At 29.9% G+C, this 57671-nt stretch carries 46 protein-coding genes, 1 pseudogene and 1 riboswitch (1 of these 48 running past the window's edge); of the genes and pseudogenes, 2 read left to right on the forward strand and 45 right to left on the reverse strand.

What is annotated here, in order from left to right; all coding sequences use genetic code 11:
• Window positions 1-325: 325 nt before the first annotated feature.
• From GXK56_RS14340 to ulaG, 29 genes are all read right to left on the reverse strand, one after another.
• On the reverse strand, window positions 326-3925 hold the full coding sequence (locus GXK56_RS14340) for an InlB B-repeat-containing protein (protein WP_160688507.1): 3600 nt from the start codon (window positions 3923-3925) through the stop codon (window positions 326-328).
• A 257-nt stretch (window positions 3926-4182) separates the two neighbouring features.
• Window positions 4183-6024 (reverse strand): hypothetical protein, encoded by a 1842-nt coding sequence (locus tag GXK56_RS14345; protein WP_160688509.1) that lies wholly within the window; start codon window positions 6022-6024, stop codon window positions 4183-4185.
• Window positions 6025-6175: 151 nt separating this feature from the next.
• A complete protein-coding gene (locus tag GXK56_RS14350; RefSeq protein WP_243156132.1) occupies window positions 6176-8236 on the reverse strand; it encodes an HD domain-containing phosphohydrolase in 2061 nt (686 codons plus the stop codon).
• A 388-nt stretch (window positions 8237-8624) separates the two neighbouring features.
• Window positions 8625-10166: a glutamine-hydrolyzing GMP synthase gene (gene guaA, locus GXK56_RS14355; RefSeq protein WP_160688511.1), complete on the reverse strand. Its 1542-nt coding sequence runs from the start codon at window positions 10164-10166 to the stop codon at window positions 8625-8627.
• Between the two features lie 234 nt (window positions 10167-10400).
• Entirely contained in the window at window positions 10401-11858 is a 1458-nt protein-coding gene (guaB, locus tag GXK56_RS14360) for an IMP dehydrogenase (RefSeq protein ID WP_160688513.1), read from the reverse strand.
• A 148-nt stretch (window positions 11859-12006) separates the two neighbouring features.
• Window positions 12007-12104: riboswitch (purine riboswitch) on the reverse strand.
• Between the two features lie 133 nt (window positions 12105-12237).
• Window positions 12238-12738, reverse strand: a complete 501-nt coding sequence (locus tag GXK56_RS14365; RefSeq protein WP_160688514.1) for a prepilin-type N-terminal cleavage/methylation domain-containing protein — start codon at window positions 12736-12738, stop codon at window positions 12238-12240.
• A 386-nt stretch (window positions 12739-13124) separates the two neighbouring features.
• Window positions 13125-14750: a chaperonin GroEL gene (gene groL / locus GXK56_RS14370; protein ID WP_160688516.1), complete on the reverse strand. Its 1626-nt coding sequence runs from the start codon at window positions 14748-14750 to the stop codon at window positions 13125-13127.
• A 76-nt stretch (window positions 14751-14826) separates the two neighbouring features.
• Window positions 14827-15111, reverse strand: a complete 285-nt coding sequence (groES, locus tag GXK56_RS14375) for a co-chaperone GroES (RefSeq protein WP_160688518.1) — start codon at window positions 15109-15111, stop codon at window positions 14827-14829.
• Window positions 15112-15495: 384 nt separating this feature from the next.
• Window positions 15496-16983, reverse strand: a complete 1488-nt coding sequence (locus tag GXK56_RS14380; protein WP_160688520.1) for a 4Fe-4S dicluster domain-containing protein — start codon at window positions 16981-16983, stop codon at window positions 15496-15498.
• 186 nt (window positions 16984-17169) lie between these two features.
• Window positions 17170-18093 carry a DNA-3-methyladenine glycosylase 2 family protein gene (locus tag GXK56_RS14385; protein ID WP_160688522.1) on the reverse strand — a complete coding sequence of 308 codons (924 nt, stop codon included), beginning with the start codon at window positions 18091-18093 and terminating at the stop codon, window positions 17170-17172.
• Between the two features lie 23 nt (window positions 18094-18116).
• Complete coding sequence (locus GXK56_RS14390) at window positions 18117-18530, reverse strand: C-GCAxxG-C-C family (seleno)protein (protein WP_160688524.1); 414 nt, start codon at window positions 18528-18530, stop codon at window positions 18117-18119.
• Window positions 18531-18757: 227 nt separating this feature from the next.
• Window positions 18758-19924 (reverse strand): NADPH-dependent butanol dehydrogenase, encoded by a 1167-nt coding sequence (locus GXK56_RS14395; protein ID WP_160688526.1) that lies wholly within the window; start codon window positions 19922-19924, stop codon window positions 18758-18760.
• Window positions 19925-20106: 182 nt separating this feature from the next.
• On the reverse strand, window positions 20107-20955 hold the full coding sequence (locus tag GXK56_RS14400) for a 3-hydroxybutyryl-CoA dehydrogenase (RefSeq protein WP_160688528.1): 849 nt from the start codon (window positions 20953-20955) through the stop codon (window positions 20107-20109).
• 148 nt (window positions 20956-21103) lie between these two features.
• Window positions 21104-22111: an electron transfer flavoprotein subunit alpha/FixB family protein gene (locus GXK56_RS14405; protein ID WP_160688530.1), complete on the reverse strand. Its 1008-nt coding sequence runs from the start codon at window positions 22109-22111 to the stop codon at window positions 21104-21106.
• Between the two features lie 22 nt (window positions 22112-22133).
• Window positions 22134-22913, reverse strand: a complete 780-nt coding sequence (locus GXK56_RS14410; protein ID WP_160688532.1) for an electron transfer flavoprotein subunit beta/FixA family protein — start codon at window positions 22911-22913, stop codon at window positions 22134-22136.
• A 13-nt stretch (window positions 22914-22926) separates the two neighbouring features.
• Window positions 22927-24066 carry an acyl-CoA dehydrogenase gene (locus tag GXK56_RS14415; protein ID WP_160688534.1) on the reverse strand — a complete coding sequence of 380 codons (1140 nt, stop codon included), beginning with the start codon at window positions 24064-24066 and terminating at the stop codon, window positions 22927-22929.
• Between the two features lie 104 nt (window positions 24067-24170).
• Entirely contained in the window at window positions 24171-24956 is a 786-nt protein-coding gene (locus tag GXK56_RS14420) for a short-chain-enoyl-CoA hydratase (protein WP_160688536.1), read from the reverse strand.
• A gap of 335 nt (window positions 24957-25291) precedes the next feature.
• A complete protein-coding gene (locus GXK56_RS14425) occupies window positions 25292-25927 on the reverse strand; it encodes a redox-sensing transcriptional repressor Rex (protein ID WP_160688538.1) in 636 nt (211 codons plus the stop codon).
• A gap of 399 nt (window positions 25928-26326) precedes the next feature.
• Window positions 26327-26908 (reverse strand): zinc dependent phospholipase C family protein, encoded by a 582-nt coding sequence (locus tag GXK56_RS14430; RefSeq protein WP_160688719.1) that lies wholly within the window; start codon window positions 26906-26908, stop codon window positions 26327-26329.
• Between the two features lie 310 nt (window positions 26909-27218).
• Window positions 27219-27863: a fructose-6-phosphate aldolase gene (fsa, locus tag GXK56_RS14435; protein ID WP_160688540.1), complete on the reverse strand. Its 645-nt coding sequence runs from the start codon at window positions 27861-27863 to the stop codon at window positions 27219-27221.
• A gap of 105 nt (window positions 27864-27968) precedes the next feature.
• Window positions 27969-28895: a transketolase family protein gene (locus GXK56_RS14440; RefSeq protein WP_160688559.1), complete on the reverse strand. Its 927-nt coding sequence runs from the start codon at window positions 28893-28895 to the stop codon at window positions 27969-27971.
• A gap of 109 nt (window positions 28896-29004) precedes the next feature.
• Entirely contained in the window at window positions 29005-29820 is an 816-nt protein-coding gene (locus GXK56_RS14445; protein WP_160688561.1) for a transketolase, read from the reverse strand.
• 106 nt (window positions 29821-29926) lie between these two features.
• Window positions 29927-30778 carry an L-ribulose-5-phosphate 3-epimerase gene (locus GXK56_RS14450; protein WP_160688563.1) on the reverse strand — a complete coding sequence of 284 codons (852 nt, stop codon included), beginning with the start codon at window positions 30776-30778 and terminating at the stop codon, window positions 29927-29929.
• Between the two features lie 27 nt (window positions 30779-30805).
• Window positions 30806-31495 (reverse strand): L-ribulose-5-phosphate 4-epimerase, encoded by a 690-nt coding sequence (gene araD, locus GXK56_RS14455; protein WP_160688565.1) that lies wholly within the window; start codon window positions 31493-31495, stop codon window positions 30806-30808.
• A 121-nt stretch (window positions 31496-31616) separates the two neighbouring features.
• Entirely contained in the window at window positions 31617-32645 is a 1029-nt protein-coding gene (locus tag GXK56_RS14460; RefSeq protein WP_160688567.1) for a hypothetical protein, read from the reverse strand.
• A 176-nt stretch (window positions 32646-32821) separates the two neighbouring features.
• Complete coding sequence (locus GXK56_RS14465; protein WP_160688569.1) at window positions 32822-33115, reverse strand: PTS sugar transporter subunit IIB; 294 nt, start codon at window positions 33113-33115, stop codon at window positions 32822-32824.
• 146 nt (window positions 33116-33261) lie between these two features.
• Window positions 33262-34719, reverse strand: coding sequence for a PTS ascorbate transporter subunit IIC (locus GXK56_RS14470; protein WP_160688571.1), 1458 nt, complete (start codon window positions 34717-34719; stop codon window positions 33262-33264).
• 89 nt (window positions 34720-34808) lie between these two features.
• A complete protein-coding gene (locus tag GXK56_RS14475) occupies window positions 34809-35270 on the reverse strand; it encodes a PTS sugar transporter subunit IIA (protein ID WP_160688573.1) in 462 nt (153 codons plus the stop codon).
• 58 nt (window positions 35271-35328) lie between these two features.
• Window positions 35329-36393, reverse strand: a complete 1065-nt coding sequence (ulaG, locus tag GXK56_RS14480) for an L-ascorbate 6-phosphate lactonase (RefSeq protein WP_160688575.1) — start codon at window positions 36391-36393, stop codon at window positions 35329-35331.
• A 385-nt stretch (window positions 36394-36778) separates the two neighbouring features.
• Between ulaG and GXK56_RS14485 the strand changes: the two genes are divergently transcribed.
• Entirely contained in the window at window positions 36779-37576 is a 798-nt protein-coding gene (locus tag GXK56_RS14485; RefSeq protein WP_160688577.1) for a DeoR/GlpR family DNA-binding transcription regulator, read from the forward strand.
• Between the two features lie 45 nt (window positions 37577-37621).
• Here the strand turns inward: GXK56_RS14485 and GXK56_RS14490 are convergent.
• The 8 genes and pseudogenes from GXK56_RS14490 to GXK56_RS14525 all read right to left on the reverse strand — a co-directional run.
• A pseudogene (locus tag GXK56_RS14490) lies at window positions 37622-38443 on the reverse strand (sugar phosphate nucleotidyltransferase); the annotation flags it as partial.
• Window positions 38439-39935: a recombinase family protein gene (locus GXK56_RS14495; RefSeq protein WP_160688579.1), complete on the reverse strand. Its 1497-nt coding sequence runs from the start codon at window positions 39933-39935 to the stop codon at window positions 38439-38441. The pseudogene GXK56_RS14490 and the gene GXK56_RS14495, both read right to left, overlap by 5 nt.
• Before the next feature lie 146 nt (window positions 39936-40081).
• On the reverse strand, window positions 40082-40321 hold the full coding sequence (locus GXK56_RS14500; RefSeq protein ID WP_207710270.1) for a DUF4738 domain-containing protein: 240 nt from the start codon (window positions 40319-40321) through the stop codon (window positions 40082-40084).
• Between the two features lie 687 nt (window positions 40322-41008).
• Window positions 41009-44590: a metallophosphoesterase gene (locus GXK56_RS14505; protein ID WP_160688583.1), complete on the reverse strand. Its 3582-nt coding sequence runs from the start codon at window positions 44588-44590 to the stop codon at window positions 41009-41011.
• Window positions 44591-44831: 241 nt separating this feature from the next.
• The gene (locus GXK56_RS14510; protein WP_160688585.1) at window positions 44832-45398 is read right to left on the reverse strand and encodes a recombinase family protein; all 567 of its coding nucleotides are present in this window, start codon (window positions 45396-45398) and stop codon (window positions 44832-44834) included.
• A gap of 416 nt (window positions 45399-45814) precedes the next feature.
• The gene (locus tag GXK56_RS14515; RefSeq protein WP_160688587.1) at window positions 45815-46264 is read right to left on the reverse strand and encodes a hypothetical protein; all 450 of its coding nucleotides are present in this window, start codon (window positions 46262-46264) and stop codon (window positions 45815-45817) included.
• Entirely contained in the window at window positions 46261-46884 is a 624-nt protein-coding gene (locus GXK56_RS14520; RefSeq protein WP_160688589.1) for a hypothetical protein, read from the reverse strand. Before GXK56_RS14520 ends, GXK56_RS14515 begins: the two co-directional genes overlap by 4 nt.
• A 310-nt stretch (window positions 46885-47194) precedes the next feature.
• Window positions 47195-47647, reverse strand: coding sequence for a hypothetical protein (locus tag GXK56_RS14525; RefSeq protein ID WP_160688591.1), 453 nt, complete (start codon window positions 47645-47647; stop codon window positions 47195-47197).
• Between the two features lie 592 nt (window positions 47648-48239).
• Here GXK56_RS14525 and GXK56_RS28560 point away from each other — a divergent pair.
• Window positions 48240-48365, forward strand: a complete 126-nt coding sequence (locus GXK56_RS28560; protein ID WP_279283108.1) for a hypothetical protein — start codon at window positions 48240-48242, stop codon at window positions 48363-48365.
• Window positions 48366-48504: 139 nt separating this feature from the next.
• On the opposite strand, the gene GXK56_RS14530 is transcribed toward GXK56_RS28560, so the two are convergent.
• The 8 genes from GXK56_RS14530 to GXK56_RS14565 form a co-directional block, all read right to left on the reverse strand.
• Window positions 48505-49212 carry a hypothetical protein gene (locus GXK56_RS14530; RefSeq protein ID WP_160688593.1) on the reverse strand — a complete coding sequence of 236 codons (708 nt, stop codon included), beginning with the start codon at window positions 49210-49212 and terminating at the stop codon, window positions 48505-48507.
• A 30-nt stretch (window positions 49213-49242) separates the two neighbouring features.
• Window positions 49243-50271 (reverse strand): cell wall-binding protein, encoded by a 1029-nt coding sequence (locus tag GXK56_RS28565; RefSeq protein WP_160688595.1) that lies wholly within the window; start codon window positions 50269-50271, stop codon window positions 49243-49245.
• Window positions 50271-51092, reverse strand: a complete 822-nt coding sequence (locus GXK56_RS14540; protein ID WP_160688597.1) for a hypothetical protein — start codon at window positions 51090-51092, stop codon at window positions 50271-50273. Before GXK56_RS14540 ends, GXK56_RS28565 begins: the two co-directional genes overlap by 1 nt.
• Window positions 51093-51121: 29 nt before the next feature.
• On the reverse strand, window positions 51122-51760 hold the full coding sequence (locus GXK56_RS14545) for a hypothetical protein (RefSeq protein WP_160688599.1): 639 nt from the start codon (window positions 51758-51760) through the stop codon (window positions 51122-51124).
• A gap of 501 nt (window positions 51761-52261) precedes the next feature.
• Window positions 52262-53128 (reverse strand): hypothetical protein, encoded by an 867-nt coding sequence (locus tag GXK56_RS14550; RefSeq protein WP_160688601.1) that lies wholly within the window; start codon window positions 53126-53128, stop codon window positions 52262-52264.
• A 123-nt stretch (window positions 53129-53251) separates the two neighbouring features.
• Window positions 53252-54043, reverse strand: coding sequence for a hypothetical protein (locus GXK56_RS14555; RefSeq protein WP_160688602.1), 792 nt, complete (start codon window positions 54041-54043; stop codon window positions 53252-53254).
• A gap of 243 nt (window positions 54044-54286) precedes the next feature.
• Entirely contained in the window at window positions 54287-55687 is a 1401-nt protein-coding gene (locus tag GXK56_RS14560; protein ID WP_207710271.1) for a restriction endonuclease subunit S, read from the reverse strand.
• A 44-nt stretch (window positions 55688-55731) separates the two neighbouring features.
• Window positions 55732-57671 carry the 3' portion of an N-6 DNA methylase gene (locus GXK56_RS14565; protein WP_160688606.1) on the reverse strand. The gene runs 55 nt beyond the window's last position, so only the last 1940 of its 1995 coding nucleotides appear in the window; its start codon lies off the right edge, out of view; the stop codon is at window positions 55732-55734.

Below are 57671 nucleotides of genomic sequence, written 5' to 3' on the forward strand. Positions count from 1 at the left end.
ATCACAAAGGAATGGCTTATTTATTTTTTACAGATTCTATTTATTCAACAACCTAATAACTATAAAAATAAAATAATACACCTTATTTTAATTAATACTTTTATCTATTTTTATATACATATTTTATACCTAATTTAACTTTATTTCCATAATTAATAAAATTCGCCTTTAACATTCCCTGATCTTAAATGTCTAAAACCTATTTAAATTTATAATTACAGTTTATATGTAGCTTTATTATTCAAACATATATAAAGAAACTGCCTTACATCAAAAATTTTTTTCCTAATGTAAGGCAGTTATAAACTTAGATAGTATATTAAATTTATTGTATATAAATTAATAATGAAGTATATTGTGAATTTCCTTTAGCATCTATCCATTGATAATATTTAGTTATTGATTTAGCAGACACTTTTGTCCAACTATCTTCATTTATAGCTACAGGAATTTTCTCATAATATTGTCCATTTTTCACATTTGGAGAAGTAGTGCTACTTAATGAAATTGCCGTTGCTAATTTTAATTCATCTAAACTATTAGCTACTTTTACACTTACTACTGTTGATGGCATAGTAGGTTTAGTAGGTATCATTTCCACATTTGCAATTTGATAATTCGCATCTGGAGTAGCTTTTCTTATTACCTCTAAAGCGGTCTTGTTTTCATCAGTAAATGGAATATTCTTAAATCCAATCTTAACAAAACCTGGTGTTTCTGTACCCCCAATGGTTATACCTGCATCTGTATATGCCTTAGATATTTGAACCGATGCAGTAGTAGTTACTCCATTTGAGTCTATATCCGAATAAGTTATCAAATCTGAACGTACTGATTTTCCTTGTAATAATGTTTTATATAGAGTAGCTGTGTAATCTTTAGTTGTTCCATTCTCTGCTTTTACAGTATAAGTCACTTGGTTTGCACTATTTAAGAAATTGCTTGTTATTACAAAACTTCCATCTGTACCTGGAGACACTGAATTCACTGTAGTTAATGGGCTTGCCTTTATATTTGCTTTTAAGTTACTAACATCCATTTCAGTATTAGTATACGTACCAGTGCCAGCATCAGTAACAATAATTGTAGGTACAACCGCTGTAATAGTTCCACTTAAACCGCCTTCAACTATTGTTCCTGTATAATCCTTATTATCAGTGCCAGTTATGCTAAACGAAGTAATTGATTTTGCACTACTTAAAGTTCTAGAAATATTAGTTGCAGATATTTCTAGTTTTTGTTCTCCTGATTCTGGATTTGTAGCTCCAAAACCATCACTAGTTGACTTCTTCCTGATATATATCCAATTGCCTGCTACAAAATCAGTATCTGTTAAGTCTTTATACGTTGTTATCGAGTCAAAAGATTCTGCATTTGTCCAGTTTGGATTTACAGTAACACTCGCACTTGTAGTTACTACACAATATTCATATTTTACATTAGCTTCTAGTCCTGTTAATCTCATTGTGTAATCTTTAGGTATTGCTACTTGTTCTCTAGGTGCCAAACTTATACTTGGTGTAGCTGGTGTACTTATAAAATGTATCAGAGGATTTGAAGCTGCTTTTACTTCTTTTGTTGGATCTACTGCTGAGTTAAATACTACATTAACATAACAACTAGATGGTGTATTTTTAGTTCCATTATTATAAAAGTCTTGTATTGCTTCCTTTTTAATTGTTATTGTCTTACTACTTGCAGTTTCATAATATTTTGTATTATCGAGTACAGTATTTCCCAAACTTACTGATTTAACTCCATTAACTTTCTTTGAACCAGTTCCTAAAGTATAGCTAAATACTGCATCATTTGATATTCCTGAATCCATATTAAATACTACAGCCGTACTTGTAGTCACTGAAGGAGCTACTGCTACGCCTACATTTAGACTTTCAGTATATAATTCTATATCTCCATTTAATGCTATTGGTATTTTAATAGAAGTAGTCAATGGATATCCATTGTAGTATCCTGGTGTCGTAATTCCATTATCAGCAAATTCACTATATAGAAGTTCTTTTGAAGTACCATCAGCATAGTTAGCTATTATACGTAATTTATTAAGATCTAATTTATCATTTATAGCATAATCCAATGTGAATCCACTAGTTGCTGCACTAACAACTTCTTTTAGACTTTGAACACCAGCTGTTTGAGGAACTTTTACATCTAATGTTGTACTAACTTGCGCAGTACTTAGTAATCTATATCCCGCTGGAACATCAACGGCTGCAATCATATTCCATGATTTTACCACTTTTCCATCAAATTGACTACCACCATCAACAGACCACGATTTTACATTAACTTCTACTGTTTTACCGTTATCATCAGTTAATACAACTTTACTTGGAAGTATTGAATTTACTTGTCCTATATTCACTATATGTTGATTTGTATCTAAAATCTTTCCAGGTATTTGAGTTGGATTTGATATTTTTATTCTATTATCTGTTTGTATTCCAGATGATGTTATTATTACTTTTAGTTTTGCTGTTGGTAATGGACTTACAGAACTAGTATACCCTGTTGGTAACCCTAGTGTTGCAGTTAATTCATATTCATCAGCTTTAGTTCCATCAAATGGTTTGCTACTAGCTTCTGACCAATCCTTTATTGGCATTTCTATTTGTTTTGTTGTTCCATCACTTAAAGTGCAGGTAACTTTAGCTGTAGTTGGAAGTTTTCCTGATGTTTTTAATAATGGTAAATCTACAGCATCTCCTGGTCCACTTATCACAACATCTGCTATTCTTGTATTTGGATCAATTCCAATTATTTTTCCTCCTGTAGTAGTGTTTCCGCCTGTATTATCTCCAGTTCCTGGTGTGTTTCCACCTGTGTTACCTCCAGTACCTGGTGTTGTTCCAGAATCAACTTGTCCACTAATTGATATATTGTATTTTCCTATAACGCTTGAATTGCCAGCTGAAGTAGCTACAACTATAACACTTCCATTATCTGATGCTGTTAATAATCCACTTGAACTTATGGTTGCTTTTCCTGTTCCATTTTCAACTGACCATATTACATTCTTATCACTTGCATCGATTGGTAATACATTTGCAGTCATTTGTAAAGTTCCACCCTTAGTTGTTATAGTACTTGAACTGCTTGATATTTCAATTTCTTCTGCAAGAACTTTATTTCCTGGGTTACTATTATCATTATTACCACTATTACCAGAATTTGATGATGCTTCCTTCCATTGTGCATATAAGCTTATATTACGATCCACAGTTAATTTTTCACCTGCATCATAGCTGGTTCCATTTCCATTTTCCTTAGTATTCCATTCAACAAATTCATAGCCTTTCTTAGTAGGTTTATATAGTGAAACTTCTTCTCCCTTTTCAATACTATTTGTTCTAAGATCATCTCCATCATCATCTCTAAATCTTAAAGTATATTTAACAAGATTTTGTGGATCTCTTGCTACTGTATTTGGTGTACCTGGTGATGAATCTTCATTTCTAACTACCTGCTCTGGAGTGTAAGGGACCGTTGGTTCACCTGATTTTCCAAAAGCCTTAGCAGGTGTAGGCACATTACTCCCTACAGCAGCTCCGCTTTCATTAAACGTATAATATTTTCCATCAATTACAGCATTCCCTGTTTGCATTGCTCCGCTATTAGAAAATAAATAAATCTTCCCTTCAACTTGAACAACACCTGTTTGCATTACTCCATTGCTATCTAAATAATATCGTGCTCCCTTATCATCAATCCATCCAGTTTTCATTGTTCCTGAATAGTCATAAAAATACCACTGATCACCTTTTTGCTGCCAATATCCATTGCTTTGACTAATTCCATTTTGCCAAGCATAAAAATCTACTGCTAATACACTTGATGGAACCAAAGTTCCCATAGACGTTGTTATAACTGTAGCAGCAATTATTTTCTTTAGAAAATCACTTTTCATTAAAACTTCCCCCCGTATAAAATTTATTATGTCTCCAATATAAATCAATTGATTAATCTATATTATAAATCTCATCAAATATGGCGTATAAATCTATTTTCGATATATTTCTCTATAACTATAGTACTATAAAAAAAAGTTATATACTAGGACATTTATCAAAAAAATCCTCTACACCCATATTTGATGTAGAGGACTTATTATTCTAAAATAGTTTATTTTTGAATCAGTAAATAAGTTAAGGATATATTATTCTATTATCTTAAAACGCCTTCTGAATCAAAAACATATTTTTTGCCATCAATATATCTTGATCCTGTAACCATTCTTCCATTAACATTGAAATAATATGTTTTCCCATCAACAGTAATCCATTCATTTTTCTTCATCTTACCACTGTTTTCATCTAAGTAATACCATCCATCAGAACCTTCCACCCAGCCTGTTTTCATTGATCCATCTATATCTGCAAAATACCAGCTTCCATCTGCTCTAAACCAGCCTGCTTTCATTTCTGACGACGGATCTTCAAAATAATACCACTTATCTCCTACTTTAAACCAACCAATAGCAGATTGTCCATTATCTTTTAAATAGTGCCACCTATCTTTATTTGATTTCCAAGCAGAAGTTGCCATAGTTCCATCTTCATTGAAATAATACCAATAATCTTCTACCTTAAACCAGCCCTTGGCCATCTTTCCATCTGCTTTTACATAATAAGTTTTACCTGCAACCTTAACCCATTCCATCTTCTTAACAGTTCCATCTTCACCAACATAATACTTCTCTCCATTATCTTCGATCCATTGATTAAAGATTTCATATCCTTTTTTCTTATCAAAATAGCATCTCTTACCATCTACAATTTGCCATCCTGTTTCCATTGCACCATCAATTCTATTAAAGTAGTAAGTTTTTCCTCCTATATTTTGAACTCCCTTTAAACTTATTCCATCTTTATCATAATAATATCTATATCCGTCTCTCTTTCCCCAGCCTTTTTCATTATCAAATCTGTCAAAGACTTTATCCCAAGCATCATCTACATCATCATTTTTCTCACTAATAGAATCCGATAAGTCATTCATAGAATTACTTAATTGATCAAGTGCCGATGTCACCTTATTCGAAGCATCATTAATGCTATTTGTAACACCAGTAATTTTATTTGAAGCATCTGATATACTTGATTTCACTTGACTTGTAACTTGTGGTTGTATTAACGCTATTAATTGGTCTTTACTCATCCCAGCTAATTGTTGATTTATTATACCTATCAATTGTTCCTTGCTCATTCCTGATAATTGTTGATCCATAGTTGCTATCAATTGTTCTTTGCTCATTCTTGACAGTTGATCATCCATAATTCCTATCAATTGCTCTTTTGTCATTCCTGATAATTGTTCATTCATAATTCCTATCAATTGTTCCTTGCTCATTGCTGACAATTGTTGATTCATAATTGCTATCAGTTGTTCCTTTGTCATTCCTGATAAAACATGGTTCATCATTGCCAATAATTGTTCCTTAGTCATCGTTGATACTGATGCTGCTGGTACTCCCAAGCTAACCATCATTCCTCGTAATTGCGCTTCAGTCATACCTGATAATTGCTTACTTATCATTGCTATTAATTGTTCTTTGCTCATTGTTGATAATTGTCCATTTATCATTGTTATCAATTGTTCTTTAGTCATTGCTGATAATTGCTGATTCATCATTGCCAGCAATTGTTCTTTTGTCATTGCTGATAATTGTTGATGTATCATTCCTCGTAATTGTGTTTCACTCATACCTGCTAACTGTTGATCTATCATTGCAATTAATTGTTCTTTTGACATACTTTGTAATTGAGCATTTATTATATTCTTCAATTGATTTGTGTCCATATTGTTTAATTGTTGTTTTACCAAACTATTTATTTCTTCATCTAAGAATACAGATTTAGGATCCTGAGCTTGTACAGTATCAGCCTTAGCATTTACATAAAATATATTTAAATTATCATTTTTACTTAAATTACTTATTGGCATCAATGCGCATATGCTTGTTATAGCTAGTAGTAATACAACAACTTTATTAATTCTTTTTATCATAATTTATCGCCTCCAAAATATCTAATCATATTATACCATTTATACTGACCAGTTCAAGTTTTTTATATAAATTTTAAGTATAACTGATTAAAATATACAAATAAAAAGGTGTTTTATAACAATAATATATCATTATAAAACACTCTTATTCCTAATCAAAAAATCCTTCTTCTTCTAACATTGAAATAAATTCTTTTGCAATTTCAGGATCAAATTGTGTACCTGCACATCTCTTATATTCTTCTTTCACATAATCTTTATCAAAGGCTTCTTTATAAACTCTTTTATTTGTCATTACATCAAAAGAATCAACTATATTTAATATTCTTGCTAGTAAAGGAATTTGTTCTCCCTTTAATCCATTTGGATATCCTGTACCATCATACCTTTCATGATGTGCTAATATTTCATTTGCAATATGTGCAAATTCTGGACTTGATGATGCTATTCTATATCCTATATCACAATGGGTTTTCATAATAGCCCATTCTTCATCCGTAAGCTTTCCTGGTTTCATTAAAACATGTTCTGGTATTCCAATTTTACCTATATCATGAAGTGATGATAATAATTCAAGTTCATCTAACTTTTCTGCTGCAAGCCCAATTCTTTTTCCTAATTTATAACTTAAATTTTTAATTCTTACAGTATGCTCTTCTGTTTCGCTGTGCTTTACATGCAAAGTCTTTAGAAGCGAGTTTATTGCAGTACTTCTAGCACTCTTATCCTCCATGAGTTTATTTCTATACATTCTTTTTTCTGCTAAACTCATTACAGCTTCTGTATCTTGATTTTCTTCATCTGGAGCAGCATGTCCCCAAGCTATACTTATATTAAAATGAAACTTCATTCCATTTTCACACTTGTCTTTTATATTTTCTATTACCTTATCTACATAAGCATCATCCTTATTAATGACTAATATTACAAATTCATCCCCACCCCATCTTGAAACAATATCATCTGGCTCGCAGCTTTCAATAAGTATGTTACTCACAATACATAACAACTTATCTCCTTCTAAATGGCCCAATGCATCATTAGTAAGCTTCAATCCATTAAGATCTCCCATTATAATATGATACTTTGTATTTTTGTTTTTATCTAGTGCACTAAACATTCTCTCCATATGAGCCCTATTCTTAAGTCCTGTGAGTTTATCTGAATAGCTCAAAAATGAAATTTCTTCATTAGCAGAATATATTATTGATAACATTTTATTAGTAGAATCAGCTAATTTGCTAATTTCATCTTTACCAGACATCTTTATTGTTAATGTAGTATCTTTAGTATCGGCAACTTTATCCATAAAGTTTGTTAACGTAAAAACTCTTTTCAATATATATTTGTTAATAACATAAGTATTAAAAGCTATAATCACAACCATTAATCCCAAAAATTGAAAGATAAAACTTTTGAAGAAATGAGTAATATTTTCTTCATTATAGTTTATATTAAATGTAGTCATAACAATATTATCATTGCCATTAATATCCTTCATTATCTTGTCAGTTTCAGCTTCTTCTTTATTATATGCAATTATTCCATTATCAGAATTTATATATTCTATATTCTCACTTTGTTTAAATTTTTCTGCTTGAGCTTCTTTAAATTTCACATTAACTGCTGTAATTTTTTCTATATAATTTAATAATTTCTCGTCAACTTCTCGAACCATTATTAAATAACCATTACTTTTTGCCTGCTTATCAGATGAAGTCACATCTAAAATTCCAATTACATAAAAATGTCCAAGCCATGATAACAAACCTGTTTTTTTAGCAGCTGTCTTTTGAAAATTTTTATTATTTTCTAAAAGTTTTTCAACAAAAATTTTGCTAATTCCTTCTTTAATATTATTTTCCTTGTAATAAATTATATTTTTATCATTGTCTAAATAAATAATACTCTTTACTTTTATATTTTCCAGAGTGTCTTCTTGTAAATTTGACTCAATATATTCCTCAGTTGGATTACTTATAAACTTATATGTATCATCCCATTGTCCCCAATCAACAAGAACGCTTTCCAAGCTTTTTTCTTCTTCATTTATTATGTAATCCATTACTTCATAGCTTTTTTTAATACGTTGCTCTTGATTCCTATTTATGTACCCAAAGTAGGAGGAATAAAATATTGCGATAGTAACTACAATCACTGCTGTAACACTTATTAATCCCATCAATAGTGTTTTATATTTAATACTCATCATTATTGCCTCCTCATAAATTACCAGTATTTTAAATAGCTATAGTTAATTTGGAATAAAAATTAACTTAATAGCTATAAGAAAATATCCTAACTACAATATTAATCAGATTATATAATTACCTTATAAAAACCTATGCGAATAAAAAAATAAACTTTGATTTTCATATTTATACTGTCACACTAATAGTATCATTATTTTTTATACCATTCAACAAATGTGAGTAATATCAGTCAAAAATAGAATTTATATAAAATATATTACAAGTTTTATATAAATAATTAAAAAAAGGTAGGTATGCTATATATCTGTCAATAATATAACATACTTACCTTTTTACATTTTTATTTAATTTTAATTATTGTAATAATCCAAATATCATTATATATCTTTATTCAAATTCTATAGTAGCTGGTGGTTTTCCTGTGCAATCATACATTACACGATTAACCCCTTTAACTTCATTTACAATTCTAGTTGTTACTTTTCCAAGTACTTCCCATGGAAGTTCAGCCGATTCTGCTGTCATGAAATCACTTGTAGTTACTGCACGAAGTGCTATTGCATAATCATAAGTTCTTTCATCTCCCATTACACCTACTGAACGCATATTAGTAAGTGCTGCAAAATATTGACCTATTTCTTTATCAATACCTGCTTTTGCAATTTCTTCTCTATAAATAAAGTCAGCTTCTTGAACAATTTTAACTTTTTCAGCTGTTACTTCACCTATTATACGAATTCCAAGACCTGGACCTGGGAATGGTTGTCTGTAAACTAACTTTTCAGGGATACCAAGTTCTAAACCTGCTTTACGTACTTCATCTTTAAATAATAATCTTAATGGTTCTATTATTTCTTTAAAATCTACATAATCAGGAAGTCCTCCAACATTATGATGTGATTTTATTACTGCTGATTTACCAAGACCGCTTTCAATTACATCTGGATAAATAGTTCCTTGTACTAAGAAATCAACTGTTCCTATTTTCTTAGCTTCTTCTTCAAATACTCTAATGAATTCTTCACCAATTATTTTTCTCTTTTCTTCTGGTTCTTCTATTCCTGCTAATTTTTCGTAAAATCTTTCTTGAGCATTTACACGAATAAAGTTTAAATTGTATTGACCATTAGGTCCAAATACTTCTTCAACTTCATCTCCTTCATTTTTACGAAGTAAACCATGATCAACAAATACACATGTTAATTGATTTCCAACAGCTTTTGAAAGCAATACCGCTGCAACAGATGAATCAACTCCGCCTGATAATGCACATAATACTTTACCAGTTCCAACCTTTTCGCGTATTTCTTCAATTGTCTTTTCAACAAAGGAATCCATTTTCCAATCTCCAGAGCAACCACAAACATCATACACAAAGTTTGAAAGCATCTTTGTTCCTTCTTGGGTATGCATTACTTCTGGATGAAATTGAACTGCATATAGATTTTTTTCTTCACATTCCATACCTGCAACTGGACATACTGGAGTATTTGCTACTATTTTAAAGCCTTCTGGTGCTTTTTCTATATAGTCTGTATGGCTCATCCAACAAATTGTTGATGATGATACACCTTTAAAAATCTTTGAATCTGCATTAACATCAACTTTTGTTTTACCATATTCACTTACAGGAGCTGTTGCAACCTTTCCTCCAAGAACATGTGACATTAATTGTGAACCGTAGCATATTCCAAGTATAGGAATTCCAGCTTCAAATAATTCTTTATCACATAAAGGAGAATCCTCACCATATACACTGTTTGGCCCACCTGTAAATATGATTCCCTTTGGATTCATTTCTTTTATCTCTTCAACACTTAAAGTATATGGATGAACTTCGCAATATACATTACATTCTCTAACTCTTCTAGCAATTAACTGATTATATTGTCCGCCGAAATCAATAACTAAAATTAATTCTTTTTTCATGGTTTCCTCCTAAAAAGTTATTCTATTTGTATTATTAACTAAATACATTAATTTATCAATATAAAATACGAATTTTTTTTATATTTATCTACTTTTTATTCGTAATATTATATAAAATAGCATAATGCACAACGTGCATTACATTTAATTACTAATTATGTAATAATAATTAAAATTGTACATTGTGCATTATTTAAACAGTAATTATTGATGTTAATCTCAAATAATTGACAACTATTGTCCTACACTATAGTTAGGTGCTTCCTTAGTTATATTAATATCATGTGGATGACTTTCTCTTTGTCCTGATGCTGTTTGAACTACAAAGTTAGCTGTTTCATATAATGTATCAAAATCTTTTGATCCTAAATATCCAAGCCCTGATTTTATTCCCCCCATTAATTGGAATATTGTATCTGAAACAAATCCTTTATAAGCTACTCTTCCTTCAACGCCTTCTGGAACTAATTTTTTATTTCCTTCTTGGAAATATCTATCCTTAGATCCACATTCCATTGCAGCTAATGAACCCATTCCTCTATAAACCTTGTAACTTCTTCCTTGGTATATTTCCATTTCTCCTGGTGCTTCATCGCAACCTGCAAATAATGATCCCATCATTGCAACAGATGCTCCTGCAGCTAATGCTTTTACTATATCTCCTGAATATTTTAATCCACCGTCAGCAATTACAGGTATTCCATATTTTCTACCAACCTCTGCACAATCCATAACAGCTGTTAATTGAGGAACTCCAACTCCTGCAACTACTCTTGTAGTACAAATTGATCCAGGTCCGATTCCAACTTTAACGCAATCTGCTCCAGCTTTAATTAAATCTTCTGTTGCTTCAGCTGTAGCAATATTTCCTGCTATAACTTGTAAGTCAGGGAATGCTTTCTTTATTTGTGTAACTGCATCTAAAACACCTTTTGAATGTCCATGAGCTGTATCAAGAGTAATAACATCTACTTGGGCTTTTACTAAAGCTTCTACTCTTTCCATCATGTTTCCAGTAACACCTACTGCTGCCCCACATAATAATCTTCCTTTATCATCCTTTGCTGCATTTGGGAACTTTCTTACTTTTTCAATATCCTTCATTGTAATTAGTCCCTTTAAGTTTCCATCCTTATCTACTAAAGGTAACTTTTCAACTTTATGCTTCTTTAAAATTTCTTTAGCTTCTTCCACTGTAGTATTTTCTGATGCTGTTATTAAGTTGTCCTTTGTCATTACTTCAGAAATTTTTCTTTGGAAATTTGTTTCAAAAATTATATCTCTATTTGTAATTATTCCTATTAACTTTCCTTCTTTAGTTACTATAGGAACTCCTGATATTCTATATTGTGCCATTAGATTTTCTGCATCTTGAATAAGATGGTCTTGTGATAAGTATATTGGATCAGTAATAACTCCGTTTTCTTGTCTCTTAACTCTATCAACTTCTTTTGCTTGCTCTTCAATAGTCATATTTTTATGTATAATTCCGATTCCGCCTTCTCTTGCCATAGCTATAGCCATTTTTGACTCAGTTACAGTATCCATTCCAGCACTCATTAAAGGAATGTTTAATTTTATTTTTTTAGTTAACTGTGTTTTGGTACTAACTTCCCTTGGTAGTATCTCTGATTTATTGGGTACTAGTAATACATCATCAAAAGTATATGCTGTCTTAATTATTTTTGCCATTATAAGTCCTCCTCAGTTTTTGAATTATTTATTTCATTTTTCATAATTTATGACTACTTATCCTGCATTTATAATGCTATTTTTATGTACAAAAAAAGCACATTAACACTCTAAGTGATGTTAATATGCTAATAAAAATATAAATTTAGCCTATACTAATATCACTCATAGTCGGAAATTTACGGCTTCCGGTAGATACTCCTTGCCATATTCAAGGTATATACAAGTTTTTAAATGCGCTATATTTTAAATTAAAACTATTATAATGTATGTATAATCCAAAGTCAACAAAATTGAAACTAAAATTGCAATTTAAATAAATATTGTATTTTTATACTGATTGTTTTTCATCTTTTTGCAGTTAATACTTTTCTTTCATTCAATTATTTTCTGACTTTGCATTTACTCCTGTACTTGCTTTTCCATTTGTTTCTGAAGATATTGTTGATGGGTCTAATATATCATTGTCTTTTCCAAAATCAAATTCAGCACCATTTATTATTTGATAACAATTTTTTAAACTAGTTACATCTGTATTTAAATTATCCAACTTAACACCTTCTAAGTATTTGCTTATGCCCTTATTACCTATAGCCGTCTTTACATTCAGATTTTCATTCAACTGAGATCCCTGCTTTAAATTATAAGATTCAACAGCCATTATAACTTTTCTAGCTTGATCTACTACCTTTACTTTTTTAGCTTCCTTTATATAACCATTTACATTAGGTAAAATAACAGCTGCTAAGATTCCTATAATCGCTATTACTGCAATTACTTCTATTAAGGTAAAACCTAATTTTCTTTTGCCTTTGAAATTCTTTGTACTTAAAATTTTTCTTATAGCAACATCGTTTTTCTTTATAACAAATATATTCATTCTTATCTCCTTTACTTTCTTGTTATCTAAATTATCCCTGTTTAATTATTTCTTATACACTGCTTAGTAAAATAATTTAAATTAAATTTTGCTGAATAACAAAGTACTATAAATAATTTTAATAATATATAGGTTTGTAGATCATAATTTTCTATACTCTCTATTTAGAAAACTAATATAAAATCATATAAACTTAAATTAATCATGGAAAAGTTTATTATTTTTACTAATAATAAAGTCTGCTTCGCAGAGTATGTGTTTCTGCTACTTTTTAAAGTTATCCACAGATCTAACGTTTTTATAATTGGTCTAAAGAACAAAAAAGGTAAGCACTAATTAATAATGCTTACCTAATATCTATGTTAAAAGTACTTCATACTTTTATTTTAGTACATTCCATCCATTCCCATTCCAGGACCACCTGGCATTGCTGGTTCTTTAGCTGGAATATCTGCTACTGCAGCTTCTGTTGTTAAGAATGTTGAAGCTACCGATGCTGCATTTTGAAGTGCTGATCTAGTAACCTTAGTTGGGTCAACTATTCCACCTTTTATCATGTTTATATATTGATCATGTAATGCATCATATCCAACACCTGGTTCACTGTTCTTAACTTTTTCAATTATTACTGAGCCTTCAACTCCTGCATTAGCAGCAATTTGTCTTACTGGTTCTTCTAATGCTTTAACGATTATACTTATTCCAACTTGAGTATCTGGAACATCTGAAGTTAATTTTGCAACTTCGTTAATTACATTAACATAAGCTGTTCCACCACCAGCTACTATACCTTCTTCAACAGCAGCCTTTGTTGCATTTAAAGCATCTTCAATTCTAAGTTTCTTTTCTTTTAGTTCAGTTTCAGTTGCTGCACCTACTTTGATCACTGCAACTCCACCTGCTAATTTAGCTAATCTTTCTTGTAATTTTTCTTTATCAAATTCTGAAGTTGTTTCTTCAATTTGAGCTTTGATTTGGTTGATTCTTTCTTTTATTGCAGATGAATCACCTTTTCCATTAACTATAACAGTATTTTCTTTATTTACTTTAACACTGTCAGCTGTACCTAACATATCTAAAGTAACTTCTTTTAGATCTCTTCCTAATTCTTCTGCTATAACAGTTCCACCAGTTAATGTTGCAATATCTTGTAACATTTCTTTTCTTCTATCTCCAAATCCTGGTGCCTTTACAGCTACACAAGTGAATGTTCCTCTTAATTTATTAACTACTAATGTAGCCATTGCTTCGCCTTCAATATCTTCAGCAATGATTAATAATTTCTTACCTGACTGAACAATTTGTTCAAGAATTGGTAAGATCTCTTGAATATTTGTGATTTTTTTGTCTGTTATTAATATAAATGGATTATCTAAGTTAGCTTCCATTTTTTCAGTATCTGTAGCCATATAAGGCGAAACATATCCTCTATCAAATTGCATACCTTCAACTACATCTAATTCAGTTCCCATAGATTTTGATTCTTCTATAGTAATAACGCCTTCATTTCCTACCTTTTCCATAGCATCTGCAATTAACTTACCAACTTCTTCATCAGCAGCTGAAATCGCAGCAACTCTAGCGATATCTTCTTTTCCATCTATTTGCTTAGATATCTTTTGAATTTCCTCAACAGCCTTATCTACAGCCATTTTTATACCAGTTCTAATTAAAATAGGATTAGCTCCAGCTGTAACATTTTTTAGTCCTTCTCTGATTATTGCTTGAGCAAGTAATGTTGCAGTTGTAGTACCATCTCCAGCTACATCATTAGTTTTTGTTGCAACTTCTTTAACTAATTGAGCCCCCATATTTTCATATGGATCTTCTAATTCTATTTCTCTTGCAATTGAAACTCCATCATTTGTGATTAATGGTGCTCCAAATTTTTTATCTAATACTACATTTCTTCCTTTAGGTCCTAAAGTAACTTTAACTGTATCAGCTAGTTTATCTACACCTATTTGCATAGATCTTCTTGCATCTTCTCCAAATTTTAACATCTTAGCCATTTATATAACACTCTCCTTTTAATACATTTTAATTATTAATTCAATAATATTGATTTCTAAATATAAATTATATTTATTATTCAACTATAGCTAATATATCTTCTTGCTTTAAAATAGTATATTCCTCTCCATCTACTTTTACTTCTGTTCCAGCATACTTAGAATATAATACTTTATCTCCAACTTTAACTTCCATAGCTATTCTATTTCCATCTACAATAGCTCCAGGTCCTACTGCTACCACTTCTGCTTCTTGTGGTCTTTCCTTTGCAGTTCCAGTTAAGACTATTCCACTTTTAGTCTTTTCTTCTGCCTCTAATTTTTTAATTACTACTCTTTCACCAAGTGGTTTAATTTTCATGAAAAACCCTCCTTAAAATATATATATAATTTTTTTAATATTTAAACTTTTCTGTTAGCACTCATCAATGTCGAGTGCTAACATAAATATAATATCCTTTATAACCATTTAATTCAAACATTACTTCTAATATTATATCCTGTTATTCCGCGAATATTCCCCTTTATGTTAAATTATATTGAATTTACTTAAATTTTCTTCATTTTATGCCTAATTTAATTTTCTTCTTAATATTATCTTCTAAAATAGCTGCATATTGACTTATCACCATAACTTAACAAAAAAACTCCAATCAAACAAATTAATGCTGATTGGAGTTTTTCTTGTTAATCTACTAAATATTGTTCCTCAACTCTTGACTCTGCACTCTGAACAGATTTACGTTTATCTTTCTAAGTTTATTCCATGATATTCATCTAGGCATTTATTTGATAAAACACTCTTAATTGTAGATTGTTGATTTATCTTTGTAAATGGTGTTTTTGCCTTCATTGCAGATACGATCTTAGCAGCTCCATTTATACAACCGCCTTCACACATCATCCCTTCAATGAAATTACCATCTAGTTTACCAGCTTTAGCCATAGTCATAGTCTTCTTAATCTCCGCTCCACCAGAAACCTTTACTGGTTTAAATTCCACTTTAACACCTTTTTCTTGAACGTAGTTTTCTATTGCAGCAGTTAATCCTCCACCTACAGCAAAGTTTCTACCAAATATTGAAGCTTCATCAACTACAATATCCTCACAAGTTGCTGGATTTACTTCAAATGCATCAAATAAAGCTACTAATTCTTCAAAAGTTAATACATAATCAACTGCATCTTTTATGGAATCTATTAATGCTTCATTTTTCTTCGCAGTACATGGTCCTATAAATACAACTTTAGCAGCTTTATCTTTTGCTTTTATATATCTTCCTGTAGCAACCATTGGTGAAACAGTTCCTGATATTCTTTCAGCTTGATCTGGCATTACTTTTTCTATATAACTTAAGAAACCTGGGCAACACGAGTTAGTCATATAACTATCCCCATTTTCCATTCTTTCTATAAATTCATTACTTTCATGTACAGTAACGGCATCTGCTCCACAAGCTGCTTCTAGCATATCATTAAATCCTAATGCTTTAATTGCATTTTTAACTTGTCCATAAGTAGTCTTTGGTCCAAATTCTCCAGTTATAGCTGGTGCAACTACAGCATAAATATTTTCTTTACCCATTAATTCATTAACAACTTTAACCATTGAACTCTTGTCTTCTATAGCTCCAAATGGACATGCTGACATACATGCTCCGCAGTTTACACATTGACTTTCTGTAATCTCAGCACTAAAATCATCTGCGTTATAATGCACTGCTCCTGTTGGGCATGATTTTTTACAAGGTCTCATATCTTCAACAATTGCATTGTAAGGACATGCTTTAGTACACATACCACATTCTTTACATTTATCTGGATCAATATAAGCTCTTCCATCAACATATGAAATAGCTCCAAAATTACATGCACTATCACATTTGTGAGCTATACAGTTTCTGCAAGCATCAGTTACTTCGAATTTCTTTGTTGGACATCTATCACAAGCTGCTTTAATAACATATAATATTTGTTTTTCTTCTTCAACATTAATTAATTCTTCTGCATTTTTTCCATTAGGCTTAAATCCTGCTGCTAATTTAACTCTTTCTAATACTACTTCTCTTTCGCGTTCAACAGTATCTCTATAATTTGCAATTTCCCCTTGAATCATAGCAAAAGGAATTTGCTCTAATTCTTCTTTGTTAAGTTTATTCTCCTTTGCTAATACAGCAACTCTTGTAAGGACCTCATGTTTTAACCTTAAAAGTTGATTATCAAATTGAAACATTATACACACTCTCCCATGAATAATTTTTATCTAAACTTTTCTCACCAAATGATTATAACACATTATTGTTAAAAATATAACAAATATTATGTAGTTTAAATTTTCTGAATTTTTCAATTTGAGACCTGTTTCACTATATAATAACCACACTTTTGACCTATAAATTAGACCCCTTCCTCACAATCATTAATCAATTTTTATTTTATTTTCACGTGCATAATAAAACAAGTATTGCTGCGCAAATCCAGCCAGCTTACCAAATTTATTTCTTCCAAAAATCCTTATTTTATTTAATGACGAATCCTCTGCCCCGTAAAAATGAATCATCGCACGCTTAACCCATACATCTACTGGAAACGCTGAAGTCTTTTCCATTGAGAAAAGCATTATACAATCTGCAACCTTTGCTCCAACGCCTTTAAATTCCTGAAGTGCGGTATGACACTCGTCATCATTTAAGTTTTTAATATAATCCAAATTATATTTTATTAATGAATTTTCTCCATTATTCTCTGAGCTATTCTTTATTGAATTATATACATTTTGTATTGTATCTACTATATATTTACTTCTAAAAGATGCTCCTGTTTCCTGTATCTCTTCTAATTTAGCATCTTTTATATCTAATATATTAGGAAATGTATAATAAGTTTTCCCCTTATATTGAATTTCTTTACCCCATTTGATTGATATTTTATTCACAGTCTTTTTTATTGATGGAATATTATTTCTTGCTGAAATAATAAAACTTAAAAGCATTTCAAATGGATCTTGATTTAGAACTCTTACTCCATATCCAAATTCAATACTTTCTCTAAGAAGGCTATCCTTTGATAATTCATCTTTAATTTTTGAATAATCTCTATCTAAATCTAAATATTTTATCCATATATTTTTCACTTCTTCTTCTGTAGAATTGTAAATTATTATATCCGTACCCTCTTCTTTAAGTTCAATAACTTTACCTAAGGCAATTATAATAAAATGCCCCTCTGCAACTTCCTCAAATCTAAAAATTTGTCCACATTCAAATATATGTTTTAATTTAAAATTTTTAACTTCTTCTATAATCACATAATCATCACAAGATTTTATCCCTTTATAATCCATTTATATCTTTCTCCTTTGAAAATCTATAATATTTTATTCTGCTTTTCTTTAAGAATAATTTCTTCTAAAATTTCTGCACCTGTTTCTATTATTAGTGTGCATCTTTTTACGTTAATATATTCCTTTTTCAAATCATCACATTTAATATATCCAAGTTTCTCTTGAAAATCGCTTATAAATTCTTGTGCCATCTCCTTTACTCTTGGACTTTTATGACCGCTTACTTCCGTAAACATTACTCCAATAACACCTGCTGCTCCTGTTATAACTCCACAAATATGTCCAATCCCTATCCCACCTCCAAATCCAGACATAACCTTCAAAGTTTCTCTCGAAAGATTCAGGTCATATTCTTCATTAGCTGCATACATAATACTTTCCGCACAATTTAAATCATACTTTTCTTCTCTATATTTTTTCACCATTTCTTTTAGCATTAATTACTCCACCTATCAAAAATAATTATCTATTAATATATTATATCACTTATCAATTATTCAGCAATAATTAAAAAGCAATCTAATTGCCTCCATAAAATACTTCATATAAAAACAACTCAGAAATTATTACGCTTAAACAATTTAATTTTCATTATAAATTTCTGAAGAACAATTAAAGGCTCCAGAATAATTCTTCTGGAACCTTTTTATAACTATATTACAAATTAAAATTGAACCTTATTTCCATAATATATACATTCAAATAATTTTTTCATTTCTTCTTTATCTAATTCTCTTGGATTTGAACCAGTACAAGCATCTGCAATTGCTCTTTCAGCAATCATATCAACTTTTGAATTAAATTCCGCTTCATCAATACCATATTCTTTTAAAGTTGTTGGTATTCCCATTTTCTTATTAAGCTCTTTTATAAGACTTGTTAATGAATCAACTAATTCATCATCTGTTGTTCCAGCTAGTCCAAGTCTCTTAGCTATTTGAGCATATCTATCTAATGCATCCTTTTTATTAAAATCAATTACGTATGGTAAATAAATAGCATTTGCACATCCATGAGGAATATGGAATACTGCCCCTGTCTTATGTGCCATACTATGAGTTATTCCAAGTAGCGCATTTGAGAATGCCATACCTGCTAAGCATTGAGAGTAATGCATTTGTTCCCTTGCATCTTTATCTCCATCATAAGACTTAACTAAATAATCACGAATCATTTCAATTGCTTGTAAAGCTAAAGGATCTGTAAATGGTGAATGTAATGTTGCCACATAAGCTTCAATTGCATGAGTTAAAGCATCCATACCTGTATGAGCTGTTAATGTAGGAGGCATTGTTTCAGCCAATTCTGAGTCTACTATTGCTATATCCGGAGTTATATTAAAATCCGCTAAAGGATATTTAATTTCAGTTTTATAATCCGTAATTACAGAAAATGCTGTTACTTCTGTAGCTGTTCCACTTGTAGATGGAATTGCTATAAATTTAGCCTTTTGTCTAAGCTCTGGTAAACCAAAAGGAACTACAGCTTTTTCGAACGTAAAATCTGGATACTCATAGAATATCCACATTGCTTTTGCTGCATCTATTGGAGAACCTCCACCCATAGAGATAATCCAGTCAGGATTAAATTCTCTCATTAATTCAGCACCTTTAAAAACTGTTTCAACTGATGGATCTGGTTCTACGCCTTCAATTAATTTAACTTCAATACCTGCTTCTTTTAAATATTCTAAGGCTTTGTCAACAAAACCAAACTTTTTCATTGACCCTCCACCAAGAACTAATACTGCTTTTTTACCTTTAAGCGTCTTTAACTGCTCTAGTGATCCTTTTCCATAATAAATATCTCTTGGTAATGTAAATCTCATCATAATTTTAATAACCCTCCTCAAAACTTATACTTTTAATATGAAAATATGGCGACTATATCCTCTATTCCCATACATAATATATTTCTATATTAATCCCTAAAATCCTTTACATTTTGTGATAATTTAACAAAAAAAATTCTCAAAAGAAATTTTCTTTTGAGAATTTTTTCAAAGTCTATATATTACTTAGAATAATCATAGAATCCTTTTCCAGTTTTTCTTCCAAGCCATCCAGCTCTAACATATTTTCTTAATATGCTACTAGCTCTGTACTTGTTATCTCCTGTTTCAGTGAATAAAACATCCATGATAGCTAAACATACGTCTAATCCAATAAGATCTCCTAAAGCTAAAGGTCCCATTGGGTGGTTAGCACCATATTTCATAGCTGTATCGATATCTTCTACTGAAGCAATTCCTTCTTGTAGGATGAAAGAAGCTTCGTTAATCATTGGGATTAAGATTCTGTTTACAACAAATCCTGGAGCTTCTGCTACTTCTACTGGTTCTTTTCCAATAGCAACAGATAATTCTTTAACAGCATCAAAAGTTTCTTGAGATGTAGCTATTCCTTTGATGATTTCAACAAGCTTCATTACTGGAGCTGGGTTAAAGAAATGCATTCCTATAACTTTATCTGGTCTCTTTGTTGCTGAAGCAACTTCAGTTATAGATAAAGATGAAGTGTTTGAAGCTAATATTGCTTCTGGCTTGCAAATTCCATCTAATTCAGCAAATATTTCTTTTTTGATTTTCATATTTTCTATAGCAGCTTCAACTACTAAATCACAATCAGCAGCTAAATTCATATCAGTTGTTCCTGAAATTCTTGAAAGTATAGCTTCTCTATCTTCTTCAGTCATCTTTCCTTTAGCAACTTGCTTTTCTAATCCTTTTGCTATTCCAGCGATTCCTCTGTCAACAAATTCTTCTTTGATATCTCTTACGATTACTTCACAACCCTTTTGAGCGAATGCTTGAACAATACCAGCACCCATAGTTCCTGCTCCAAGTACAAAAATCTTTTTCATGGATTAATCCTCCTCAAAATTTATATTATAGATATCCTTAGTTAAAATAAAGTACCTATTTTAACTAAGGATTAATTATTCATATAATCAATTATCTATATGTAATATTATTAACTTTTCCAAGAATCAATATTACAAATTATTTTAATTATTCAGCACTTTTTACTTCTTTAATTTGAGCTATTAATTCTGGTACTACCTTTGTAATATCTCCAACAATTGCATAATCAGCAATCTTCATTATTGGAGCTGAATCGTCCTTGTTAACAGCAATGATTAAATCTGAATCTTGCATACCAGCAACGTGTTGAATAGCTCCTGAAATACCACAAGCTATATATATTTGAGGTTTAACAGTTTTCCCAGTTTGACCTACTTGGTAAGCTCCGTCAATCCATCCGTTTTCAACAGCAGCTCTTGAACCTGCTACTGTTCCTTCTAAAGCAACAGCTAATTCTTGAAGAAGTTTGAAGTTTTCTTTACTTCCTACTCCTCTACCACCAGCAACAATGAAATCTGCTTCAGCTATATCTACGATATCTTTTTTAGATTTAATTGTTTCTAAAACTTTAGTTCTAATATCGCTGTCAGCTAATTGAACATCAACTTTTTCAATGTTACATTTAGATGGATCAGAAGTGATTTTTGCAAATACTCCTGGTCTTACTGTAGCCATTTGTGGTCTGTGGTCTGGACAAGCAATTGTAGCCATTAAGTTACCACCAAATGCTGGTCTTGTTGCTAAAAGATCTCCATTTGTAACATCAACATCAAGTGATGTACAGTCAGCAGTTAATCCAGTTGATAATCTAGCAGCTATTCTTGGACCTAAGTCTCTTCCAATGAAAGTAGCTCCTACAAATAATATTCCTGGTTTTCTTTCATTTGCTAAATCGCAAATAACTTTTGTGTAAGCCTCAGTTGTATAATGTTCTAAGTTCTTATCATCAGCAACTAAAACTTCATCAGCTCCGTGTTCAGCTAAAGTTTTAGCTAATGCTTCTATGTTATTTCCAAGTAATAAAGCTGTTAACTTTACTCCTAATTCATCAGCAATTCTTCTACCTTCTCCAAGTAGTTCTAAAGATACTTTTTGTAATTCGCCTTCTCTTTGTTCAGCAAAGACCCAAACGCCTTTGTAATCTGCTATATTCATAATAAATTACCCTCCTATTATCTTAGATGTAGTGTTTTTCTTTTAATTTTCCAACAACATAATATGCTGCATTTTTTGGTGCTTCTCTAACGATTTCTCCTGCACCTTTAACTTCTTTAGTCATTGATTTCTTAACCTTTGTAGGTGAACCTTTAAGTCCTAATTCAGCTACATCTACATCTATATCAGCTGCGCTCATAACTTTGATTTGATCATCTGAAGTTGAGAAGATCTTTGCAACATGCATATATCTAGGTTCATTTAATTCTTCGATTGCAGTTAATAAACATGGAGTTTTTACTTCTATTACTTGATGTCCATCTTCTAATGCTCTATTTACTATTAATGAATTTCCTTCAACTTTAACGTCTTGAACATAAGTTACTTGTGGAATGTTTAAATGTTCAGCTATTTCAGGACCAACTTGTGCAGTATCTCCATCAATCGCTTGTCTTCCAGCAAAAACTATATCATAATCTAATTTCTTAATAACACCAGCAATTGCTTTTGAAGTAGCTAAAGTATCAGCTCCTCCCATTGCTCTATCTGTTAATAGGATAGCTTCATCTGCTCCCATACATAATGCTTCTGTTAATGTTGCCTTAGCCATTGGAAGTCCCATTGTTACAACAGTAACTTTCCCACCTAATTTTTCTTTTAATTGAAGCGCACCTTCTAATGCATGCTTATCCTCTGGATTCATTATTGATGGAACACCATCTCTTATTAATGTACCAGTTTTTGGATCTATCTTTACGGCTGTAGTATCTGGAACTTGTTTTACACAAACTACTATATTCATTCTAAAAGTCCTCCTATCTTAAAATGCTTCCTGCGATAACCATCTTTTGAACTTCTGAAGTTCCTTCATAGATTTCAGTTATCTTAGCATCTCTCATCATTCTTTCTACTGGATATTCTCTAGTGTAACCATATCCACCAAAGATTTGAACTGCTTTAGTTGTAACTTCCATTGCAACATCTGCAGCAAATAATTTAGCTCTTGCAGCATCTAATGAATAAGGCTCACCAGCTTGCTTCTTTGTTGCTGCTAAGTAAACTAAGTATTTAGCAGCTTGTATTTTAACGTCCATTTCTGCTATATACCATTGTAATCCTTGGAATGCTGATAATGGTTTACCAAATTGTTTTCTTTCCTTCATGTAGTTAACAGCTTCTTCGAAAGCTCCTTCTGCAATACCTAAAGCTTGAGCAGCTATACCAATTCTTCCTCCATCAAGAGTCTTCATTGCTATACCAAATCCCTTACCTTCTTTGCTAAGTAAGTTTTCTTTTGGAACTACACAATTTTCCATAACTAATTCAGTAGTTGAAGATGCTCTAATACCCATCTTATTTTCATGTTTTCCTACTGAGAATCCTGGGAATGATTTTTCTACTATAAATGCAGAAATTCCTTTAGTTCCTTGAGATTTATCTGTCATAGCAAAAATTATGAAAGTTTCAGCAACTCCACCATTTGTTATGAATATTTTTGAACCATTTAAGATATAGTTGTCTCCATCTAATACAGCAGTTGTTTGTTGCCCTGCAGCATCTGTACCAGCACCTGGTTCAGTTAACCCAAAAGCACCAAGTTTTTTACCACTACATAAATCAGGTAAATATTTTGCTCTTTGTTCATTAGTACCATTTTCGTTAATTACTGATGCACATAATGATGTATGAGCTGATAATATAACTCCTGTAGTACCACATACTTTTGATAATTCTTCTACAGCGATTATGTATGAAAGAACATCTCCGCCTGCTCCACCAAATTCAGTAGAAAATGGAATACCCATTACGCCTAATTTAGCCATTTTTTCAACGTTTTCCATAGGGAATCTTTCTGTTTCGTCAATTTCAGCAGCTATTGGCTTAACTTCATTTACTGCGAATTCTCTGATCATTTGTTGTACTAATTGTTGTTCTCTAGTTAATTGGAAATTCATTAAATTACCCTCCTTGTTAATTAAACCTATTGATAACAAACTATATATAAATCTCTAAATAGATTTTTAACTTAATCTTAAAATATTATTTATGATTTTTATAATTATTTATTTTGGAAATTCTTTTCTGCTCTTCTTTCTAAGAATGCAGTCATTCCTTCTGTTTGATCTTCTGTAGCAAAACATTTTCCAAAGTCTTCTGCTTCTATTAATATAGCTGCATCTATGTCAACTTGTAATCCTCTGTCTATAGCATCTTTACAGTATGCAACAGCCTTTGGAGCATTCGCGGCAATCTTATTTGCCATAGCTTTTGCTTCGTCCATTAAGTTTTCTAATTCAACTACTTTATTTACTAAACCTATTCTATAAGCTTCTTCTGCATTTATTAAGTCACAAGTATATATTAGTTCCTTAGCTTTTCCTGGTCCTACAATTCTAGCCAATCTTTGAGTTCCACCAAATCCTGGAGTTATTCCTAGACCTGCTTCTGGTTGACCGAATTTAGCTTTTACTGAAGCTATTCTTATGTCACATGACATAGCAAGTTCACATCCACCACCAAGAGCAAATCCTGATATAGCTGCAATAACTGGCTTATCCAATTTTTCTAATCTTCTGAAAACATTATTTCCTAAGATTCCAAATTCTTTACCTTGTTCTTCATTTAGATCTTTCATTTCAGCAATATCTGCACCTGCAACAAAAGATTTTTCACCTGCACCAGTTAATATAACTGCATACACATTACTGTCTTTTTCTAAATCTTCTAAAACAGTATCTAAATCTTTTAATGTTTCTGAATTTAATGCATTTAATGCTTTTGGTCTATTGATTGTTACAACAGCTAAATGTCCTTCTTTTTCAAGAATCACATTATTTAATTCCATGTTAAGGTCCTCCTTCAAACTTGCTTATTTATTTTTTTTTAATTTTCTCACTATTTTTAATATTTATTTAACTCATTGTTAATATTATAACAAATGAGTTTAAAAAATATTAAGGTTCTAAAACCCCTAGTTAAAATTATAATACGTCCTTAATTTATTTGCAATAAAATATTATGTTTTATTGCAAGTTTTTTACCGAGATAGCCAATATTTTTTCAATAAAAAGGTATAAATACTATTTTGTTTGTGAAAAAAATAATAAACTTGCTTACTAAAATTACCTAATAAGCAAGTTTATCATTATGAAATTATAGAAATATATCTATTTTTATGATTTAATTATCACTTTCATTTAACAAATAAATCAAAGTCATTAAACTTTCACTCAAGTGAACATTTTCTACTTTTACATAATCAGGAACAACCAAATCAACTGGTGCAAAGTTCCAAATAGCTCTTACTCCACCTTTTATTAATTCGTCAGCAACAGCTTGAGCATTTTTTCTAGGAACACATATAATTCCTAAGTCGATTTTATGTTCATTTAAAACATTTTCCATATCATCAATGTCCATTATTTCAATATTTCTGATTTTCATTCCTATCAGCTTAGGATTAGCATCAAATATTGCTGTTATTTTAACTCCTAAATTTTCAAATCTTGAATAATTCGAAACTGCTTGCCCTATATTTCCGGCCCCAACTAGAGCAGCTTCATATCCTCTATCAAGACCTAATATAGATCCAATCTGAGCATATAACTCCTTAACATTATAACCATAACCTTGTTGACCAAAATCTCCAAAACAATTTAAATCCTGACGAATTTGAGATGCTGTAAAACCTATCTTTTCCCCTAACTCCTTGGATGAAATTCTATCTACATCGTTTTTCAGAAGCTCTTCAAGATATCTATAATATTTAGGCAATCTTTTAATAACTGCCATAGATATGTTTTTACTTTTTTCCATATATATTTTCTCCTACCTTAATAAATTTAACTATTTTAATTTTTATAATAGTTTAACTTTATAATTAACATTATAAAACATACTATCCATAATTAGTATATTTTTTAACAATCCAAATGCTAATTATTTGAATTTTTTATTTTATCTCACTAACTAAACACTATAATTTATAATTTTACCATACTTCTATAAATTTATGTCAAGGTAATTAAAATTATTTCACTAAAATAATAAATTTTATTATTTTCTCCAATCTCTTTAACCAATACTACCAAGTATAATGATAGCTTTTTCTAGTTTAAAAGTTTATGTAACAAACTTAAATCCTAAAAACACATTTAAAAAAGTATCTCAAAATAACAACTTCATCATCTTGAGATACTCCCTATTTATATAAACTTAAATCACTTCGCTTGCTTTATTTTCATTTATAAATACATTATTTAAAATCATATTTAAAACGCTATCACATACATAATACGAAAATGTCAAATCATTATGATAATCAAAAGATCCATCATATTGTTTTTGCAATTGCAAAATAAATAACTTAACATTACTTGGCTCTATATCGCTATTTATAATTCCAGTCAACTCAAAGTCCTTAGCCAATTTAGCTAATTTTTTTTCATACATCATATGATGTTTTACAGCACTTGTACTCTTGAATTCCCATCTATAATAATGAGGGGCACAGAAAAAATCACATAAGAAGTGGCATACTACCCCAAGTTCCTCGCTAAACTTTCCAATCGTCATATCATAATAAACTTCTTCTAACGTTAATGAAGATAAGTATATAATTTTTTCAACCACCATGTCTATACTTTCATTAAAATAATGTTTTTTAAATTTATATTTAGGTGTACAATCTGGTTTAACGTTTCCCCATATAAATCTTTTATCATTAATTAAATAAACACTCTTAGTATTAGCATATTTAATAATATTTTCACCCATAGCTTTGTGAGTATTAATCATCAAAGTCTAATCACATCCTTGCATATTAATTAATTTAATCTTAATATCTTATTGTGTTTAAATCATAGTAGTTATTACGATAATAAAATTAGTTTTATAAACTAATAATAATACTCAGAGTACAAATTTACAATAGTATATACCTATAATTTAAATAATTATTATCTGTATAAATTGTAATAAATATGAATCTCTATTGATTATTATGCCAAACATGCTAATTATTATAACAAAACTGTTTATAAATAATCTTTTGATCATTCATAAACAGTTTTTTCTCTTAGATATTATAAAATATACTTCTATTTATCTATTTATTCATTCCTTCATAATCTTTCAAAAATTTTTCAATACCTGCATCTGTAAGCGGATGTTTAATCATTTGCATTATTACACCATAAGGTATTGTTGCAATATCAGAACCTGCTTTAGCACAATCTAATACATGAATTGGATTTCTAACACTTGCTGAAATTATTTCTGCATCTATACCGTGAATTTCAAATATTTCTGCTATGTCTTCAATTAATGTAATCCCTGTACTTCCAATGTCATCTAATCTACCTAAAAACGGACTCACATAGCTTGCTCCTGCTCTTGCTGCAAGTAATGCTTGAAGTGCTGAAAAAATCAAAGTTACATTTGTTTTTATTCCTTCTTTATAAAGAATACTTACAGCTTTTAACCCTTCTTCACACATTGGAATTTTAACAACCATGTTTTTATGAATTTTAGCTATTTCGCGAGCTTCTACAACCATTTCTTCACAATTCATTGAAATAACTTCACCACTGATAGGACCGTCAACTATATTAGTTATTTCATTTATTACTTCTTTAAAATCTCTTCCTTCTTTTGCAATAAGAGATGGATTAGTTGTAACTCCGCAGATAACCCCTAGAGCATTTGCTTTTTTGATTTCTTCTATATTAGCTGTATCTACAAATATTTTCATTAATTATCACTCCCATATATATAGTTTAATATTCTCTATTTTAATTACACCTATATAATTAACTTTTCTGCAAATATTTTAAGTTTATTTCTATAATTTCAAAAATTATTTAAATATTGCTTTTACCTCTTCAATAATAGCTTCACTTGTCAAATTATATTTTTCCATAAGTTCATCAGGTGTTCCTGATTCTCCAAAGGTATCTTTTATTCCTATCATTTTCACATGAGTTGGACATTCACTACATACAACTTCCGAAACCATAGCTCCAAGTCCACCTATAATTGAATGTTCTTCTGCAGTAACTATTCCTCTAGTTTCTTTTGCGGCCTTTATAATTATATCTCTATCTATTGGCTTAATAGTGGAAATATTTATAACCCTTGCTTTAATGCCTCTTTTTTCTAATTCTTTAGAAGCTTCAATCGCTTTTTGTACCATCATTCCTGTTGCAATAATTGCAACATCATTACCCTCTCTTATTTGAACGCCTTTACCAATTTCAAACTTATAGTTTTCATCAAATATATCTTCTGTGTTACATCTTCCAAATCTTAAATAAACAGGCCCTTCAAATTCTGCTGCTGCTTTTGTAGCAGCCATTGCTTCTCTATGATCTGCTGGGACTATTACAGTCATATTAGGAAGCGAATTCATAAGCGCAATATCTTCTATTGATTGATGCGACCCACCATCTTCACCTACTGTTATTCCTGCATGAGTTGCTGCTATTTTCACATTCATCTTAGGATAGCAAATTGAATTTCTTATTATCTCAAAAGCTCTTCCTGTTGCAAACACAGCAAAAGTACTTGCAAATGGAATATTACCTACATTGGCAAATCCAGCTGCCATTCCCATTAAGTTTTGTTCTGCAATTCCTGCATTGAAAAATCTATCTTTAAATTCTGCTTTAAATCCATTTGTTTTAGTTGATTTTGAAAGATCTGCATCTAACACAACAACTCTTTCATTTTCATGCCCAAGTTCAACTAAAGCCATACCATATGATTCTCTTGTAGCCTTGCCCATTATTCATCCTCCTAGCTTAACTATGTTTTTTAATTTGAGTTTATATATGCTGCAAAAATAATCCCCATGACAATTTTTTGTACTAAGAATTAAATTTGCAACATACCTATTAAGCCATAATATCTTTTATTGCTTTTTCTTTTTCTTGATTATTAGGAGCTTGTCCATGCCATTCTGCTTTATTTTCCATAAAACTTACACCACTGCCTTTTACTGTTTTAGCTATAATTACAGTTGGTTTTCCTTGGACTTTATCTACTTTTAAAAAGGCTTCATTAATTTTGTCATAATCATTTCCATCATCACAAAATACAACATTCCATCCAAAACTCTCAAATTTCTTATCTACTGGTGCAACTCCCATCACCTCTTCATTAGGTCCATCAATTTGAAGCCCATTATAATCAACAATAGCAACTAAATTATCTAGTTTATAGTGAGCTGCTGCCATTGATGCTTCCCAAACCAATCCTTCTTGAAGTTCTCCATCGCCTAAAAGCACATAAACCTTGCTATTCTTTTTTTGACTTCTAATGCCTAAAGCCATTCCTACTGCATTTGATATCCCTTGTCCGAGCGAACCTGTTGAGACATCAACTCCTGATATATGTTTCGAATCAGGATGACCTTGAAGAAGGGCTCCGATTTTTCTAAGATTTTTTAATTCTTCTTTCGGGAAATATCCCTTTTGTGCAAGTACAGAATAAAGTGCAGGAGCTGCATGTCCTTTACTTAAAACAAACCTATCTCTATTAACATTCTTTGGCGCTTCCACACTTACATTCATTCTTTCATAATACAAATAAGTTATTATGTCTGCACAAGATAACGAGCCACCAGGATGTCCTGATTTTGCTTCATAAATCATTTCAATAATATTTTTCTTAATTTCTTTTGATATAGAAATCAATTCTTGTTTGTTCATATTTCACCAACCTATCTACGTCTTAAATCTCTTATAATTTAATATAAGTATTTTTATTGCATATAAAACTTCAAAAAAATTTCACTTTGTACGCTAACATATTTTTTTAAACTTCTGTTAAAACCTTATTAAATTTCTCATCCATAAAAGCTTTTGTATCTTTTATTACAGCTTTCCAATCATCATTTCCAACATACCAAAATTCTGCAGTAAATTTTCTTACTCCAAGCTCCCATGATTTTTTTATTATCTCTTCAAAATTAACATGTCCAGTTCCAAAAGTAATTTCTCTAAACTTTCCTGGAACGGTTTCTTTTAAATGAACTGCTGCAATATGACCTTTTCCTTTTTCAAAATCTTCAACTGCACTTGTTCCATATTGTAAAACAGCATTAGTTACATTCCCACAATCAGGATAAACTTGAAGATATGGAGAATCTACCATTTTTACAAATTCCATTGCTTTTTCAACAGTATTCATAAATTCAGTTTCCATAGTTTCGAATGCTAAAATTACACCTTTATTAGCTGCCATTTCAACTGATTCTTTTAAATTTTCTTCAAAGTATTTCCTAGTTTGGTCATTTCCTTTTTCATAATAAACATCATATCCAGCTAATTGTATTATTCTAACTCCTATATCAGAAGCTAAATCAATAGCTTTTTTCATCATTTCCATGCCTTTGATTCTTGTAGCCGCATCCATACTGCCTAAAGGATATTTTCTATGTCCGCTTAAACACATTGTTCTTATTTCAGTTCCGCACTTAAACATTAATTCTACTAACTGTCTTCTTTCATCTGCAGGCATATCTAATCTTGCTAATTTTTCATCTGTTTCATCAATACTTATCTCTAAAGTATCAAAGCCACATTCTTTAGCACATTTTAACTTCTCTTCCCACGATAAATTATTCGGCATAGATTTTTCATATAATCCTAATGTATATTCCTTCATAAAATCACCAACTTTCCAAAGATAAATTTATTGACCGTAATATGCATTTGGTCCATGCTTTCTCATAAAGTGTTTTTCTATTAATTCCTTTGGCATAGTATCAATATTATAATTTGCTAAAACTTCTGTATTCCAAGCCATCATTGCTACTTCTTCCAATACTACAGCATTATGAACTGCTTCTATCGCATCTTTTCCCCATGAAAAAGGCCCATGATTTTTAACTAAAACAGCTGGTACATGAATTGGATTTAAATCCTTGAAAGTTTCAACAATAACTCCACCTGTATTGTATTCATAATCAGTTTTTATTTCTTCTGGTGTCATATCTCTTGTACAAGGAATTTCATTATAAAAATAATCAGCTTGTGTTGTTCCATATGGTTTAATACTTCTTCCAGCTTGAGCAAAAATAGTTGCCCATCTTGAATGAGTGTGTACAATTCCACCTATATCCTTAAAATCATTATATAATTTCACATGAGTAGGCGTATCTGAAGATGGTTTATATTTTCCTTCAACTACTTCACCAGCTAAATTAACTACAACCATATCCTCAGGCCCCATTTTTTCGTATTCCACACCTGATGGTTTAATTACTATTAAACCTGTTTCCCTATCAATAGCAGAAACGTTTCCCCATGTAAATGTTACTAATTTATATTGTGGTAAAAGCATATTTGCTTCATAAACTTCTTTTTTTAATTCTTCTAACATTTTATCCTCCCTATCAAGTCCTCAGATTTATTAATCAGAGTTTGATTTGCATTTCTTTTATTATTAGATCTTTCAACTATTTATTTCACTTGAAATACGATTTTATTAATAATATATAACTTTATTCTTTTGTTACTTTATATACTGCTGCTTCATTTTTTGTATGGTTTGCTGAAATGATTAAATCGCAATCTTCTAAATTTATTACTGATACATTAGCTGGACCTGCACCTTTTTCTATAATTGTTTCTTTGCATTTTCCATCCACCCATTGGATATAAAATAATTCTGCATCTACACGTCTTACACCACCAACAAAACTTGGAATTCCACAAAGAGTTGTCCCAACTAGAGTATGCGCAAAATCAATTTCATATGGATAAGCATAAATTTCAGTATATTTTCCATCAATTAATTTATAAATCTTCATAGAATTTCCGTGGAATGGTTCTATAGTCATTAATTCATCTTGACCATCACCATCTAAATCGCACCAGGCAACTTCACTAATATTTCCTTCCATTAAATGTTCAACTTGCCACTGCCCATCTTTGCTTGGTATTACTTCAAACACTCCTTGATCACAACCAAAAGTTCCATGCACTTTTCCATCTACCATATGGCGTATATATCCATGATTTCTGAATAAACCTTTTTTAAGTGCTTTTAACTCTAAACCATCAGTTGGCACTGCTGGAAGTTTACCATAATAAATAGTACCTGAATGACTCCAGTCATCTTTTGAAGCTTTTAGATCTGCTATAGTTGCCGTAACAACATAGATTTCTCCATCTACATCCCATACATCAAAACGATGTAAATAAGGTAAATCAATAACTGTTTCTATAACCCATTCACCATCAACTAAATGTCCCCAAACTAAACGTGATCCACTTGGGCTTTCTTTTAAATAAAAATCACGAACAGCTAAAAATTCATTCTTGCGATTTGGTATAGGGATAATTGACATACATCCTCCACCATTTTCCCAAACTGTTTGGCGATGATTAAAATCTTTCCCCTTATATGCATAACAAGGATATCCCTTTTCTTCTGATGCTACTAGTAAATTTAATTCTCCATCTATTTCTATTGAACTTGCACAATATGCACGATACATTTCATCCAAGTGTTTTTTTGTTATTTTCATATTTACTTCACCTCAACCTACATTACCTATTTTTAATTTATTTTGTCTTATTATTATTTAAGTTCAGATAAAATTTAATTAGTAAATTTTATCTGAACCTAAAAAATGATTAATTACTTATTATAAAACAATTTATTTGGATTTCAATTATGGTTGCTTATATCTTTTATTGTGAATTACTTCTTATTAACTATTTGATCTAGAACTTTTTCTTCCATTTCTTGTTCTGACAATATATTTTTTAATCCTATTATTATTGTTCCTGATGCTTCTGCTCTTGCGAAATTAGATTTTAACACTTCTGAACAAAATACTACATCAAAGTTTGATGCTTGACCTTTAGCCTCACCTACACTACTATGTTGAACCGATACTTCTATGCCTAATTTTTTAAATACCTTATTTATTTTCATTTTTATTATTTGACTTGATCCCATACCGCTTCCGCAAGCTGCTATTACTCTTAACATATCCATACACATCCTTTTCTACATATTATTATTTAAATCTCATTTTATTTTTGGTTTATACTTTTTCATTTATACTTTTTTATTCTTGTCTAAGCTGCAATAATTGCAACTTAGACATTTAATTATAGTTAAAATTATTTATTATTTTAAACCTTTTGTGTTTCTTCAAGATATGCATCATAGTCTTCTGCAATTTTGAAATAACCTTTTTTATTTCTAATATATTGGAATTGTGGTATTGCAAGTAATGCTAGAACTGCAATTCCAAAACCTACATATTGAAAATTCTTCATTAACACTCCAATCACTGGCCATACTGTATCAAAGTCGAAGTTTCCATGCCATCCTCCGAATTGTGATAATCCGAAGAAATAAGCTGCAAATGCTCCTCCTAATACTTGAATTATTCCTGATGCAAAAGGAATTATGCAAGCTGCTTTTAATCCACCTTTTTTGTTTGCAAATACTGCAAAAGTTGCATTATCAAAGAATACTGGAACGAATCCTGTGATTATTAAAACTGGACTTTGGAATACTACTAAACCTATGATTGAAATAAATTGTCCTAATGCTCCAAATAAGAAACCAATTGTTACTGCATTAGCATGACCAAATCCATAAGTTGCCGCACAGTCTACAGCTGGCATTGATCCTGGTAAAATCTTATTGGAAATACCTTGGAATGATTCTGTAAGTTCTCCAACGAACATCTTAACCCCAAGTTGTAATATACTTAAGTAAACTGCAAAGTTTAATGACTTTTCCATTATATAGAATAAGAAGTTTCTATTTGCTGCAAAACCGGCTTTATCAATTTGATGTAATAAGTCTGGTCCTAATATTCCCATTATAATTCCGAAGAATAACATCATTAGTATACCTGTTGCTACAACATTATCATTAAATATTTGTAAAAATCCTGGTAATTTAAGATGCTCTATTGATTTTTCTTTATTACCAATCTTTCCTGCAATTTTATCTGTAAGCCAAATTCCAAACATTTGTTGGTGACCAACTGCAAATCCGCCACCTTCAGTTAATTCTTGAGTTGCTTCAACTGTAAGATTTGCTGATACTGCCCAATAAGTTCCTAATAATAAACCAAGCATAATAACTACTTGCGTATCAACTAAATGAGGGAAGCAAAATAATACCATCCATAATGCTGTTGAAGATTGTTGTACCATTATATGACCTGTAATAAACACTGTTCTAATCTTAGTTTGCTTTCTAAACAATACCAATATTATATTGAAAATAAATGCTATTAGTAATACTATCATCATAAGAGAAAATGATCTTCCAATGCTTTCAATAGCTGATTGAGCTGCTGTTTGACCGAAATATGGATCAATAACTGCTGCCGTCAAATTGAAACGATCTTTTAAACCTGCAAGTATTGGACGGAAGTTTCCTACAAGTCCACCAGCTGCTACATTTAAAATCAAATAACCAACTGTCGCCTTTATAAAACCTGCTACCGCTTCATAAATTGGACGTTTTAATAATAAATAACCTATAAGTACTATAAAACCAATAAAGAACGCTGGATTTGTCAAAATATTTATTTGAAAGAAACTCCAAATACTTAATAATATATTCATTTTACTTCCCCCTTGTTTAATAAATCATTATTTTCTTTTGCTTGATTATTGTATTTAACCTTTATTTTCAAATAACATTGAAATAAATTTTATACACATTTTGCTTTTAATAACTCAACAATTGCTTCTAAATCTTCTTTCGATTCAGCATCCAGTAATTTATCTACTATTGCTTCATCTTCAATTAAACCAACCATATTTGATAAGTTTTGCAAATGCACTTCGTTATCTGTTGAAGCTAATACAAAAAATAATCTTGCATCCTCATCTGGACTGTCACTAAAATGAACTGGATTTTTAGTTCTCATAAAGCACATTGCTGTTTCATTAACACCTACAACACCTTCTTGAGCATGTGGTATACAGATATTTGGTGCTATTACTATATATGGTCCAAATTTCTTAACGTTTGCTATTATTGCATCAACATAAGCACTTTCTATTGCTCCATCCTCTATTAAAGGTTTACAAGACGCTGCAATTGCTTCCTCCCAAGTATCAAAACCTTCATGAAACGAAAATCTTTTTTTATCAATTAATTCTTGTAACATTATGTTTTCCTCCAATTTTTATTTTATAGAGGGTTTAATAACCCTCTATGAATTTTTATTATAGCATTGACTTAAATGGTAGATCTGGTTCTATTGCAAATGCATCATGGAAACCTCTATCATGATGATATTGTAATACATCCTTATCATTTGGATAAACGAATTTGCCGCCTACTTCCCAAATAAATGGTTTAAATTTATATTGTAATCTATATTTTCTCATATTCCATAAAGTTAAAATTTCTTGTGTATCAGCCATGAAGTTTGTCCATATATCATGATGGAACGGTATAATAACTTGAGTATTTAAACATTCAGCCATTCTTAATATATCAATAGATGTCATTTTATCTGTCATACCTCTTGGATTTTCACCAAACGATCCCAATGCAACATCGATTTTATGGTCATTACCATGTTTTGCATAGTAATTAGAATAATGTGAATCTCCACTATGATATAAGTTTCCACCTGGAGTTTTGAAAAGATAATTTACAGCTAATTTATCCATATCTCTTGGCATTTTATCTTTTAATATAGTTCCTTTTGGTGCTGTAACAAGCTCAGTACGGTCAAAAGAATCAAGTGCAACTATTTCTGTATCTTTAATCTTTACTACATCGCCAGGTTTTACAGCTATACATTGTTCTTCTGGAACTCCCCAGCCTAACCAAATATCAATACAAGCTTGTGGTCCAATAAATTTAACATCTTTTGAACAATTTTGAATTACTGCTGCAGCCACATTAGCATCAATATGATCACTATGATCATGTGTAGCTAAAATTGCATCAACTTCCTTAATTTTAAAAGGATCAATAACACAAACTGAATTTCTTAAATTTGGTTGCATTGCTACACAACCAATCATTCTTTGATGTTGATGTTGTGATGCCATCAATTGGTTTGCTTTTGTTTTCTTTCCTGAATTAACCCACAGATCAACACATATATTAGCATTTCCTTCAGACTTAAGCCATATACCTGTACAACCTAACCACCACATTGCAAATGTACCTGGTTTTACTACTTCCTGTTCTATTTCTTCATTAAGCCATGTACCCCATTCTGGAAATGTGTTTAATATCCAAGATTCTCTTGTGATTTCGTTTACTTTTGACATTATAATCTCTCCTTACACATTATAATTTATTTTCGTAAGTTTTCTATGTTTTTATAAAATTCTGATTATTTTAATGATTAATTGTTCTAATTCGAATTAAACTTAATATATTTTATGAACTTTATGATTTGTTTATTTTGAACTTTTTGTTTGTTTATGTTTTTATATTACATCAAACATTCAAATAATTCAAGTATTTTTTTGAACTTTTTCATCTTTTTTATTTTTTGAATGTTTTTATTGAACTTTCTGAACATTCATCATATAATAATTATATAAAATCAATATAAATAGTTCTTTAAATGTTAATTTTCTTTCTTTATAATTAAAATGGATGATTTTAGCGTCTTAAAAATGCATTTATATTTACAAAGGTGGGACGAATATGAAAAAAACTCAAGGCATAGTGTCTAAAAGAAGAGAAAAAATTTTGGAATATATAAGCCAAAATGAATCAATAAATACTAATGAATTAGCAGAAAAACTTAATATATCCCCACTTACATTAAGACGGGATTTACAATCTTTAGATGATGAAGGATTAATTGTAAGATATTATGGCGGTGCAAAATTAGCTTCTGATATAAATCTTAATAATAATGATTCTGAAGAAAAAACTGTTGATTTAACATATGATAAGAAAAAACATATAATAGCTAAGTATGCAGCAGATTTAATAAATGATGGAGATACAATTTTTATAAACTCAAGTTCAACAGCTCTATTAATATTAGAATATTTAGAGAATAAAAGAGTATATGTTGTTACTAATAATGGTAAAGCACTTAATTCTTCTGTTGGACCTAATGTTGAGTTAGTATTAACTGGTGGTCAGGTTTATGAAAGAAAACAATCTTTAATAGGAGAATTTGCAACTTATATTCTTTCAAGAATAACTGCTGATAAATGTTTTTTAGGTGTAAGTGGAATCGCTTGTGACTCAGGTATAAGCACTTCTGTTTTACAGGAAACTTTAATTAATCACGAAATGATCAATCGATGCAGTGGTCCTGTTTATATTCTTGCGGATAGTTCAAAGGTAGGCAGACATCATAATTTTTCTAGTGGTGATATAGATGAAGTTTCTCATCTTATTACTGATTCTGATATTAGCGAAACTGACATTCATGAATTTAATGAAAAAGGAGTTACTGTAATTCCTTTAAATTACAAAGAAGAATAATAAATAAGCTGTTACAGAATTTTTTATTGTGTAACAGCTTATTTACTATAAGAATTTATTATATTGGCTTTGCTCATTAAGTTTATTTAGCAAATGTTTTATTTCCTGATCTTTATTTTTATCCATTACAAGTATCACATCTCCAGCATCTACAACAACTAAATCCTTAATTCCAAAGCCTATAATTAAATTTTTATCTCCAAATATTGAACAATTTTCACATTCATCAATATAAACGTTTTTAGAAATATTGTTATTCTTATCATTATTAAGAAGCCTGCTTAATGCTCCAAAGCTCCCCATATCATCCCAACTAAAATCACATTTTATAACATATGCTTTTCTAGTTTTCTGCATAATACCAAAATCTATAGATATTCCATCTATAAGTTCATATTGTTCTTCTATAACTTTTTCTTCATTTTCCTCACCTATGCTTTTATATATCTCCATTAATGGTTTATATAATTTAGGAAGATATTTTTCAATTTCTCTTAGGATAACATCAGCTCTAAACACAAACATTCCTGAATTCCATAGATAAGTTCCTTTTAAAATAAAATCTTTAGCAACCTCCAAATTTGGCTTTTCTGTAAATCTAGCAACCTTATACGTTGGTATATTTCCGGTGTTCCGCTCTCCCATTTCTATATAACCATACCCAGTTTCAGGCCTATTAGCTTCTATTCCAAGTGTAACAATACATCGTCTCTTATTCGCCATCTCTATAGCTTGAGATAACGTATCTATATAATTCTTCTCACCTTGAATATAGTGATCTGATGGTAATACCACCATCACTGCATTTGGATCTTGTTTTAAGAGCTTTACTGCTGATAGACCTATACACGTAGCAGTTTCCTTATTTATAAAATAGGTATTTATATTCAACTTCTACTGTATTATCTTCATACACAATCATTCTATTAACGACTTCTTTTATCATTGCGTTATTCCAATCCTTCAGTTCTGTATTTAATAACCCTGTTATCCCTGATTTAAGCATTTCTACTTCATTCTGATTATTATAGTTCTTCTCAATTTTTTTAATTATATCGTCTTTACGCTTTCCTAAGCTTTCTATTTCCTTACCAATGAATTTATTTTGTTCAGTATATTGACTTCTGTCTATTGTACTATCCACTAGTAAATCTAACAATTTATTTGCACGTTTAATATTATCATTTAACTGTTTTTCTACATTTTTCAAATCCTTCTTTAACAATTCAACGACATCCGATTTTTCCTCTAACTTATCTTTTAATGATTGATAATTTTCTTCGACTGCTTCATCCAATTTATATTTCAAATATTGCAATAATACATCTTCATATATTGCTATAGATCTATGTCCCACTTTTGTTCCATTTTTTTCATAGTTATTACAAAAGTACTTTACTTTATACTTTAAACTTTTTTTCAATTTCCCAGTCATTGCAGATCCACATTCTCCACAGAATAGCAAATTACTAAATAAGTATTTATTACTATGTCTAACATATGTACTTTTAGCTTTTTGAGAGCGTTTTTCTATTTCTATTTGTACCTTATCAAAAATGTCACTTTCTATTATTGCTTCATGGTTATTATATTTTCTATACCAATCACTTTTATCATATTTTTTAGTCTTATTTCTAGTTACATCTATTGTTTGCGTTTTTCCCTGAACTAAAGTTCCTATATACACTTCATTTTTTAACATATTGCTTATAGTATTGCTCTCCCAATTTCCACCTCTTTTAGTGTATATGCCTTCATTCATAAGAATATTGGCAATAGTTTTGCATCCTTGTCCCTTTAAAAATAAATCAAATACCCTTCTCACAACCTCCTTTTCCAATTCATTCACAACTATATTTTTTTCATTCTTGTCATAATCATAACCATAAGGCGGTCTACACGAATGCATTTTTCCTTGTTCATTGTAACTTTCCCAAACCATCTTTATTCTTTCACTTGTTTTCTGTGCTTCTTGCTCAGCTAACCATCCAAACAATCCAAATTTTGCAATATCAGTTTCGCTGTCCAAATTGTCCTCTAACAATATAATTCTTATATCTTTTTCTCTTAGATCTTTAATAGCTTTTAATGTTTCTTCTTGATTCCTTCCAAATCTAGAGTATGACTTTGCTATTAATATATCAAACTTCCCTTCTCCACCATCTTTGAGCATTTCCAACCATTGCTTTCTTTTATATCCCTTCGCTCCACTTATCCCTTCATCATTATATGTTTTGAAGTATTCACAATTATTTTTATTTTTTTCTAACCAATTATTAAATATTTCTTTCTGGTTATCTACACTTTTGTGTTGATCCATTGTACTAACTCTGCTTAAAAATGCAACCCTCTTTTTCATAATTTTAAGAACTCCTTTTTGTAAAAATGTAATTAACCCAATAAATAAGCAATCAAATACTACTTGAATAGGCTTATAGAATAACTCTTTACAACCTGCTTCTCAAGTCATTTCTCACTAAAATTAAAATTTAAATACAGTACTCATTATCTATTATTGTACATATTCTTTAAGCATACTTCGAATTCTTGCTTCCCATATTTATTTATGAATTTATATACGTCCTTACCAATTCGTTTAATATCTATCTGTACCCCATTATCATAATATATATTCCTAATTTCACCTTCTTCTAGCTCCCTTGCATTTTGCTCATATAATTCATGACTTACGTAATTAAAAATAACACTTTTAGGCATTAAACCTATTCTCCTTTTACTACTCATATATTTTTATGAATAAAAAAGCCTCACTATTCTTTGAAGCAATATTTTAATCACGCCATGTATAAATGAGCTTAAAACGCAAGTCTATTTTAGTTAAACCAACTTAGAATCCACCTGTAACTTACCATCAAACAGATGAAACTCACACTCTACCATCATCATCTCCAAATAAGAATCGCATCCCCTCCACTAAAATAGAAATAAGCAAGATATTACATTTTACTTCTCTACCTTGCTTTAACTTCTTTTAATCTATGTTCTATCTATCATTTTCTAGTATATTCTTAACCTCTTAATTTGTATTTTTATATAACTTAACCCGTATATAAGATGGTTGTATTTAATTGACTGACTTTAGATATAATTTTTTTAACCTAAAACAACAACCAAATAATAAATAAAAAACCTAGAATTTATAAAATTCTAGGTTTTTTATATAAAATTTCAGATCACTATATTTATACCTATAACATGAGTTTTAGTACTTTGTTTTTACATCTCTACCTACTATCTTGCAAATTAAAACAAACAATATTTTATTGTTATGTTGAATAATCTGACTAACACAACTCTATCTAATACATTAAATTCTTAATTTCTACAACAGAGTGCTGTGATTATTTTCCTATTGCTGCTTTAACTATTCAAGCATTTCTTTTCCTATATATTTCCGCATGAGTTAATTTCTCAAAGCTCAAAAGAAATTATAGTTTCATATTCACAATCTTTTAGATCATTTATTGATAACTTGTGAAACATAATATTTTTCAAAATATATAAATTATAGATAAAATCAAAAATTCGTATTCTTTCTTCAGTAATATCTAGAAGATTGTAATAAAATACTGTCAATACTCTTTTAAATCTTTTTCTACTTATATCTATACCTGAAATATCTGTTATTTCTTCATAACCTTTTTCTTCTAAATATTTATCAATAATTTTTTCAAAACTTGATCCAAAATCATATTCAAAATCCTTCTCAAATAATTCTTCAAATTCTTTTCCAAAACTTCGTTCAAATCTTTTTTTAATATCTATATGTGCCTTTTTTTCAAAAGCACTTTCAATATATCGTTCAAATTCCAATGAATAATTTTTTTTATATCTCTTCCTTCCTCTATATGTTGGAATAATCTTATCACGATTAAATTCTAAACTTAATGCAGTACTGTCTTTCTTTTCGGTAATTTTATTTATTAATTGAAAAAATACTTCTTTATTATCCCTACATTCATTAATAAAATCTATAAGAGATCCTCTTAAAAGAATACTGTTATTATTGATTTTCTCCTGCTTCGTTATTTTAAAATAAATTTTTTCATCATACATAGAAATTTCTAATCCATATAAATTTAAACGTATTTTCTCATTATCTTGTTCTAAATTATTATTTTGTGTAAAGCAATATACCTTATCAATATCTCTTAATTTCGTTAAATTATCCTCTTTCTCTAGTTTCTCCATCCATTGAAGTATATTTCTTATAATATCATCTTTTATCTCTTCCTCAGTTTTGGGAAGTTCATTTTTTTCAACGATCTTTTCTCTTGATACATCCAATTTAATAAGGTTTGGTGGATAATTAACATATGTGTTACTAAAGAGATTACTAAAAATTGTTCTATGCTCTTCTTTTAATAAAAGTCCTTCATTCATTATAACTGTCTTTTTCCTATGACTGAAGAAATCAATTAAAATTCCATAAGGATTTTCTTGTATCTCTTCTTTAACATCATCATATGGATAATCATAGTCTTTATTTTCACAAAATGGAACAAAAAACATTGGTGTTTCTAATGTATTTTTTTTAAATAAATACTTATATAAATTATGAGATTCAATCTCAACTTCATCTATGTTTTCATTAATAATCTTTATCGGTATATCTATATTTAATATTGTCTTTTTTACATATTGATAAATCTCAGCATAATTAATTCTTTTTCTTTCATCTTCGTATAACCTAATTCTAGTTCCTATAGATGCCTTTTCACTAGGTTTTCTTATAAAAAAGCATCCATCATAGTTTGGAATCTCTATTTCAAGCCCATTGTTTTTTTCAAAACAACTATTAGTTAATACTTTTATCTCTTTTGAAACTAAAAATGATGATAGGAAACCTATTCCAAAGCTACTTATTGCATTATATGATGCTTTTTTTTCACTTAACATATCATTATATTCATCTGAATTATAAAAACTTCTACCTATACTAGTAAAATATCTTTGTATTCTACATTCATCCATTCCTGTTCCATTATCTAAAATCTCCATAAATTTTTTTATATTTCCATTAATATTTTCTGAGCCGAATTTAATAATTATGGTTTCATCAAATTTATCTTCTGGATTTAGTTTTTTTCTAAGAGATATTGCATCTTTAGAATTCTGTATTAGTTCTCTTATAAATACATTATGCTCCTTATAAATGTTTTCCCCTATTAACAATGGCATTAACTTCGGAATATACGCTTCAAAATTATAATTATCCAATTCATATTTATCTTTAAATACCTTAGGTAGTATATAATATAACTTAAGTCCTATATTATTAAAATTATCTTCTATCTTTGGTATTCTCATTTCAAAGTCCTTCATAATTAATACTGCAACCTTATGAACAGTCGGATCTGTACACTTAAACTCAACTTTTAATGCTCGCCTATCCTCATCTGGTGATAGTTCAATTGTATTGGGTACAATGTTCAATCTAAATTTATTTTCCTCTAAAACTACATTGGTTCTATGATCAATTTTTTCCTTCTTAAAATAGAACTCTCCATATTTTCTCAACGTTAAATATAAATCTGTAAGAAAAATTGTTGCAATAATGAAAGATTGAACTTTCTTTAATTCACGTTGTTTAAACATCTTATCAATATTTACACACTTATCAATAAATTCATCATTAGTTTTAGATGCCAAAATTTCTATCATTTTTTCAAAATAATTACTTTCTCCAGTCCCATAAAACTCATCTTCTAACTTCAAAATTTTATTGTTAAATAGATTTAATAATTCATCATGCAATCCTAGTTCTGTTTTAGTACTTCTATTCTTGTCTAAAAATACACACCTATAATGAATCGCAATTAATATTAAATATATTATTTTAGGATTCCTTTGCAATTCTTCTCTTGTAGACTTAAACTCAGAATATATTTTGTTAATAAACTCTATTATCTTTTCTGATTCTGGCGATATTACATCCTTTGCTTTAATTTCATCAAGATAATCTATGTATAAATACTCTTCGTGAACTTGAATAATCTTTAGCAAATCAATAATAATCTTTCCATATTCTTTTTGTGGTGGATATGAAAATTTTCTTACATTATCGCACCTTAGACCCTTGTACTCAAATCTATCTAAAGAAACTATAGTCTCATCATCAGGTTCAAAAATATGTGCAATTTGAAACGCTCTATTCTCAACACTTTTATTTCCGATACTCCCAGCTGAGCAAACAACAATCAAAGATTTAGAATCATAAAAGTAACTATCATTCACCACTGGTCGCACTATTTGAGTATGTTTATGTCCATGCAAAACAATTTTTACATTATTCTTAATTAACATGTCAATTACTTCATCGTAATTTCTTATGAGGCTTGTATCACCATGTTTTGTCTGTATTTCTGGAAATGGATAAAAGTGGTGATGAAAAATGGAAACTACAGTATAGTCATCTAAATTTTCAACTAACTTTTTAGCATCTTTGAAAGACTGACTTAATTGTTTTAAACTAATATAACCATAGTCATCCCACTCATCATCTTTTTTTTCACCTTTGCACGAATTTAAACCAATCACTAATATCTTTTTTTCATGGAATATTTTTAATGAAGACCAATACTCTTCATTGTATTTAACTGTACTCCCTGAATCATTATAATTGTCTCCATAAAAGCATTTGAGAAAATTATCATATTTTTTAAAATCAGCACCTTGATCCGTTCTGATTAAATCATGATTCCCTGGCACAAAAATAAAATCTTCTTTTGAAAAATTAATATTAATTTCTCTTTCACGTATTTCAGTATGTATTTTATTAAAGAAATTTACGGCTTCTTGAATTTCCTTTTCATTACTTCCATACTTTTTGTCAAATATATCTCCAGTTACAAATATTGCTTCTAACTTCCTATAATTTGTTCTCTGATGTTCTATATCGTTAATTATTGCTATTGCCAACTCTTCTGGATCATCATAATAAAGGTTTCCAATATGAAGATCTGAAAGATGTAACGCATTAATTTTCCCCATCTACTCATCCACCTTATCTATTATATAATTTATTTATTATCTTTTATTTCGTGTATATATAAATATAACGGCTTTATTAATACCACATTAAGTATTATATACTATTTACTACAATAAATCATACATTTTCCAGCAAACACCATTCATGTATTTAAAACAACTTAACATAGCACAAATACTATTAATTACACAAATATTATTAAATCAAATCTTATTTCAACTAAAATACACACTAAATATCTTATCTATCTTCATACTTTTTTACTCTTCTGTAAAAGGTTGAAGCTTTAATTCCTAATTCTTTCATACTTTCTCTTGCAGTTATCTCTCCGACCTTCCAACGATTATAAACTACTATAAATTTTTCTTTTTCAACATTAATAGGCTTCCTACCTTTATATTTCCCTTCAGCTTTCGCAATTTCTATGCCTTCTTTTTGCCTTGCTAATAGATACTCACGCTCAAGCTGAGCAACTGCTGCGAAAACTGTGAGCATAAATCTACCTGTTGGTGTATTGGTATCTATATTTTCTTTTTGACTTATGAATGTTACACCTTTTTTATCAAACTTATCTATAATATCTAACAAGTCACGTGTGTTTCTTGCTAGTCGGCTAATAGATTCTACAACTACGATATCATTTTCTCGAATATACCCAATCATCTCTTGTAACTGCTCTCTGCCAGTGGTCGTCTTAGCACTAATTTTTTCAATATAGACCTTTTCTACATTCAACTGCTCCATAATAATCTCTTGTCTCGCCGTATTTTGTTCTAATGTACTAACTCTTACATAGCCAACTCTCATCTAAAACACCCCTTATTAATATAAACTCTTATAAATATTATTATTATATAATACTTAAATTTAAGTAAGTGTTTCAATAGAGCATCTATAGAATATGATATATTCCAAAAAGTATACCCCGATTCTAGTGATATACTTTTATTATTTTTAAAAATGACCTATTAGAGAGTAGCCTATTGATACAATTCCCTTATTTTAAACATCACAGAAATTCGCCACCGTGACAGAATAAATTCTTTTAGTAGAATAAGTAAACCTTAATACCTCCAAAAGCCTTTTGTAGAGCCTCTGTGAGCCTTTGTATTGAGAAATATAAATATATTTTATCCATACCCCACAGAATAAAGAAAAAGCAGTTAATATCAGTTCCATTATATGAATTACACATAACAAACTAAATATAACTGCTTATATTATTATTTCTGAAGTATACCATCATTCTTAAAAGTCTCTATCAACAAACTTAAGCAAAGAACATTTATTCTTCTATTTATTTCTGTTCTCTCTTGATACTTGTAAATCTGCTCAACATCATTCAAAAGTCTCTGCTCGTAGTTCAATACACTCATTATGTACTGCTTATAAACATGCTTAATTGGATTAGTATTTGTAAACCTAATTCTTTCATTTAAACTAATAAATGAAATTTGTTTTGCAATAAGTGCATTTAATATCCATGCTAAATTCGAGCAAGTACCAAAAGTTCCTACACTTAAAACTACTATTTTATCTTTAAGCTCCAATAACTCAAGCAATTGTCGAACATTACTCATGTTGTAGATATTCTCCTTTGACTTTATCCCAGCTTTGGTTAACAAAGTATAAGTGTGTTGGTCAAGTTTATTTACTATTGCATACGTCTTCATTTAGATACCTCCTTATCATTTAATAACTTGTTTAAAATAGCTTCCTTCTTATCTAATAAATACCCCTCATTTGAATTTAAAACCTTAAATACATAAGAAAGTTTATCTTTATCAAGTTCATTTATCTCCCTATTAATTCTTTGCTTAGAATGTTTTTTTAGAAAATAAATCTCTGAACTTAAATCACTAACAAGATATTCCACTGAACATCTATGCTCACTAACCTTAGTTAATATACAAGATGGAATATAATAATCTGACATAATGTTACTTTTTAATATATTTATACAATTAAGAAGCCTAAGCACTTCTTCTCTGCTTCCGTTTACTGCTGTGTAAATTTTGTTATAGCCAATCTTCTCTCTAATCCTGTCACTCATTCTCTTGTGTATCAATCTTACGTTATTTTCTGATTGCTTGGTTAATCTAGCAAACTCCTTATTTGATAACTTACAGAATCGCTTAAACTCTTTAATATTTTTTGAGGTTCCCCAGTCATATTCAAGAATAAATTCTTCTATTTTATCAAGTACTTCTAATCTAAAATCCCTGTCTGCTGTATTAGTAAAACTGGACACTTCCTTATAAGCTAATTCAAGTTCTTTCATTACTGAGTCCATTTTCCTTAACTCTCCTTTCTTAAAAATTTCAAATATACATTTCTCTATACATATTTTGAAACGCTAATTTAGCAATTGTCTTGAAACTTATATATAATATATAATTTTGTGTAAAGCCTAGTATAATAAAGCTTATAATGCCAATTATTAAAAAAAATCATACAATTATTTCAACAATGAAATCTTTTTTGTATTGTGTTTTTGAAACTTTGAATTTCATAAATTAGTTTCTGCTTTGGATTGCTTGCTATATTTTTTGTAACTTTACTTAATAAAAAAGCAATACCCCATAAGTACTGCTTTTAATGTATTACTGTATTATATCTTTAATCTTAAGTTCACCTTTTAAAATACTCATACTCATTGTTTTTAACATATGTAAGAATTCTAACTTTTTCTTATCATCCTCTTTACAATTTTCTAATTTCTTTAACCAAGCCTCTTCTAGTTTTACTCCAAGACTAACTGCTTTTAAAAGTTCTTTCTCTACACATCCACTATCTATTCTAAAGAGCTCCTCTTTTAAACTAATAAAATTTCCTTTAGATATCGAAGAAATAAGATTTAATGCATAATATAGCTCAATAGCTCCATCAAATACATCTATAGAACTAACTACTAAAGTATCCCCTTCCTTAAACTCTGACAACACATCATTAATTTCATATACCTTATGTATAGATATCTCACCATGTAATTTAGTTACACCTAACCTAAATAATAAATCTTTTGTTGGTTTGTTGAATATAATATATACTCTCAACTTTATCATCTCCCTTAAAATATAATTTAACTTCCAAATAGAATATCTCTAAATTTAGAAGCATTTTCATATAATATAATTACTCTTAAATACGTAGTCCAACAATTACTTACTGCTTACCTTTACCATTAAACAATTATTTATATTATTATTAGCTCAACTAAATATTTAACGCATGTATGGCTGTCTCTTTATAATCACAATAATCAGTCTTTTACATGAATTGTATACCCCGAACTGTAAATAAAATTTAACATATTACTATGTTTTTAGTTCAACTTAGAAGACCTAATATAAAATCTTTTTAGATATAATTTTTATATTGGAAGAAATACTTTTTCTGAGAAGAGAATTATATTATATGGCTAGAAAAATAGTTTTTGTAAGAAGACAACTAGATTATATGAGAAGTGAAGTAGTTTTTCTTGGAATGAAATCAGTTTATGTTGGTAGAGCATCTAGATCATATTAGAATAAAATAAATCTATATTAGTGGAAAATAATTTTATTTATTGGCTGGAATCTGCAGGTAAAGATTTCTTAATATTTCAATACTTGAGTCTTGAAATCTGAGCATTAAGGAGAGCATGTTATGAAGTATATTTATTTTAACGAGAGATGCATGAAGCTTTCTTTAGAATACCCCAAAGATGTTAAAATAGCAGTATTTTATACATTTTTAAAGTATGTCTCTAATACAAAGTTAGGACATCTTTAGTATATAGATGTAAAAAAAATACTATAAATAATTATTGTTTGAGAAGTAGTGGCTTATCCAAACTTAACTCTATATTTTTCATTAAAGAAAAAGAACCTAAGATTAATCTTAAGTTCTCTAAGCACTGATTTTATTAAAATCAATACCGCTTATTGAAATAACCATTTATATTTCTTTTTGTACCATCTAAACTCTCAATATTATAAGAATCTAATTGCCAATATGCACCAACTTCTTTAAATTTATAGTTTGCAGTAACAACAAAATTATTTGTGTATATATTCTTATTTTCGCTTACCCCTGAATCATTCATAAAATCCACCTTAAAATTTGCTGTTGCTTTTAATGTATTTTGATTCTCATCTATTTGATTAGGCAAATCTGTATTTAACAAAACTATTCCTATCTTGCTATGCTTAGATATTTCTTGATACAACTCTGGAGAATTTTTATAATAATTCCAATCTCCATATTGATCATAAATCATTGCATCTGGTTTATGGCGTTGAGCTTCATCAGTATAGCAATACAACGCTCTTATTTCAGAATTCTGAAAATCATTTGTTACATATTGGTCTAGCTCCTTTATCATCTCCTTTTTAGGTTTTTGAACTATTGCTCCTTCCTCTATACATTTCAAAGAGTTTTTTAACAATTTCTCTAGATTTGTCTTTAAATATACGGATTTAGGTGTGTCTTCACTCTTAGGCTCTTCAGTTATTTCTTTTGCAGTACTTGCTTCAGTTTTAGTTTCTTGACTTGCATTTTTTACATTACTATTTCCACATGAAATCAGCAAAACGCTAAACAAAACTGTGCTTAATACTATATAAAATATTCTCTTCAAATCTCTATCACCTCATCAATACAAGTTGTATTAATCAGTCACAACGATATCAAATGACTTTGTAGTTCCGTTAACATCAATTGTTATTGTTGTTTTTCCTGCTTTCTTTGTAATAATTGACGGAGATATCAACCTAACATAACCATCAGCATAAGCTAAATCAAATCCACAAAATGCTATATCATCATTGCTAGAGGTAACTTTTACTATTAATTTAGGTGTTGTACCCCAATTATTCACATTTCCAACTTCTAAAGTAGATAATTGTATAGTTTCATTAGTACGACACTTCAATGTATTTCCTTTCATACTTGCACCATTGTAAACTGTTTTCGTATTTGGTGCTGTACCAGTTACTGTTGTTTTAGCTTTTGCAGGGTCTGATGAATACACTTTCCATATGCTTAATTCATCTGTGTTAAATTTTATCTTTGAATCTGTTGATACTGCTCTAGCTAATGCACCTTTATTTGGTGAATAATTACCAGTAGTTGCACCATTGCTTGCATAAACTCTGTAGTTATCTCTGTTTAGACATTTAATGTACTTTCCGTCACTTCCAAACAAATATTTTACTCCACTATTGTCTGAAACTTCTCCTGTTTGCATTACCCCATTATCATCAAAGTAATACGTATCCACATCTATGCTCCATGTATCCTTAGCATAATCAGCTCCTGTTAATTTAAAATAGTAATTATTATTTTCTTTAAACCAACTATTTTCTGAAGCTGACTTTAATGCTTCACTTGAAGGTTTCATACTCTTTGCTGTGCTAGTGCTTGATACAGATGTAGAATTAGAACTTTCTATCCACTTACCATTACTATCAAAATTGTATGTCTTATTATTTATAGCTACTGCTCCTGTCACCATATAACCATTTTCATTGAAATAGTACCATGAGCCATTAATCTGCCTCCATCCAATTGAGTAACTATTGCCTTCAGTGTTCCACCAACCTTTACTATCGTTTCTCCATTCAGCTGATGCTGATACAGGAAATATTGTTATTACTACTGCCATAACAAGTAAACTTGAAACTAATTTTTTTATCATTATTTTTTCCCCGTTTCTTGTAATTCTTTTTGTTTCTTTAAATACTCTTCCAAACTATGAGAATTCCATTTTGAAGTAGTGGTTTTATTTGTTGAAGTAGCTGTGTTAGTAGTTTTAATTGGTTGATTACTTAGGTACTCTTCAATAACACCAAATTTATCAGTTCCACCAATGCTCGATTCATAATAATTTATCGAAGCTATTCGTCCATCTGCTTTATACTTTAAGTAGTCATCTAATGACATTACTAATGCATCTTCATTTAAGTGACTCCTCCACTCCTCATAAGTTTGAGCTTTTGTAACACCATATACTTTGGCAACTCCTCCAACAATCTCACATCTTGTGTTTACTCTCACATCTTTTGAATAAGACTTTTGATAAAGCGTTGCTCTATCATTCCAATAAGGTCCATTCTTAATCCAACCTAAATCTTCTAATTTCTTTGCTATTTCTAACGTAGCTTTAACTGCTGATTCTGATGCTCTTGAATTTGAAGTATCGGTTGAAAGTATACCGTCTTTATTTAAGTAATATCCATCAATATAAGTATCTCTTAAAATATATTTATTCATAGTGTCCGCATAGTACCAATTTCCGCCATCTTGGAACCAGCCAGTTTTTACATACCCCTTGTCATCAAATAGGCTCCACTGCCAGCCACCATAGTGTTCAAGGTACCTCCAACCTGTCGCATACGAATCCCCCTCTGTGTACCAAGTTCCTTTTGCGTCATGCTGCCATGTTGCTGAAGCATTAATTGGTGTTATTGCAAATGTAGTTGCAATAACTAAACTACCTAAGATTAATTTTTTAATCATCTTCATTTCCCCCTACAATATTAACTTAATTACTTTGTTGAATTATTATCACAAAATACCCAAGCATCAGCATATATTGGTTTCCCCATCCATTCAGTATTATGTCCGACTTTTTTTATTTTCCCCTGAAGAAATAATTCATCTATCATCCTTCTAGTCATAGCTTTAGCTGATTTAAATGTAATATCGTCGTATACAATGCCTGCCCCCTCTATATAAGAAAGTGCGCCTCCTTCAGGAGTTGGGTCAGCCATATAAGTCTCATCAGCATTTTGAGATTTTGGATTAATTCTAACATTATATACCCCTTTAGTTGTCCATGCTCCATCCATTCCCAAGAAATACTGCCCTACTAACTGAAGCTTAACCATAGCACCATCAAGACTTGCTGATAGATAATACCATTTACCATCTTTATCTTGAAACCATCCTTTTTTCTTAGTACCATCTTCATTATAATAAAACCATTCCTCTGTTGTTGAAAGACTTATGGTGTTATAATAACTTTCTTTAACCCATCCAACCTTATTATTGACTTTATTAACTGAACCATTATTGGATATATTAACTGATGACTTCCACGGTGTAGTTGCATATGTATCTGTTATTGGAACAGCCAATGATACCCCAAATACAGCTACTATTAATAAATTTCGTATTTTTTTCACCTTATTATCCCCCCCCTCTGTATACATTAATAAAATATAAAAGAGCTCCAGTAAAAACATATAACTTAAATATATTTTTACTGTTGCTCTGATTATAAACTTAGATTTCTCAAAAGTTCCCTCCAGTAACAGCAAAAATACTGCTACTGAAGTTCCCTTTGAGAAATCAAGAAAAAACAGAGTTAAGTATGCGCGTCCACACACTAACCCTGCTTTTAAATATATATACAAAGGTTAACAGAATCTAATCTTCAATACCCCATATACTATATTGAAATTGAGTAACAACTCCGTTATAATATATGTGGGTGTATCGCAGACTTAGTCTGTATTGTGTGGTGGTTCAAGCACCATGCCTTGCCTGTGTCTACGCCAATAGCCACAGGTGGTACACTCTCCTATTAAATTCTTGATTTCTACAATGTCAATTTTAGCATACAGAAAAAGTAATATCAATATTACATCAAAAATTTAATAGTCTTATCTTACCCAAATATCTTTTTACTCAATATAATCAATCACAGTTTTTGCATCTTCATTACTTATAGCATCAATATAACATAGCTTCTTTCCAATACCATTTAAAGATGTCCCAAAAACAAGCCCATCATACGTCTCTTTCGTTATCCAAAACCTATCATGAAAATCTTCTAAATCATAATGTTCGAGTACTGTCCCAACTCTCTGTAAGTCTTCCTTAACATCATTGAACAATATACTATTAAACGTCGACCTCATACCATAATGGTTAATTTTTGTAGCCCCTAAGAATTTTAGAACTACTTTCAAATCTCGTACATATGCCAAATCACGCTGAGATGTGAATAAATAATTATCCGTAATTATAACAGTTTTATTTTTTGCATTCAAAGCTGTCAGCCAATCCATCATAAATGATGCTGTATTACTTATATCATTTGGCTTAATCACATCTTCATCTAGCGGAATCAAACGTTTCCCTTTTCTCCCAAGTGTTAATTCCCCATGTGCCTCTTTCTCTAGCAAAACTCCTAAATCAATATGAGCTATAATCGCTTTAAACTTATGCTTAAATTTTAAAGCTGTCTGAAGAACCTGTTGTTCAACTATATCTACATCAGCTCCTGCTGGATAATAGATTGTGTATGGTACATGTTCTTTGTTGTCAACATATACCCCCACAGATTTTAAGAAGTCAACTCCCAAGAAGCAGCCAATACCATAATTAACGTTTATTGATTCAAGAAATTCATTAAATGGTTTTATATATATATCATACGATTCTTCATTCTGAGTGTCATATAAAAGTTCCAATGTATAATACCGTTTCACTGGATGCTGTCCATCAGCATTATAAAATACTGCCTCCAAGTAATCTTCGTCTGTCATATTATTTCCTCCTCTTTAACATAGAAATTATTTGTGTATTTAACTTTAGTCTTATATGCATATTTCATACTATAGTAACTAATCTATAAATCCGCATTAACTATTTAATCTTTTCTATTTACATTATGAAATGTCTGTGTTAGTCATTATTTCTGTGCTTGTTTTATATAATGGCGTCATATAATGATTTTCTTTTAAGTATAAAACCTTACTTGCTTCATCACAATAAACACTTCGTTCGTTATATTTAGTATCTAATTTTTTAAATCTATTTTTGTTGTTATTTTTTATAAATTCATCTAAACTCATTGCTTTTCCATTTTTATTAAAAATAGCACATATACTGTCATCTACTAATAAGTATACTATATCAGTCGATGTATCATGATACGCTGTACCTATATCATATGTACACTCTGACTTTGATGATACCCCTTTAAATCTGTCAAAGTTTTTTGGATTTTTATAAAACTCTTCTTTCATCATAGGTATTCCCTCTTTATTAAAAATAGGTACTAAACTATGATTAGTTTTAAAATAAACAATTCCAGTTATTGAATCATATGTTACATATACTTTAGTTGATTTAGGTCCAATAGTATATATTGTATTATCTTCAACAGCTTTAAACTCCATAGTATTCTTATATTTATCTCGCTCTTCAACTCCAACTTGTCCATATAGTGGTGATAACGAAGATTTATCACCCTCTAAATAAACTAATTTAGTCTTTGTGTCATATTCAGCCCAATACTTATTATAAACACTGGTACTTGTATCTGTAATAAATTTGTTTTCGATTTGTTGAAATTCTCCTGAACTTTGACTCTCATATTTAAATAGAATTGCTACAATAACTAAAACTATCACAACTAAACTAATTATTACCTTTTTTTTACCGAAATATTTCTGCAAGTTCCTCTTCCTTTCTATAATAAAATTCTACTTATTATTACTTTCTACATATATAAAACGCTCTTTTAGACTTAACATAACATTTTCTTCTTAAAAATATTATAAGCTATATATAATGCCTAAATCAAAATAAAGCATAATACAAATACTGATACATTTTTACATAATAGTATTTCTTTATACTAAAAAAAGTAGCTCCTATCTTCAAATTTAGGTAAGCTACTTTCTAAATAATATTTGTTATTAACTGTTTATATAATTTATTGCTTCATCTTCTCCTTGTTCAACAGCAATCTCAACTGCTTTCTTGGCTCTTTCTAATAATTCTTTACTCTTTTTCCTATAAAGTGCATTCTCCTGTATATTGCAAACTATTGTTTTTTGTATTTCTTTTCTTATTAATGGCAATGGAATATTAACAAACTCATTCTTATTAATTGCTGTTAATATTGTACCTGAGCACCCCTTCTTCATAAGATTCTGCATAGGCTTAAGTTTAAATAATACCAATAATACTTCTGATTCGATAATATTAGAATTGATTACATAAAAACCACTTGAACATAAAGCATTATTAAATTCTTTCTCTACCAAGGCACAACTTGACAATGACCCTTCTATTGATGAAATAACAACATCATTTTCTGCAACCATTCGTCTTGCTCTAGTCGGTAAATTTTCCCCATAATCAATAATGCATCCGTTAATTTCTCCATACATTCCTATGTTAGATAATTCAATATACTTATATTTTTCTTTATCTTTAGGAATAAAATTACTATCCTTTATTTTGCATATATCACCTAATAATTTATAACCATTATTATAGTCTTCAATTAAGGTTTTATAATCATCATATTTCTTTTGATAATATTCAGCATCTAATCTTCCAGATTTACTAAATGTTTCAGCAAAATTCTTAATAACATTTGAGCTTTCATCCTCTTCATATGTATCTACACTTAACTCATTCAAAAGTAATTCTTCTGCACATTTATAACATTTATTTGCATCTAGCAACATATTATTACTTGTTTCAATAATCTGTTGTATCTTATTTGCGAAATCAACCGAAAATGGTGGTATAACTAATGATTTTATCAATGCCATATTAATATTAGGTTGCCCTGTTATCGTCTTAAATCTATTTATCTGATTCTGACCATATTTTGTATTCAAGAAAGTAGATACTAGATAAGGATTTTCATTATTTTTTAAAGTAATTTTTGCAATAGCTTGATTAGAACTGCACTTAAACTCCTTATCATATACAGCCACTCTTCCTAAATATTCACCAGCCATTGTAACTAAAACTTGATTCTTTGTACAATGTGACTTATACAACATCTTATGACTCTCTTCATTTACATATCTTAGATTACTCCAATCAATATAATTGTGTCTAATATTTTGTGTCATCAAAAAAGGTATTCCCTTATCTGTAAAAATAATATCATTACATAAAGAATAAGCTCCAAAATTTTGTATATTTTTCATCCGTTTTTCAATAGAAATAGATTCTAACTCTTTAAGTATTTTATCTGTTTTAACATAGTCCTTTTTATATGTATTGGCATCTATTCTAAAATCAATAATTGATTTACAAATACTTAAGTTAATTTCAGTTGCTTCTAACCCATCCATTAATTTTTTATATTTCACTTCATCAAATGTACTAATAGATGGGCTTATTGAAAAAAACTTAATCCTTCTTTCTTAGCAAATTCTTCAAATGCTTCAGCTATTCCATCTTCTGTTAGTCCATCATGATTATATAAATCGTGTTTTACAACTAAATGATGATGGTCATCAAGCATATATGCTCCTTCATCACCATCTACTACTCTATATATTTTTTCACCTGAACTATCTTTACTTGGCTCTCTCATTGTAGCAAAGAAAATAGGGTAATCCTCCTTCTTAGGACATAAATCATCATCCCACTTTTGAACAAATAAAACAGACGTTTTTGTTCCTGTATGAGGTTTGAATACATTTCCATGTAACCCAACTACCGCTAATATCCTGCACCTTTCTGCTATATAGTCTCTAATTTGTTTGTCTGTTGAATTATTAAACCTTCCTTGTGGTAATACAACTGCCATTCTTCCACCATCTTTTAAGAATGATAGATTACGTTCAATAAATAAAATATCTCTTCCAACCTTTGTTTGATATTTGCCACTTGTATTTTTACCCAGTTCATACTTTGCAATAATCCTACTTTCCTTTATATCTCCTGCAAAAGGCGGATTTGCCATTAAAATATCAAACTTAAAATCTCTATTTTGGTTAGATGTTTTTCTTAGCTTTCTTAGACCTTTCCACCCATCATTATATATATCTAACCACTTTTCATCCCTAGTAAAATCATCCCAACGTTCATAATCTAAAGTATTAAGATGCATAACATTAGTTCTTCCATCCCCTGCAATAAGATTTAATGTTCTTGCAACTCTTACCGCTTTTGCATCAAAGTCTATTGCAAAAACATTCTCCCTAACATAATCCTCACATTCTGGTGGTTTTCGCTCTGCAGTAAACAAATGACTTTGTGGAATACCCCTATCAACAAGCATCTGCTTCCATACATGGAATATTGTATGAACAGGGAATCCACAACTACCTGCTGCTGTATCTATCATTTTTTCATCTTCTTTTGGGTTTAACATCTTAACACACATATCAATAACATATCTCGGTGTAAAATACTGTCCCTTTTCACCTTTCTGAGACTTACTCATTAAATATTCGAAAGCATCATCTACAACATCAAGATTTGAATTAAATAATTTTACATCTTGTAAACTAGCCACACAAACTGATAAATGAGAACTTGTCAAATCGATCTGTTCATCTGGATTAAATACTCCAACCCATTTTTCCTTTGCTTTATCAAACAAAGCTTGTATCTTAACTTTTAAATCGCTTTCTGTATCTCCATAATTACGAAATTCCAAAGTTCTTTTCTTATTTCTTCCACTTTCCATTTCATCATATAACTTTGTAAATATTAGTTTAAATACTTCTTCGAAAACATCAACCCCTGCATTTGCAAGAACTTCATCTTCCATCTCTTCAATAAGACTTTTCAATGATTTTCTCTCATTGACTAATTTATCCTTTGCTACTAAATCATTAATAGTCCAACGCTCTGTCAAAATATCTGTTAGCTTCTGCGTAGCTTTAGGAATATTAGGTATATCTTCAAAGTAATTAGGGTCTTTTCTATGATAAAAAGAAATCTGTTCACCATTTGTCCATACTCCAATAATTGCTCCTGTTGCATTACAGTACGATTTTAATTGCTCTTTACCATCCTTTAATTTGGGCTTCTTAAGCTCTACAATTATTTGCGGAGCTGTTGGATGGTCTTTATCAAATATAACAATATCTGCTCTCTTTTTCTCTTTACCAAAAGTAACACTATACTCTAATTCCATTCTTTCTATTGGATAATTGTAATCATTAATTAACTTATAAATATACAATTGTCTTACTAGCTCTTCCGGCGTTAATTTTATTTCTTTGTTTCTCACCAAACAATTTACATAAACAACGTCATTTCCTTTTTTATCTTGACGCATTACTATATTTCTCTCAATAGCTTGAATTGCTGTATCTGTGA

Source organism: Clostridium sp. C2-6-12 (genome assembly GCF_009928485.1).
GTDB lineage: Bacteria > Bacillota > Clostridia > Clostridiales > Clostridiaceae > Clostridium.

Excerpts from the sequence above, each read along its gene's own strand:
- guaB (WP_160688513.1), bottom strand. The coding sequence starts at position 11,858 with ATGGCAAAAATAATTAAGACAGCATATACTTTTGATGATGTATTACTA.
- GXK56_RS14445 (WP_160688561.1), bottom strand. The coding sequence starts at position 29,820 with ATGAACAAACAAGAATTGATTTCTATATCAAAAGAAATTAAGAAAAAT.
- GXK56_RS14415 (WP_160688534.1), bottom strand. The coding sequence starts at position 24,066 with ATGAATTTCCAATTAACTAGAGAACAACAATTAGTACAACAAATGATC.
- groL (WP_160688516.1), bottom strand. The coding sequence starts at position 14,750 with ATGGCTAAGATGTTAAAATTTGGAGAAGATGCAAGAAGATCTATGCAA.
- GXK56_RS14390 (WP_160688524.1), bottom strand. The coding sequence starts at position 18,530 with ATGCTAAAAGAAATGGTGAAAAAATATAGAGAAGAAAAGTATGATTTA.
- GXK56_RS14405 (WP_160688530.1), bottom strand. The coding sequence starts at position 22,111 with ATGAATATAGCAGATTACAAAGGCGTTTGGGTCTTTGCTGAACAAAGA.
- GXK56_RS14385 (WP_160688522.1), bottom strand. The coding sequence starts at position 18,093 with ATGGATTATAAAGGGATAAAATCTTGTGATGATTATGTGATTATAGAA.
- GXK56_RS14420 (WP_160688536.1), bottom strand. The coding sequence starts at position 24,956 with ATGGAATTAAATAATGTGATTCTTGAAAAAGAAGGACATTTAGCTGTT.
- GXK56_RS14500 (WP_207710270.1), bottom strand. The coding sequence starts at position 40,321 with ATGAGTAGTAAAAGGAGAATAGGTTTAATGCCTAAAAGTGTTATTTTT.
- GXK56_RS14495 (WP_160688579.1), bottom strand. The coding sequence starts at position 39,935 with ATGAAAAAGAGGGTTGCATTTTTAAGCAGAGTTAGTACAATGGATCAA.
- GXK56_RS14540 (WP_160688597.1), bottom strand. The coding sequence starts at position 51,092 with ATGATTAAAAAATTAATCTTAGGTAGTTTAGTTATTGCAACTACATTT.
- GXK56_RS14430 (WP_160688719.1), bottom strand. The coding sequence starts at position 26,908 with ATGATTAATACTCACAAAGCTATGGGTGAAAATATTATTAAATATGCT.
- GXK56_RS14505 (WP_160688583.1), bottom strand. The coding sequence starts at position 44,590 with ATGGGGAAAATTAATGCGTTACATCTTTCAGATCTTCATATTGGAAAC.
- guaA (WP_160688511.1), bottom strand. The coding sequence starts at position 10,166 with ATGAAAAAAGAATTAATTTTAGTTATTGATTTCGGCGGACAATATAAT.
- GXK56_RS14510 (WP_160688585.1), bottom strand. The coding sequence starts at position 45,398 with ATGAGAGTTGGCTATGTAAGAGTTAGTACATTAGAACAAAATACGGCG.
- GXK56_RS14425 (WP_160688538.1), bottom strand. The coding sequence starts at position 25,927 with ATGGAAAAAAGTAAAAACATATCTATGGCAGTTATTAAAAGATTGCCT.
- GXK56_RS14550 (WP_160688601.1), bottom strand. The coding sequence starts at position 53,128 with ATGACAGACGAAGATTACTTGGAGGCAGTATTTTATAATGCTGATGGA.
- GXK56_RS14515 (WP_160688587.1), bottom strand. The coding sequence starts at position 46,264 with ATGAAGACGTATGCAATAGTAAATAAACTTGACCAACACACTTATACT.
- GXK56_RS28560 (WP_279283108.1), top strand. The coding sequence starts at position 48,240 with ATGAAGTATATTTATTTTAACGAGAGATGCATGAAGCTTTCTTTAGAA.
- GXK56_RS14560 (WP_207710271.1), bottom strand. The coding sequence starts at position 55,687 with ATGGATGGGTTAGAAGCAACTGAAATTAACTTAAGTATTTGTAAATCA.
- GXK56_RS14520 (WP_160688589.1), bottom strand. The coding sequence starts at position 46,884 with ATGGACTCAGTAATGAAAGAACTTGAATTAGCTTATAAGGAAGTGTCC.
- GXK56_RS14400 (WP_160688528.1), bottom strand. The coding sequence starts at position 20,955 with ATGAAAAAGATTTTTGTACTTGGAGCAGGAACTATGGGTGCTGGTATT.
- GXK56_RS14485 (WP_160688577.1), top strand. The coding sequence starts at position 36,779 with ATGAAAAAAACTCAAGGCATAGTGTCTAAAAGAAGAGAAAAAATTTTG.
- fsa (WP_160688540.1), bottom strand. The coding sequence starts at position 27,863 with ATGAAAATATTTGTAGATACAGCTAATATAGAAGAAATCAAAAAAGCA.
- GXK56_RS14450 (WP_160688563.1), bottom strand. The coding sequence starts at position 30,778 with ATGAAGGAATATACATTAGGATTATATGAAAAATCTATGCCGAATAAT.
- groES (WP_160688518.1), bottom strand. The coding sequence starts at position 15,111 with ATGAAAATTAAACCACTTGGTGAAAGAGTAGTAATTAAAAAATTAGAG.
- GXK56_RS14440 (WP_160688559.1), bottom strand. The coding sequence starts at position 28,895 with ATGGGCAAGGCTACAAGAGAATCATATGGTATGGCTTTAGTTGAACTT.
- GXK56_RS14410 (WP_160688532.1), bottom strand. The coding sequence starts at position 22,913 with ATGAATATAGTAGTTTGTGTAAAACAAGTTCCAGATACTACAGCCGTA.
- GXK56_RS14475 (WP_160688573.1), bottom strand. The coding sequence starts at position 35,270 with ATGTTACAAGAATTAATTGATAAAAAAAGATTTTCGTTTCATGAAGGT.
- GXK56_RS14345 (WP_160688509.1), bottom strand. The coding sequence starts at position 6,024 with ATGATAAAAAGAATTAATAAAGTTGTTGTATTACTACTAGCTATAACA.
- ulaG (WP_160688575.1), bottom strand. The coding sequence starts at position 36,393 with ATGTCAAAAGTAAACGAAATCACAAGAGAATCTTGGATATTAAACACA.
- GXK56_RS14380 (WP_160688520.1), bottom strand. The coding sequence starts at position 16,983 with ATGTTTCAATTTGATAATCAACTTTTAAGGTTAAAACATGAGGTCCTT.
- GXK56_RS14395 (WP_160688526.1), bottom strand. The coding sequence starts at position 19,924 with ATGATGAGATTTACATTACCAAGAGATATTTATTATGGAAAAGGATCA.
- GXK56_RS14465 (WP_160688569.1), bottom strand. The coding sequence starts at position 33,115 with ATGTTAAGAGTAATAGCAGCTTGCGGAAGCGGTATGGGATCAAGTCAA.
- GXK56_RS14340 (WP_160688507.1), bottom strand. The coding sequence starts at position 3,925 with ATGAAAAGTGATTTTCTAAAGAAAATAATTGCTGCTACAGTTATAACA.
- GXK56_RS14365 (WP_160688514.1), bottom strand. The coding sequence starts at position 12,738 with ATGAATATATTTGTTATAAAGAAAAACGATGTTGCTATAAGAAAAATT.
- GXK56_RS14470 (WP_160688571.1), bottom strand. The coding sequence starts at position 34,719 with ATGAATATATTATTAAGTATTTGGAGTTTCTTTCAAATAAATATTTTG.
- araD (WP_160688565.1), bottom strand. The coding sequence starts at position 31,495 with ATGTTAGAAGAATTAAAAAAAGAAGTTTATGAAGCAAATATGCTTTTA.
- GXK56_RS14460 (WP_160688567.1), bottom strand. The coding sequence starts at position 32,645 with ATGAAAATAACAAAAAAACACTTGGATGAAATGTATCGTGCATATTGT.
- GXK56_RS14350 (WP_243156132.1), bottom strand. The coding sequence starts at position 8,236 with ATGATGAGTATTAAATATAAAACACTATTGATGGGATTAATAAGTGTT.
- GXK56_RS28565 (WP_160688595.1), bottom strand. The coding sequence starts at position 50,271 with ATGATAAAAAAATTAGTTTCAAGTTTACTTGTTATGGCAGTAGTAATA.